Source organism: Dickeya aquatica (genome assembly GCF_900095885.1).
GTDB lineage: Bacteria > Pseudomonadota > Gammaproteobacteria > Enterobacterales > Enterobacteriaceae > Dickeya > Dickeya aquatica.
The window spans coordinates 3,975,008-4,032,678 of sequence record NZ_LT615367.1 but is presented as its reverse complement, the minus strand read 5'-3'; the positions used below and the strand labels follow the sequence as shown (position 1 = coordinate 4,032,678).

The following is a 57,671-nucleotide window of genomic DNA, read 5'->3' as shown; positions in this document are numbered from 1 at the left end:
CAAATTGCTCGACATGTTCCTGAGTCAGCAATTCCTGGTCAGATGCATCACCGTGGAAGACAATGGTATGTTGCAGCCTTTCGGCCAGTTCTGCTGCGCGTTGAGCATCCCGTTCTATCAGTTTGACGCTGTAATCTTTTTCTAATTTGCGTGCCAAACCTGCGCCAACATTACCGCCTCCGACAATCATGATACGTTTATAGGGTTTCTCCAGCCGCTGCATTTCACTCATTACCGCACGAATATGTTGCGATGCAGCAATGAAGAACACTTCATCTCCAGCTTCAATCACGGTTGAACCTTGTGGCCGGATAGGACGATCGTGGCGGAAAATAGCAGCAACCCGGGTTTCGATATGAGGCATGTGATCGCGCATTGTGGATATTGCGTTTCCCACAAGTGGCCCGCCATAGTAAGCGTTTACTGCCGCAATACTGACTTTTCCTTGTGCGAAATTAACCACCTGCAAAGCACCGGGATACTCAATCAATTTATAGATGTTGTCGATAACCAACTGTTCAGGTGAAATCAAGTGATCGATTGGGACTGCTTCGGTGTTAAAGAGCAGCCCTGACTCGCGGATATACTCTGCGGAACGAACGCGTGCGATGCGGTTAGGCGTATTAAACAGTGTGTAAGCAACCTGACAGGCAATCATGTTAGTTTCGTCGGCGTTAGTGACAGCGATAAGCATGTCTGCATCTTCAGCCCCCGCTTCGCGTAATACGCGTGGATGGGAAGCATAGCCAGTGACGACGCGCAGATCGAATTTATCCTGAAGCTGACGTAATCGGGTTGTGTTGGTATCGACAACCGTAATGTCATTATTTTCGCCGGACAGATTTTCCGCCAGCGTTCCGCCAACCTGACCTGCACCAAGAATGATTATCTTCATTGTCATCTCTGCCGTATTGTTTGCTGTCGGGGAAGACTTACTGTCATGAGGTTTTTACCAGTTTCGCATAAAAGAAACCATCACCATCCAGAGCGGCTGGCAGATTTTGAATCCCTGGTTTTGAGAGATTGCCCGTATCACTTAGTGAAGCATCGGTATGGCGTTGCAGAAATGACGCTATCTGCTGCTGATTTTCTTCCGGTAAGACGGAACAGGTTGCATAGACGAGGGTACCGCCTTTTTTTAAATGCGGCCAGATAGCCTCCAGAATTGACTGTTGCAGGGCAGATAATTCGTTGATATCGCTATCACGGCGTAACCATTTGATATCAGGGTGTCTGCGAATAACTCCTGTTGCTGAACAAGGCGCATCCAGTAGAATGCGATCAAACAATTTGTCACCACACCACAATGATGGTGTTCTGCCGTCGCCACATTTTACGTCTGCATGTTGCTTCAGGCGGTGTAGATTTTCATGAACTCGCTTTAACCGTTGCTCATCAATATCAACCGCAACAACGCGCGCGAGTGGAGCCGCTTCGAGTATGTGCGTGGTTTTTCCTCCAGGCGCGGCGCACAGATCAAGAATATCGTCACCATTTTGAGGAGCAAGCCAGTGAATACATCCCTGTGCTGACGCATCCTGTACTGTTACCCATCCTTGCTCGAACCCTGGTAATTGATTAACGGCACACGGTGTTTCAAGCCTGACTGCATCGGTATAGAAGGCGTGTGGATGAGCATTAATGCCTTGTTCTTGCAGCAACCCCAGATAAGCTTCGCGCGTATGATGTAGCCGGTTGACTCTGAGCCACATCGGGGGATGCTGATTATTCGCGGTAACGATGTGTTCCCATTGATCCGGGTAGGCCGCTTTCAAGCGGAGCAGTAGCCAGTCAGGGTGTGAGTAATGGGCTGGCGTATTTTTTACTCTTAACTGCAACTCATCTTGCTGACGCTGAAACTGACGCAAAACGCCATTAATCAGGCCTTTTAACTGAGGGCGCTTGAGTGCCACGGCACCATTGACCGTTTCTGCCAGTGCTGCATGGGCAGGAATGCGTGTATACGTGAGCTGATACAAGCCAACCATAAGCAGGTAATGAAGAATTTTTTGCTTACCAGCCAGTGGTTTTGCCATCAACTGATGCAGATACCACTCCAGCTCTGGCAGTACGCGTAATACGCCAAAGCAGATCTCCTGAAGTAGCGCCCGATCCTTTTCGCTAATATTTCGCTGAAGTGCAGGGAGGATGTGACTGAGAGATTGGCCTTGTTCAACAACCTGAATCAGGGTGTTAGCGGCGATACTGCGAAGGTTATAGGTGCTTTTCATGGAATTTGGGATGGTAGAGGAATACAGGGGTACCGACCGGACAGTATCGGTACCATGGTGTTAAGCCAGTATGCTGCCAGGTGTGAACCATTCGCGTCGAGAGTTTAATAAATCCTGTGCCGACATCGCTTTTTTGCCTGATGGCTGCAATATCTGCATATTTAATATGCCATTGGCAGTGGCAATCTGGATGCCACTTTTATCAGCACGGACAATGGTTCCCGGTTGTTGCTGTTGCGTCGTATCAAGCACTTCTGCTTTCCAGACTTTTACCGGTTGCTCTTCCACGACGAAGTAACTGACGGGCCATGGATTAAATGCACGTATACACCGCTCCAGCTGTGCTGCGGGTAATTGCCAGTTGAGTCGGGCTTCTTCTTTACTGAGTTTTTCAGCGTAGGTTGCCTGGTCGTTATCCTGCTGTTCGGCGACAGCACTGGCGGTGGATAACTGTGAAAGCGTGGCCAGCAGCCCCTGGGGCCCTAGTTTTGCCAGTGTGTCATACAGCGTGGCGCTGGTGTCATCAGGCAAAATCGGGCAGGCGATTTTATGAAGCATGGCTCCGGTATCAAGGCCTGCATCCATTTGCATAATTGTTATCCCGGTCTGGTTATCACCAGCCCAGAGTGCCCGCTGTATTGGTGCTGCGCCGCGCCAGCGAGGGAGCAGAGAGCCATGGACATTAATGCACCCGAGTCGTGGCATATCTAAAACCGCCTGAGGCAAGATCAACCCGTAAGCGACTACCACCATAACATCCGCATTAAGGTCAGAAATACTCTGCTGATTTTCTGCCACACGTAGCGATGCAGGCTGGAAAACCGGAAGCTCGTGCTGTTGCGCGAGTATTTTGACTGGGCTGGGTGTCAGCTTGTTACCGCGTCCCGCAGGGCGATCCGGTTGTGTGAATACGCCAACGACGTTATGTTCTGATGATAATAACGCTTCGAGATGCTGTGCGGCAAAATCTGGCGTTCCTGCAAAAATAATACGTAGTGACACGAGGTTTCCTACCCAGAAATAGGGTTAACGGTAATGAATTATGCCCGCTTGTTCAGTCTGGCGAGTTTTTCCAGCTTTTGCCGGATGCGCTGGCGTTTCATCGCTGATAAATAATCAACAAACAGCTTGCCGACCAGATGATCCATCTCATGCTGGATACAAATAGCCAGTAACCCCTCGGCTTGCAGCTCAAACGGCTTGCCTTCACGGTCAAGGGCTCGTACTTTGATACTTTCCGCGCGCGGAACTAACGCACGCGTTTCAGGGATGGAAAGGCAGCCTTCTTCAATCCCCGTATCACCCGATTTCTCAAGTAACTCAGGGTTAATTAACACCAGGCGCTGATCACGCTCCTCAGAGACATCAATCACGATAATTTGCTGATGAACATCGACCTGAGTGGCAGCAAGGCCAATTCCCTCTTCTGCGTACATTGTTTCGAACATATCGTCCACAATACGCTGGATCTCTGCATCAACTTTTTTTACTGGCTTTGCCTGAGTGCGAAGCCGCTCGTCTGGAAAATGTAATACTTGCAAGACTGACATAGGTATTTAGATCTGTATTCAGGTGGTTAAAAAGCTTCAGTGTTTATTGTAGACATTTCCGCAGGTGATTGACAGCATCGTGACCCAGGTCAAAGCAGCGTGCAGGGGGCAATATGATGGAAATGGAAATCTGGCTCAGACTCATGTCAGTCAGGGGAATGAATACCCGACACTGTGCGAAATTGTGTATGCAGTTGCTCTCTGCTCATGACTTCTCACCTCGCTATTTGTATGCATTAGGCGTAAAGGAAAGTCAGGTGGAGCAGTTTTTTCGTGTCAGTGGCAAGGAGATTGATGCGCTAGCATCTTGGCTGGAGCAGCCATCGCATCATTTGCTGACATACAACCATCCTGCTTATCCTCCCTTGCTCGGTCACATTACCTCGCCACCGCTGTGTTTGTTTATTGAGGGGGATAAGGATGTGCTTTCATCGCCGCAGTTTGCAGTGGTGGGAAGCCGCCATCATACCCCTTATGGTGAACAGTGGGGGTATTACTTTTGTCAGTCTGTTGCCTCGTATCCGCTGACTATTACCAGTGGCCTTGCTGTGGGAATCGACGGTATTGCACACCGTGCGGCACTGGATGCTGGCGGAAAGACAGTCGCTGTGCTCGGAAGTGGATTAAATCACCTGTATCCGTCTCGCCACCGCGATCTTGCTGCTGATATTGTGGCAGGCGGTGGGGCTCTGGTGTCTGAGTTCCCTCTGGACATGCGTCCACTGCCAGTTAACTTTCCCCGGCGTAATCGTATTATCAGCGGGCTCAGCCTTGGCGTGCTGGTTGTTGAAGCATCATTGCGCAGTGGTTCTCTGGTGACTGCACGTTATGCTCTAGAACAAAATCGGGAAGTCTTTGTCTTGCCTGGTGCGCTGGGTAATCCGATGACTGAAGGTAATCACTGGTTGATACAGCAGGGGGCCTGCCTTGTTACTCAGCCTAAAGACATTTTTACACAACTCCATAATGGCCTGCGCTGGTTTGCCGATATTCCCAATGAAGAGGTGCCTGAAATTATTTGCTCAACGCAGAGTGAACGGGAATTGCCATTTGCTGATGTGTTGGCTACCGTAGGAGATGAGGTTACACCTGTTGACGTTGTCGCTGAACGTGCCGGCCAACCTGTGCCAGAGGTAGTGAATAAGTTACTGGATCTGGAGTTAGCAGGATGGATCGCAGCTGTACCCGGCGGCTATGTCCGAATAAGGAGGGCAGGCCATGTTCGACGTACTCATGTACTTGTTTGAAACTTACATCCACAATGAAACTGAAATGCGTGTCGATCAGGATACGTTGACCGATGACCTCACCCGCGCTGGATTTGATCGTGATGATATTTATAGCGCGCTCGATTGGCTGGAGAAGTTGGCTGATTTGCAGGAAGGGCAAACGCCGCCATTGGCGCTTGCCAGCGATCCTTTAGCTTTACGTATTTATACGGCTGAAGAGGAACAACTGCTGGATGCGGATTGCCGGGGCTTTTTGTTATTCCTCGAGCAAATCAAGGTATTAAGTCTGGAAACCCGCGAGATGGTGATTGACCGGGTGATGGCACTGGAAACACAAGATTTCGATCTTGAAGATCTTAAATGGGTCATTTTGATGGTTTTGTTCAATGTGCCAGGTTGTGAAAATGCGTATCAACAAATGGAAGATTTACTCTTTGAACCCCACGAAGGGTATTTGCAGTAACCAGGTATTTGAGTAAATCATGGTTAAACCCGTACTTACTGTTGAAAAGCAGCATCAGGTTTGCCCTGAATGTGGGGCCGTGCTGGTTATCCGATCTGGGCGGCACGGCCCGTTTCTTGGCTGTTCCCATTATCCAGAATGCAATTATATCCGATCGCTTAAGCCGTATGCCGATGGGCATGTGGTAAAGGTGCTTGATGGCCAATTGTGCCCTCTTTGTGATGCAACGCTGGTACTGCGTCAGGGGCGCTATGGCATGTTTATTGGTTGCAGCGCCTATCCAGACTGTGAACATACACAGACGATAGATAGCCCTGATGAAACATCTCTCGTATGCCCCCAATGTGGTGAAGGGCGGTTACTACAACGTAAATCACGTTATGGTAAGACGTTCCATGCTTGTGAGCGTTATCCGACTTGTCAGTTCACGCTGAATAATAAGCCTGTTGCCGGTGAATGCGCCCATTGTCGCTATCCACTCTTGATTGAAAAGAAAACAGCTCAGGGAATTAGGCGCTTTTGCGCCAGTAAATTGTGTGGCAAACCTGTATCTGATGACGCTTCCCACAGCGATAAAGCTTAGTGAATAGCAAATTGTAGTGAGTAGGTAACGTGACAATTGAAGAATTAGCTCCACTTATCCAGTTATTACGCGACCAGCAAGTGATTGCATACCCGACGGAAGCGGTATTTGGCCTTGGCTGTGATCCAGATAGTGAGGTTGCCGTAGAAAAATTACTCGCATTGAAACAGCGCCCAAGAGATAAAGGGCTGATTTTGATTGCAGCGAATGTTCAGCAACTTGCGCCTTATGTGGAGATATCTGCGCTGTCAGATAGCCAGCGTCAGGCCGTTTTCGATACCTGGCCCGGCCCTTTTACCTGGGTGATCCCAGCCAAATTGACAACACCAGAATGGCTGACGGGGCGTTTTAGCTCACTGGCCGTTCGCGTTAGCGATCATCCTCTGGTGCAGCAACTCTGTCTGGCGTTTGGTAAACCTTTGGTTTCTACGAGTGCTAACTTAACAGGTCACCCCCCGTGCCGTACTTATCAGGAAGTGATGGTTCAGTTTGAACATCGCCTTCCTGTGCTCAGGGGGAAGTGGGGAAACGATTGAATCCTTCGGAAATTCGTGATGCGTTGACTGGCGAAATGCTGCGTCAAGGTTAATGGTTATTGGAGAACGAATGTGTCTGTGAGTCTGTCTTTTGCTGTTTTTGGTCACCCGATTGCACATAGCAAATCACCCCGTATTCATGCCTTGTTCGCTGCACAAACCGGCGTGGCGTTAAGCTATGAGCGTATATTGGCACCGCTGGATAATTTTGAAGAGAGCTTGCAGGCATACTTCCGACAGGGCGCTCGAGGTGCAAATATCACAGCACCGTTTAAAGAACGAGCGTGTGGTGTGATGCATCGTCTGAGTGAGCGTGCGTCGTCTGCCGGTGCTGTCAATACCGTGTTAAAAAACGAAGATGGTTCATTATATGGTGACAATACCGACGGTATCGGCCTGCTTAGTGACTTAAAACAGCACGGTTTTATTACACCGGGTTGTAAGGTTTTGCTGGCTGGCGCTGGCGGAGCCGCTCGTGGCGTGATTCAACCGCTGCTTGCGTATGGATGTTCCCTGGTGATAACGAATCGCACGTTCGAGAAAGCCGAGTCACTGGCAAGACATTTCTGTGCTGAAGGGGAAATACATGCGTTACCGATGGAAAAGTTAAGCGACCATTATTTTGATTTGATCATCAACGCGACATCATCAGGTGTTGCAGGCGACATTCCCGCGCTGCCCATATCGCTCGTTTCGCCAAATACTCACTGTTATGACATGTTCTATCAGGCTGAACCCACACCTTTTCTGAGATGGTGTATTCAACATGGTGCACAGCGTTATCTGGATGGTATGGGGATGCTGGTTTGGCAAGCAGCCCACGCATTTCAACTATGGCATGGTTTTATGCCGGATGTTGCCCCCGTTATTGAAACAATGAAACAGGAACTGGTTGGGTGAACCAGTATATCCAATATCCCGACAGGGAATCGTGGCATGAGAGTGAGCGAGCAATCGTGTTTCCGGTACTCGTTGGGGGGTTCCAGCATCAATGTGTGCTTGGTCAGAGCACACTCGTGATGCGGTATGGCGACAAAACGCCGCAGCAGTGGCTGGTGCTGTTTCGTCAGCATCGCTGGGACTGGGAAGAGGTGTTCGACAACCTAATCCGCAGTGATGAATATGACGACTCTGGGCGCTTTATACTCTCTATTGAATTTGAATAAGGGTAGGAAAGTGATGCTATACAAAGGAATATAATTAGTCACTTTGATTGGCTAATATATTCATTCTTCCAGCGTACATAATTATCCGATGAGTAAAGCAGCCCTGCTTTTTCCTCCTCACTTAACGGGCGAATCTTTCTGGCAGGGCTGCCGAGGTAAAGATGGCCTGTCTCTAAGGTTTTTCCTGACGAAACCAGGCTGCCTGCACCAATTATTACCTCGTCTTCAATAACGGCACCATCAAGGATGATTGAGCCCATCCCAACGAGCACACGGTTGCCGATATTACAGCCATGCAGCATGACTTTATGTCCAACAGTCACATCCTCTCCAATAATGAGCGGATTACCGCGAGGGTTTGTTTCAGAGCGATGTGTAACGTGAAGGACGCTACCATCTTGAATATTAGTACGCGCTCCGATTCTGATGGCGTTGACATCACCTCTGATGACGACTAACGGCCAGACACTCACATCCTCTGCAAGCGCTACGTCTCCGATGATGACACTTGATGTATCGATCATGACGTTTTTGCCGAGTATCGGCCGTGTGTTTTTGAACGTGCGTAATGGATTGGGCATATTCCGTAATCTCCAGCAGGATAAAAATGAGCCTGGATCGTGAGGCGATCTGGCTTTTTGCTCAGAAAATAACGTTGATCGTACAATAACTCAACGTAAGGGTGGAAAAATGCACGAATAGTAAAAAAGATCGAAAAAAGGGTTGTGCAACCTGTCTGGATCCCTATAATGCGACCCCACTGACACGGTAACAGCGGCAACGCAGTGCGGTGTCAGCGAAAAAGAAACGAAAAAAAGCGTTGACTCTTCATGAGGAAAGCGTAGTATACGCCACCTCGCGACAGCAGGCTCAGGCCGGTCGCACTGCTCTTTAACAATTAATCAGACAATCTGTGTGGGCACTCGCAGGACACTTCGCAAAAAACTTTTGTGAAAGTCTTGAAGAGTGACAACAGTTAATTCATTACGAAATAACAGTAAATTCTTTGAGCACGTTTTCTTCGGAAAACACAATCAAACTTAAATTGAAGAGTTTGATCATGGCTCAGATTGAACGCTGGCGGCAGGCCTAACACATGCAAGTCGAGCGGTAGCACAAGGGAGCCTGCTCCCTGGGTGACGAGCGGCGGACGGGTGAGTAATGTCTGGGAAACTGCCTGATGGAGGGGGATAACTACTGGAAACGGTAGCTAATACCGCATAACGTCTTCGGACCAAAGAGGGGGACCTTCGGGCCTCTTGCCATCGGATGTGCCCAGATGGGATTAGCTAGTAGGTGGGGTAAAGGCTCACCTAGGCGACGATCCCTAGCTGGTCTGAGAGGATGACCAGCCACACTGGAACTGAGACACGGTCCAGACTCCTACGGGAGGCAGCAGTGGGGAATATTGCACAATGGGCGCAAGCCTGATGCAGCCATGCCGCGTGTGTGAAGAAGGCCTTCGGGTTGTAAAGCACTTTCAGCGGGGAGGAAGGGGGCAGGCTTAATACGTCTGTTCATTGACGTTACCCGCAGAAGAAGCACCGGCTAACTCCGTGCCAGCAGCCGCGGTAATACGGAGGGTGCAAGCGTTAATCGGAATGACTGGGCGTAAAGCGCACGCAGGCGGTCTGTTAAGTTGGATGTGAAATCCCCGGGCTTAACCTGGGAACTGCATTCAAAACTGACAGGCTAGAGTCTCGTAGAGGGGGGTAGAATTCCAGGTGTAGCGGTGAAATGCGTAGAGATCTGGAGGAATACCGGTGGCGAAGGCGGCCCCCTGGACGAAGACTGACGCTCAGGTGCGAAAGCGTGGGGAGCAAACAGGATTAGATACCCTGGTAGTCCACGCTGTAAACGATGTCGATTTGGAGGTTGTGCCCTTGAGGCGTGGCTTCCGGAGCTAACGCGTTAAATCGACCGCCTGGGGAGTACGGCCGCAAGGTTAAAACTCAAATGAATTGACGGGGGCCCGCACAAGCGGTGGAGCATGTGGTTTAATTCGATGCAACGCGAAGAACCTTACCTACTCTTGACATCCAGCGAACCTTGTAGAGATACGAGGGTGCCTTCGGGAACGCTGAGACAGGTGCTGCATGGCTGTCGTCAGCTCGTGTTGTGAAATGTTGGGTTAAGTCCCGCAACGAGCGCAACCCTTATCCTCTGTTGCCAGCACTTCGGGTGGGAACTCAGGGGAGACTGCCGGTGATAAACCGGAGGAAGGTGGGGATGACGTCAAGTCATCATGGCCCTTACGAGTAGGGCTACACACGTGCTACAATGGCGTATACAAAGAGAAGCGACCTCGCGAGAGCAAGCGGACCTCATAAAGTACGTCGTAGTCCGGATTGGAGTCTGCAACTCGACTCCATGAAGTCGGAATCGCTAGTAATCGTAGATCAGAATGCTACGGTGAATACGTTCCCGGGCCTTGTACACACCGCCCGTCACACCATGGGAGTGGGTTGCAAAAGAAGTAGGTAGCTTAACCTTCGGGAGGGCGCTTACCACTTTGTGATTCATGACTGGGGTGAAGTCGTAACAAGGTAACCGTAGGGGAACCTGCGGTTGGATCACCTCCTTACCGAGTGAAGAGCCTGCGTGGTGTCCACACAGATTGTCTGATGAAGTAAAAGAGTCAAAAGCGTCTTGCGAAGCTGACAAGAGATGTCCCCTTCGTCTAGAGGCCCAGGACACCGCCCTTTCACGGCGGTAACAGGGGTTCGAATCCCCTAGGGGACGCCAATGACAAGACAGGTGAGTGAAAGTCACGGTCAGGGATATCCCGAAGATAACCTAAAGCTGATTAGCAATAGTCAGGTTTACGTTATCTTGCTCTTTAACAATCTGGAACAAGCTGAAAAATTGAAACGACAGCATGTGTATGAGAATGCATGTGTTGTTCGAGTCTCTCAAAAACTTGCATCCCGAAACACCTTCGGGTTGTGAGGTTAAGCGACTAAGCGTACACGGTGGATGCCTAGGCAGTCAGAGGCGATGAAGGGCGTGCTAATCTGCGATAAGCGTCGGCAAGGCGATATGAGCCGTTATACCCGACGATACCCGAATGGGGAAACCCAGTGTGTTTCGACACACTATCACACACTGAATTCATAGGTGTGTGAGGCGAACCGGGGGAACTGAAACATCTCAGTACCCCGAGGAAAAGAAATCAACCGAGATTCCCCCAGTAGCGGCGAGCGAACGGGGAGGAGCCCAGAACCATCATCGGCGTGTGTGTCAGTGGAAGCGTCTGGAAAGGCGCACGGTACAGGGTGACAGTCCCGTACACGAAGATGCACAGGCCGTGAGTTCGACGAGTAGGGCGGGACACGTGGTATCCTGTCTGAACATGGGGGGACCATCCTCCAAGGCTAAATACTCCTGACTGACCGATAGTGAACCAGTACCGTGAGGGAAAGGCGAAAAGAACCCCGGCGAGGGGAGTGAAATAGAACCTGAAACCGTGTACGTACAAGCAGTGGGAGCCTTGATTTATCAGGGTGACTGCGTACCTTTTGTATAATGGGTCAGCGACTTATATTCTGTAGCAAGGTTAACCGAATAGGGGAGCCGCAGGGAAACCGAGTCTTAACTGGGCGTTAAGTTGCAGGGTATAGACCCGAAACCCGGTGATCTAGCCATGGGCAGGTTGAAGGTTGGGTAACACTAACTGGAGGACCGAACCGACTAATGTTGAAAAATTAGCGGATGACTTGTGGCTGGGGGTGAAAGGCCAATCAAACCGGGAGATAGCTGGTTCTCCCCGAAAGCTATTTAGGTAGCGCCTCGTGAATTCATCTTCGGGGGTAGAGCACTGTTTCGGCTAGGGGGCCATCCCGGCTTACCAACCCGATGCAAACTGCGAATACCGAAGAATGTTATCACGGGAGACACACGGCGGGTGCTAACGTCCGTCGTGAAGAGGGAAACAACCCAGACCGCCAGCTAAGGTCCCAAAGTCATGGTTAAGTGGGAAACGATGTGGGAAGGCCCAGACAGCCAGGATGTTGGCTTAGAAGCAGCCATCATTTAAAGAAAGCGTAATAGCTCACTGGTCGAGTCGGCCTGCGCGGAAGATGTAACGGGGCTAAAACCATGCACCGAAGCTGCGGCAGCGACACTATGTGTTGTTGGGTAGGGGAGCGTTCTGTAAGCCTGTGAAGGTGGCCTGTGAGGGCTGCTGGAGGTATCAGAAGTGCGAATGCTGACATAAGTAACGATAATGCGGGTGAAAAACCCGCACGCCGGAAGACCAAGGGTTCCTGTCCAACGTTAATCGGGGCAGGGTGAGTCGACCCCTAAGGCGAGGCTGAAAAGCGTAGTCGATGGGAAACAGGTTAATATTCCTGTACTTGGTGTTACTGCGAAGGGGGGACGGAGAAGGCTATGTCATCCGGGCGACGGTTGTCCCGGTTTAAGCGTGAAGGTGGGTGGACCAGGCAAATCCGGTCTGCTGTCAACACTGAGGCGTGATGACGAGGCACTACGGTGCTGAAGTGACAGATGCCCTGCTTCCAGGAAAAGCCTCTAAGCATCAGGTAACATTAAATCGTACCCCAAACCGACACAGGTGGTCAGGTAGAGAATACTCAGGCGCTTGAGAGAACTCGGGTGAAGGAACTAGGCAAAATGGTGCCGTAACTTCGGGAGAAGGCACGCTCCTGTGGGTGAAGTCCCTCGCGGACGGAGCTGACGGGAGTCGCAGATACCAGCTGGCTGCAACTGTTTAATAAAAACACAGCACTGTGCAAACACGAAAGTGGACGTATACGGTGTGACGCCTGCCCGGTGCCGGAAGGTTAATTGATGGGGTCAGCCGCAAGGCGAAGCTCTTGATCGAAGCCCCGGTAAACGGCGGCCGTAACTATAACGGTCCTAAGGTAGCGAAATTCCTTGTCGGGTAAGTTCCGACCTGCACGAATGGCGTAATGATGGCCAGGCTGTCTCCACCCGAGACTCAGTGAAATTGAACTCGCTGTGAAGATGCAGTGTACCCGCGGCAAGACGGAAAGACCCCGTGAACCTTTACTATAGCTTGACACTGAACCTTGAGCCTTGATGTGTAGGATAGGTGGGAGGCTTTGAAGTGTGGACGCCAGTCTGCATGGAGCCGACCTTGAAATACCACCCTTTAATGTTTGATGTTCTAACCTGGGTCCGTAATCCGGACTGGGGACAGTGTCTGGTGGGTAGTTTGACTGGGGCGGTCTCCTCCCAAAGAGTAACGGAGGAGCACGAAGGTTAGCTAATCCTGGTCGGACATCAGGAGGTTAGTGCAAAGGCATAAGCTAGCTTGACTGCGAGAGTGACGGCTCGAGCAGGTGCGAAAGCAGGTCTTAGTGATCCGGTGGTTCTGAATGGAAGGGCCATCGCTCAACGGATAAAAGGTACTCCGGGGATAACAGGCTGATACCGCCCAAGAGTTCATATCGACGGCGGTGTTTGGCACCTCGATGTCGGCTCATCACATCCTGGGGCTGAAGTAGGTCCCAAGGGTATGGCTGTTCGCCATTTAAAGTGGTACGCGAGCTGGGTTTAGAACGTCGTGAGACAGTTCGGTCCCTATCTGCCGTGGGCGTTGGAAGATTGAGGGGGGTTGCTCCTAGTACGAGAGGACCGGAGTGAACGCACCACTGGTGTTCGGGTTGTCATGCCAATGGCACTGCCCGGTAGCTACGTGCGGAAGAGATAACCGCTGAAAGCATCTAAGCGGGAAACTTGCCCCGAGATGAGTCTTCCCTGGGAACTTGATTCCCCTGAAGGGACGTTTAAGACGAAGACGTTGATAGGCTGGGTGTGTAAGCGCAGCGATGCGTTGAGCTAACCAGTACTAATGACCCGAGAGGCTTAACCTTACAACACCGAAGGTGTTTTAGAGAGACGGAAAGAAGAGATTCAGCTTGTTCAGAGATTGGTTCGGGTGGTTGTGTGTAAGCGAAAGCGGAGCATGACGGCCGGAATGAAACGAATTTGCCTGGCGGCGACAGCGCGGTGGTCCCACCTGACCCCATGCCGAACTCAGAAGTGAAACGCCGTAGCGCCGATGGTAGTGTGGGGTCTCCCCATGCGAGAGTAGGGAACTGCCAGGCATCAAACAGAGCGAAGGGCCCGGTCGAAAGACCGGGCCTTTTGTTTTTTATGGTTTTTGTGTGGTTTTACACCCGTTGTATGCTTTTTGCGGTAACGGTTTAACTCTGCGGCGGCCACCTGGTTGTAGCTCCATCGTTTAATACCTCATCTTACATTTTTTCCTGTGTTTCATTTGTCCCGTTCCATCACTCCCTGTGATTGACTTGCCCGTCTATGCTTATCTTTTAATTGCATATGCAAAGTTGATTTTCGAATGAAAGATTTTCAACCTGGCAGGTTATGGCTCGACATTACGTCTAAAAATCGTTATCTTTGGCGGCCTAGAAGGCTAAACGTATAAACGTATAAACGTGTGTAGTGAGGTGGGGTTATGCCGATCCGGGTTCCTGATGAATTACCTGCTGTTAGTTTCTTGCGTAATGAAAATGTCTTTGTGATGGCTTCTTCACGCGCCAGAACGCAGGAAATTCGCCCGTTAAAGGTGCTGGTACTTAACCTGATGCCAAAGAAAATCGAGACGGAAAACCAGTTTCTGCGCCTGCTGTCGAATTCGCCGTTGCAGGTGGATATTCAGCTTTTGCGCATTGATAGTCGTGAGTCAAAAAATACCCCGACCGAGCATCTCAATAATTTTTACTGCGACTTTGAAGATATTGAGCATGAGAATTTTGATGGTTTGATCGTCACCGGTGCTCCATTAGGGTTGGTAGATTTCTGTGACGTAGTGTATTGGCCACAGATAGAGCGTGTCGTGAACTGGGCTAAGGATCATGTCACATCCACACTATTTGTATGCTGGGCTGTTCAGGCGGCGCTCAATGTGCTTTACGGTATTCCCAAACTGACTCGTGAAATGAAACTGTCTGGTGTGTATTCTCACCATACATTACAGCCTCATGCGCTGCTGACGCGTGGTTTTGATGAAACCTTCCTTGCTCCCCACTCTCGCTATGCAGATTTTCCTTGCGATGTGATCCGTGAACATACCGACCTGGAAATCCTGGCAGAGTCTGATGTGGCGGGGGCATACCTGTTCGCCAGCAAAGACAAGCGGCTGGCATTTGTGACCGGGCATCCTGAATATGATGCGTTGACGCTGGCCGGGGAATACTTCCGTGATTGTGATGCAGGGCTTGCTCCGGCAGTGCCAGAGAACTACTTTCCACATGACGATCCACAGAAGACACCACGCGCCAGCTGGCGTAGTCATGGGCACTTGCTGTTTGCGAATTGGCTGAACTATTACGTTTATCAGATAACTCCATTTGATTTGCGTCGCATGAACCCAACACTAGACTAACCTCTCACCTGATTTTGTCTGAAAGGCACCGGATGGTGCCTTTTCTTTTTTACGTCAATGCATTAGACGTGTCTCCTCTGCTTTTTATCGTTATTTTTCCTTTAGAAAAGTGCTTCTATCTTTGTTTTTATTTTTAATTCTTTTAAATCAATGCATTGCTTTTATTAAAAACTAAAAATGGAAATAGTTTTTGATTTTTATTTTTATTGGATTAGGCTTAGTGCTGTTGGCTGAAAAACGTTCGAGTTAAGTTCGCAGATTGAGCAGCTAATAAGGCGAAGATGGCGGAGCAAAAAGGAACGAAGACATGACACAACAGACGATAAGCAGGGAACTGGTGTTCACCATAGCGTTAGGTGACGCGGAAAGGCAGATTCTGACGACAGAGGCGGTTGATTTTCTCACTGCACTGGTAAGCCGGTTTACATCACAGCGCAATCACCTGCTGGCTGAACGTCAGGTAATACAGGCGCGGATTGATAGTGGTGAATTACCTGGATTCATTTCGGAAATGGATTCCATAAAAAAATCTGACTGGAAAATTCGTGGTATCCCGAATGACCTGTTGGATCGCCGGATAGAGATTACTGGTCCGGTGGAGCGCAAAATGGTGATTAACGCCCTGAACGCCAATGTGAAAGTCTTCATGGCAGACTTTGAAGACTCGCTGGCACCCGGTTGGTCAACGGTGATCGAGGGGCAAATCAATTTGCGCGATGCCGTGCGTGGCACTATCGCCTACACCAGCGAAGCGGGAAAGATTTATCAGCTCAGGCCTAATCCCGCAGTGTTGATTTGTCGGGTTCGTGGGTTACACCTGCCGGAAAAACACGTTTTGTGGCAGGGTGAACCTATCCCTGCCAGCCTGTTCGATTTTGCGCTCTATTTTTTCCACAACTACCGTCAATTGCTGGCGAAAGGCAGCGGCCCCTATTTCTATTTGCCCAAAACCCAATCGTGGCAAGAAGCGGCCTGGTGGAGTGAGGTGTTCGGTTATGCCGAAGACCACGTTGGTTTAGCGCGCGGCACTATCAAAGCCACGGTATTGATTGAAACCCTGCCTGCCGTGTTCCAGATGGACGAGATCTTGTATCACTTGCGTGACCATATCGTCGGGCTGAACTGCGGTCGTTGGGACTATATCTTCAGTTATATCAAAACATTGAAGAATCACCCGGATCGCGTATTACCCGATCGTCAGTCAGTCACGATGGACAAGCCGTTCCTGAGCGCCTACTCGCGTTTGCTGATCAAAACCTGTCACCGGCGCGGTGCATTTGCCATGGGCGGTATGGCGGCCTTCATCCCCAGTAAAGAGGCGGAACGCAACGCCTGGGTGCAAGAGAAGGTCAGGCAGGACAAGGAACTGGAAGCCCGCAACGGTCATGATGGCACCTGGATTGCCCACCCCGGTTTGGCCGACACCGTGATGCCGGTGTTTGACCGCCTGCTGGGCGATCGCCCCAATCAGTTAGATGTGTTGCGTGAAGATGATGCACCGGTGACCGCAGAGGAATTGCTGGCCCCTTGCCCGGGCGAGCGCACCGAAGCCGGTATGCGCGCCAATATCCGCGTGGCGGTGCAGTACATTGAAGCCTGGATTTCCGGCAACGGTTGCGTACCGATTTACGGTCTGATGGAGGACGCTGCGACGGCCGAGATCTCCCGCACCTCCATCTGGCAGTGGATTCACCATGGCAAAACCCTCAGCGATGGCCGCGTGGTGACCAACGCCTTGTTCCGCCAGATGCTGGCTGAAGAGATGCGGGTTATCCGTAGTGAGCTGGGTGACACCCGCTTTGATAGCGGCCGTTTCGAGGAAGCAGGCCAACTGATGGAGCGTATCACCACGCAAGACGCGTTAATCGATTTCCTCACCTTACCCGGTTACGACTTACTTGATTAATCCTGTTTAAAAAAAAAGGAATCGCTATGAGCACCTCTCGTACCCAACAAATCGAGCAACTGGAAAAAGAGTGGAATACCCCGCGCTGGGAAGGCATTACCCGCCCGTATCGTGCTGAGGATGTGGTGAACCTGCGCGGCTCGGTCAACCCGGTTTGCACGCTGGCGCAGCTCGGGGCAGAAAAGCTGTGGGCGCTGCTGAACGGAAAATCGCGTAAAGGTTACGTCAACTGCCTCGGCGCGCTGACCGGCGGGCAAGCGCTGCAACAGGCGAAGGCGGGGCTGGAGGCGGTGTATCTGTCCGGCTGGCAGGTGGCGGCGGATGCTAACCTGGCGGCCAGTATGTACCCGGATCAATCGCTCTACCCGTCGAACTCGGTGCCTGCGGTGGTGCAGCGCATTAACAATACCTTCCGGCGAGCGGATCAAATTCAGTGGTCGAACGGTATCGGGCCGGACGACCCGCGTTATACCGACTATTTTTTGCCGATTGTGGCCGATGCCGAAGCGGGTTTTGGCGGCGTACTCAATGCATTTGAACTGATGAAATCGATGATTGAGGCGGGGGCTGCGGCGGTGCATTTCGAAGACCAGCTCGCCTCGGTGAAAAAGTGTGGCCACATGGGCGGCAAGGTGTTGGTGCCGACGCAAGAAGCGGTGCAAAAACTGGTGGCGGCGAGGCTGGCAGCCGATGTCATGGGCGTGCCGACGCTGCTGGTGGCACGAACCGATGCCGATGCGGCGGATTTGCTGACGTCCGATTGTGATGACTATGACCGTGAGTTTGTTACCGGTGAGCGCACGGTTGAAGGCTTTTATCGAACCCGTGCCGGGGTGGATCAGGCCATCAGTCGCGCGCTGGCCTATGCGCCCTATGCCGATTTGGTATGGTGCGAAACCTCAACGCCTGACCTGGCGTTAGCCCGGCGTTTTGCCGAGGCTATTCACGCGCGTTTCCCCGGTAAGTTGCTGGCGTATAACTGCTCGCCGTCCTTTAACTGGCAGAAGAATCTGGATGACAGCACCATTGCCCGCTTTCAGGATGAGCTGTCGGCCATGGGCTATAAGTACCAGTTCATCACCCTGGCCGGTATTCACAGCATGTGGTTCAACATGTTCGACCTGGCCCATGCCTATGCGCAGGGTGAAGGTATGAAGCATTACGTTGAAAAAGTGCAGCAACCGGAGTTTGCCGCCATCAAAAACGGCTACACCTTCTCCTCGCATCAGCAGGAGGTGGGAACCGGGTATTTTGATAAGGTCACCACGCTGATCCAGGGCGGGTCATCATCGGTCACGGCATTGACCGGTTCGACGGAAGAGCAGCAGTTCTAAGATCAACACACTGCACCCTCGCGGCCAGCCTGATGCTGGCCGCGAGACGTTTAATGGGTGATGACAGAAGGAGCGGTCGATGAATCGGGGTCGAGAGCAACTGGTAGCACAGACCATTTTGCAGGGCTTTGATGCGCAATACGGGCGGTTTCTGGAAATTACCGCAGGCGCGCAGCAGCGCTTTGAGCAGGCGGACTGGCATGGCGTGCAGCAGGCGATGAAACAGCGTATTCAGCTTTATGACCACCACGTCGGGCTGGTGGTAGCGCAACTGGGCTGCATTAGCGAACAACGCTGCTATGACGCTGCATTCGTGGCGCGGGTAAAGCAGCTGTATACCGCCTTGCTGCCGGACTACCCGCGCGTTGAGATTGCCGAGAGCTTTTTCAATTCGGTGTATTGTCGCTTGTTTCACCACCGCGAGCTGACGCCGGATAAGCTGTTTATTTTCAGCTCCCAGCCCTCACTGCCCGTTGGCGCAATGGCACGCCCGCTGGCGCGTACCTATCAGCCGCATCAGGGCTGGCAGGCGATGCTGGCGGCGGTATTGACGGCATTGCCGCTGCGTCTGGGCTGGGAAAATCTGGCGCGCGATATCGGGTATATTCTGCGCTCGCTGGCCGAAACGTTTGCGGGCCCGGCGCTGGCGGTGGCTTCGCTTCAGGTGGCCAACGAGCTGTTTTACCGCAATAAGGCGGCCTGGCTGGTGGGAAAACTGGTGTTGCCGCAGGGGACTTTCCCGTTTCTGTTGCCGATCCATCGCACCGAGCAGGGCACACTGTTTATCGATACCTGCTTAACGCAGCATGCCGATGCCAGCATCGTATTTGGTTTTGCCCGCTCCTATTTTATGGTCTATGCGCCACTGCCTGGCGCGCTGGTGGCCTGGCTGCGCGATATTCTACCGGGCAAGACCACCGCCGAGCTGTATCTGGCCATCGGCTGCCAGAAGCACAGCAAAACCGAATATTACCGTGAGTACCTGAATTTTATTGCCTGCACCCGCGAGCAATTTGTCAGCGCGCCGGGTGTAAAAGGGATGGTGATGCTGGTGTTTACCCTGCCGGGTTTTGACCGGGTATTTAAAGTGATTAAGGATAACTTCGCGCCGCAAAAAGAGGTGAGCGAGGCGCGGGTGCGGGCGTGCTACCAACTGGTGAAAGAGCACGATCGCGTTGGGCGTATGGCGGATACGCAGGAGTATGAAAACTTTGTGCTGGAAAAAGCGCGCATCAGCACCGCGTTGCTGGAAGAGCTGTGGCGCGAAGTGCCCGGCAAGCTTGATGACCTGGGCGATAGGCTGGTGATTCGTCATCTGTATATGGAACGGCGGATGACGCCGCTGAACCTCTATCTTGAGCAGGTGAGCGGGCAGGCGCTGCGCGATGTGATTGAGGAATACGGCAATGCGATTCGCCAGATGGCGGCGGCCAATATTTTTCCCGGCGACATGCTGTTTAAAAACTTCGGTGTCACCCGCCATGGCCGGGTGGTGTTTTATGACTATGACGAAATCTGTTACATGACCGAGGTGAACTTCCGCGATCTGCCACCGCCGCGTGACATCGCCGATGAAATGGCCGCCGAACCCTGGTATAGCGTGGGGCCCAATGATGTGTTCCCACAGGAATTCCGCCAGTTTTTGTGCCGTGATCCTAACGTACGGGCGTTGTTTGACGCCTTGCACGGTGAGTTGTTTCAGGCCGATTACTGGCGGGGATTACAGCAGCGTATCTGCGCCGGTCATATTGAAGATGTCTATGCGTACCGGCGCAGAAAACGCTTTTGTCAGTGCTATGCCGCACCGGTGACGACGGCGACAGCCGTTGAGTCGTGGCCTCAGCGTGTGCCGCCATACTGATAGGTGATGGTTTTCGCCGCCTTGATAACCAGTGCGCCCAGCTCGGTGAGGCGGTCATTGGTCATGCGTGATACCGGGCCGGAAATGGAAATGGCGGCGAAGGCCTCGTGATGCTCATCCAGAATACAGGCGGCGACGCAGCGTAACCCCAGCGCGTGCTCCTCGTCATCCAGCGCGTAGCCCTGACGCCGAATCGCTGCCAGATTGTCTTTAAGCGTTTGCGCACCCAGCGTGTGGGCGGTGTAACTGTGCAACCCTTTGCGGTGCAGCAACTGGGTGATTTTCTCCTCCGGCAGTTGGGCGAGAAACGCTTTGCCCGCCCCGGAGGCGTGCATCGGCAATTTGCCACCGATGGGTGCGGACATACGCATTAATGCTCTGCACTGCACCTGGTCGATAATAATCGCCTGATAATCGGTGCTATCCAGCACCGCGAGGTTGACCGTTTCGCCGGAGTCTTCCATCAGTCGACGCAGCATTGGGTGCACCAGCGTGAGCAGGTTGCGGCTTTGCAAAAAACTGCTGCCGACAATGAACGCCTGCGTGCCGATAGTCCATAACCCCAAATCCCCGACCTGGCGCACAAACCCCTGTTGCTGCATGGTGGTTAACAGGCGGTGCGTGGTGGAGTTGGGCAGCCCTGCCTGTTGCGCTAAATCGGTCAAGGCAATGCTGCCGTTGGCGCGAGCGATAGACTCCAGTAATGTCAGCCCGCGGGTCAGCGATTGCACCTGCCCTGCAGGCTGAACAGGCGCGGCCGCGCTGGCCGCACGGGGTTTTTTGCCGCGTTTAGCGGGTTCGGGCGTCGTCATGCTGAGGGTTCCTTTTTCATATCATGGAATCGATTTTCGTTTTTTCAGCGCAGAATGCAACCGTCTTCTCGCTTGCGACGCCAGCGTATGGTTATCAACAACGCATGGCGCGGGTGCGGCAATCTCTTGTGCTAGGATAAAGGCTCGCACAGACGACAGGTAAATAACGAGAATAAGATAATGGTAAATCGGTTACAGGCATTACAGCAGCAACTGGCGCAGCGCATTATGATTCTGGACGGTGGCATGGGAACGATGATCCAAAGCTACCGTTTACAAGAAGAAGACTACCGGGGCGAACGCTTTGCCGACTGGCCGAGTGACCTGAAGGGTAATAATGACCTGCTGGTGCTCAGTAAGCCGGAGGTGATAACCGCCATTCATCATGATTATCTGGCCGCTGGCGCAGATATTCTGGAAACCAACACGTTTAACGCCACCCGTATTGCGATGGCGGATTATCAGATGGAGGCGCTATCGGCGGAAATTAACACCGCCGCCGCCCGGCTGGCGCGCGCCTGTGCCGATGAGTGGACGGCGCGCACGCCAGAGCGCCCGCGTTATGTGGCGGGCGTGCTGGGGCCAACCAATCGCACGGCCTCCATTTCGCCCGATGTAAATGACCCGGCGTACCGTAACGTCAGCTTTGATCAACTGGTGGATGCCTACCGCGAATCGACCCGCGCATTAATTGAAGGTGGCGTCGATATCATTTTGATTGAAACCGTCTTTGACACGCTGAACGCCAAAGCAGCCGTGTTTGCGGTAGAAACCGAATTTGAGGCATTGGGCGTCACATTACCGGTAATGATTTCCGGCACCATTACCGATGCCTCCGGCCGTACTCTGTCTGGCCAGACAACCGAAGCGTTCTATAACTCGCTGCGCCATGCCCGGCCACTGTCGTTTGGCCTGAACTGTGCGCTGGGGCCGGATGAACTGCGCCAGTACGTGGCGGAGCTGTCGCGCATTGCCGAATGTTACGTCACCGCACACCCCAACGCGGGCTTGCCAAACGCCTTTGGCGAGTACGATCTGGATGCCGGAGAGATGGCGCGCCAGATAGGGGAATGGGCGCAATCCGGTTTCCTGAACATTATCGGCGGCTGTTGCGGCACCACGCCTGAGCACATTGCGGCGATGGTAAAAGCCGTGGAGGGGGTGGCCCCGCGTGCGCTGCCTGCGCTGCCAGTGGCTTGCCGCCTCTCGGGGCTGGAACCGCTCAATATCGGCAGCGAGACACTGTTTGTAAACGTGGGCGAGCGCACCAATGTCACCGGTTCGGCCAAATTCAAGCGCCTTATCAAAGAAGAAAAATATAACGAAGCGCTGGATGTGGCGCGCCAGCAGGTGGAAAGCGGCGCGCAGATTATCGACATCAACATGGACGAAGGGATGCTTAACGCCGAAGCGGCGATGGTGCGTTTCCTGAATCTTATCGCTGGCGAGCCGGATATCGCCCGCGTGCCGATCATGATCGACTCCTCCAAGTGGGACGTGGTGGAGGCCGGGCTGAAATGTATTCAGGGCAAAGGGATTGTTAACTCGATTTCGATGAAAGAAGGCGTAGAAGCCTTTGTCCATCACGCCCGGCTGGTCAGGCGCTACGGTGCTGCCGTGGTGGTGATGGCGTTTGACGAAGTGGGTCAGGCCGATACCCGCGCGCGCAAGATTGAGATTTGCCGCCGTGCTTACCAGATCCTGACCGAAGAGGTCGGTTTCCCGCCGGAAGACATCATTTTCGACCCGAACATTTTTGCCGTTGCGACCGGTATCGAAGAGCACAATAACTATGCGGTGGACTTCATTGAAGCCTGTGCTGACATCAAAGCCCAGTTGCCGCATGCGATGATTTCCGGCGGTGTGTCCAACGTGTCGTTCTCGTTTCGCGGCAACGAACCGGTACGTGAGGCGATTCACGCCGTGTTCCTGTATTACGCCATTCGTAACGGTATGGATATGGGCATTGTCAACGCCGGTCAGTTGGCTATTTACGACGACTTGCCCGCTGAACTGCGTGATGCGGTGGAAGACGTGATTCTCAACCGGCGTGACGACGGCACCGAGCGGCTGCTGGCGATTGCCGAGAAATACCGCGGCACCAAGTCGGATGATGACAATAATAAAGCTGAGGCCGAGTGGCGCGGCTGGCCGGTGAAAAAACGGCTGGAGTATGCGCTGATTAAAGGCATTACCGAGTTTATCGAGCAGGATACCGAAGAGGCACGCGCGCAGTCTGCTCGTCCTATCGAGGTGATTGAAGGCCCGCTGATGGACGGCATGAACGTGGTCGGTGACCTGTTCGGCGCGGGGAAGATGTTCCTGCCGCAGGTGGTGAAATCCGCGCGCGTGATGAAGCAGGCGGTGGCCTATCTGGAGCCGTTTATTCAGGCCAGCAAGGAGGCAGGCAGTAGCGCCGGTAAAATCTTGCTGGCGACGGTGAAAGGCGATGTTCACGACATCGGCAAAAACATCGTCGGCGTGGTGTTGCAGTGCAACAACTACGAAATCATTGATTTAGGCGTGATGGTGCCGACCGATAAAATCCTTAAAACCGCCCGTGAAGAAAACGTGGATATTATCGGTTTATCGGGGCTGATTACCCCGTCGCTGGATGAAATGGTCAACGTTGCCAAAGAGATGGAGCGCCAGGGTTTTACACTGCCACTGCTGATTGGTGGTGCGACCACCTCCAAAGCGCACACGGCAGTGAAAATTGAGCAGAACTACAGCGGCCCGACGGTCTACGTGCAGAATGCGTCGCGCTCGGTGGGCGTGGTGTCGGCGTTGCTTTCGGATACGCAACGCGACGACTTTGTGGCGCGTACCCGCAAAGAGTATGAAACCGTGCGTATCCAGCATGGCCGTAAAAAACCGCGCACGCCGCCGGTGTCGCTGGCGGTGGCGCGCGATAACGCCATGCCGATCGATTGGCAAAGCTACACGCCGCCGGTGGCGCACCGTTTGGGTGTGCAGCCGGTTTGTGCCAGCATTGAGACGCTGCGCAACTATATCGACTGGACGCCCTTTTTCATGACCTGGTCGCTGGCGGGCAAATATCCGCAGATCCTGACCGATGAGGTGGTAGGCGAAGAGGCGCAACGCCTGTTTGCCGATGCCAATGCCATGCTCGACAATCTGGCTGCCAGTGGTGCGTTAAACCCGCGCGGGGTGGTGGGCTTGTTCCCGGCCAACCGGGTGGGGGATGACATTGAAATCTATACCGACGAGCGGCGCACCGAGGTGCTGGCCATCAGCCATCATTTGCGCCAGCAAACCGAAAAAACCGACTTCCCGAATTACTGCCTGGCGGATTTTATTGCACCGTTATCCAGCGGCAAGCCCGATTATTTTGGTGCGTTTGCCGTCACCGGCGGGCTGGAGGAAGACGCGCTGGCGGCACAGTGGGAAGCCCAACACGACGATTACAACAAAATCATGCTCAAAGCGCTGGCAGACCGGCTGGCGGAAGCCTTCGCCGAGTACCTGCACGAGCGGGTACGCAAGGTCTACTGGGGCTACGCGCCGAATGAAAATCTCGGCAATGACGAGCTGATCCGCGAAAATTATCAGGGCATTCGCCCGGCACCGGGTTACCCCGCCTGCCCGGAACACACCGAGAAGGCGACCATCTGGCAATTGCTGGATGTGGATAACACGGTTGGCATGAAACTCACCGAGTCTTATGCCATGTGGCCGGGCGCATCGGTATCGGGCTGGTACTTCAGCCACCCGGACAGCAAGTATTTCGCCGTGGCGCAAATCCAGCGCGATCAGGTGGCGGATTACGCTGCCCGTAAACAGATGCCGGTCGAGGACGTCGAGCGCTGGCTGGCCCCGAATCTGGGGTATGATGCGGATTGAGTTATTCGAGACTAAAAAAACAGGCCGAGATAAACCGGCCTGTTTCATTTAGCGTTGCGGATACTGATTCGCTTAGTACAGTCCAATCACTTTCCACCACAGCAACCCGGCAGACATAAAAATTGCCTGGTTGATGAGGCTGATAACAAACCCGGTGCGCCACCACACGGCGGTAGGCACGTAGCCTGCGCCGAACAAAATCGGGCCACGGGCGTGGGTGTATTGGGTGAGTGAGCAGTACAGGCTGCTGGTGAACGCCAGCATCAGCGCCATCGGTGCGGCGGGGATTTGCAAATGAATACCCACGCCAAGGAAGACGGCATACAGTGCGGCGATTTGGGCGTTGCCGCTGGCAAAAAAGTAGTGGGTGTAGAAGTAGGCGGCATTCAGTAACAGCAGCACCAGCACCCAACTGGTGCCTTGCATCAGGTGGCCAATATTGTTGCCGATAAGATCGCCAAACCAGGTGGTAAAGCCCAGCTTTTTCAACTGGTTTGCCATCATCAACAGCGCCGCAAACCAAATCAGCGTATCCCACGCACCTTTCTCACCTTTGATATCTTCCCAGCTTAATACGCCGCTCAGCAGCAGCAGCGAGAGGCCGACGAAGGAGGCGGTGGTCGCATCAATGCCCAGTGTGTCACCAAAAATCCACAGCACCAGTAAAATCAGCACCGTTGCGGCCATCAACCATTCACCGCGTGTCATCCGACCCATGGTCGTTAGCTCGGCAATGGCTATTTTGGGGGCATCCGGCGTGTGGCGGATTTCCGGTTTTACCAGCCAATAGACGCAAAGTGGCACCAGCAGCAGCGAGATAACGCAGGGCACGACAGCGGCGACAAACCAGCTCCCCCAGGTAATGGTCACGCCCGCGTTGGCAGCCAGCTTCACCGCCAGCAGGTTGCCGGTATAACCGGTCATAAACAGCGCCGCAGTGACATCGTTGACGTTACCGATGCATGTGACTAAAAAAGTACCGATTTTACTGCGCGATGCATCTTCCGGTCTGGAATCGAAGCTGCGGGCCAGCGAGTCGGCAATCGGGTAAATGACCCCACCACAGCGGGCGGTGTTACTGGGCATGGCCGGGGAGAGTACCAAATCGGCGAACGCCAGCCCGTAGGCCAGCCCCAGTGTGCGTTTACCCAGCAGCCTTATCATTTGCAGTGCGATACGACGGCCCAGCCCGGTTTTGATAAAACCACGGGCAATCATAAAGGCGACGACAATCAGCCAGATAAGTGAGCTGTTAAGGTCACTGAGTGCGGTCAGGATCGCGGCATTTGCGTTCGTATCACCGGCGGCGTAGGTGAGTGCAAACAGCGTGATACTGATAATCCCAATCGCTCCGATGGGCAACACGTTGACCACAATGCTGACGATAGTGGCAACGAATAATACCGCAGAGTGCCATGCAGCAGGTTTTAACCCGGCCGGGGGGGTGAGTTGCCAGAAAAAAGCGGCAATAATCACGATGATTATCAACGCCAGCCAATTCAGTCCATATGCAGTTTTGGTCTTCATCTGTATTTCCTTGCAATGCGATCAACAGGAGAGTCGTCGGAGCACATGAGGCGACTCTTGATAAGATCATAACGCCGGAAAAATTACCGATGGGAGAAATATGTTTGGTTATTGATTTAGGCCGTGATTTTAAAAAATTTCCCTTCATTTACGCCCACGAAGCCGGTCAGGAACAGGTAAAATATGCCTCTATTTTACTCATGGGGGATGGGCCGGGATGCCTGACCTGCTGTGACACACCCGGTGAAACCGGCGTACTGACGATATGATGACGCGCTTTGGCTAAGGGAGAGGATGTTGTGTTAACGCTGTTGCATTTGTTGTCTGCTATCGCGTTGCTGGTTTGGGGTACACACATTGTGCGTACCGGGATTATGCGCGTATACGGTGCCCGTTTACGCCATACCATCAGTGACAGTGTTAAGCGCAAGCCTCTGGCTTTCCTGGCGGGTATTGGCGTGACTGCGCTGGTACAAAGCAGTAATGCCACCACTCTGCTGACGACCTCCTTTGTTGCCCAAGGGCTGATTGCGCTCTCTCCGGCACTGGTGATTATTCTTGGCGCGGATGTCGGCACCGCGTTGATGGTACGGGTGTTGACCTTCGACCTTTCCTGGCTGTCGCCGTTGCTGATTTTCTTTGGCGTGGTGTTTTTTTTAACGCGTAAGCAGACCCGCGCCGGGCAACTGGGCCGGGTGAGTATCGGCCTTGGCCTGATTCTGCTGGCGCTGGAGCTGATTGTGCAAGCCGCCACGCCCATCACCCAAACCACCGGGGTGAAAGTGCTGTTCTCTTCGCTGACCGGTGACGTCATGCTGGATGCGCTGGTGGGGGCCCTATTTGCCATTGTCAGCTATTCCAGCCTGGCGGCTGTACTACTGACGGCCACGCTCACCGCCAGCCATGTTATCTCGCTGGATGTTGCCTTGTGCCTGGTGATTGGGGCCAATCTGGGCAGCGGTATTTTGGCGCTGGCCAACACCAGTGCCCAAGGTCAGGCGGCAAGACAGGTGGCGCTTGGCAGCATGTTCTTCAAATTAATCGGCTGCCTGCCTGCATTGCCCGCGATTGGCTATCTGGCGCAGGGGATGGCGGCTGTGCCGTTGCCGGATGAGGAGCGGGTTATCTATTTTCATCTGTTCTACAATCTGGTGCGCTGCGTGTTGTTGTTACCCTTTAGCGGCCGTATGGCGGAGCTTTGCAGTAATCTGGTGCGGGCCGAACCTGAGCTTGACCCGCGTTTGCGCCCGCGTCATCTCGATGTGAGTGCGCTGGATACACCGACGCTGGCGCTGGCGAATGCGGCGCGCGAGACGCTGCGAATCGGCGATGTGATAGAGCAGATGCTGAAAATGTTTCAGGACATCTTGCAAGGTAACACGTTACAGGCGCGCGAGATCCGCAAACTTGATGATGATGTGGATGTGCTCTATAACGCCATCAAACTCTATCTGGCCCAAATTGAGAAAGCCGGATTGCATGAGCGAGATTCCCAGCGCTGGGCGGAGATTATTGAAATGGCGCTGAGTCTGGAGCAGGCAGGCGACATTATCGAGCGGGTGGTCTGCGAGCTGGACGATCGGGCTCCAGATGGATTGAGTGGTTTTTCAGCGCAAGGGCTTAACGAGCTTAACCAGCTCTATGATTTATTGATGAATAACCTGCGTCTGGGAATGTCGGTATTCCTCTCATCCGATATCACCAGTGCCAGACGCCTGCGCCGTGCCAAACACCGCTTTCGTATTCTCAACCGGCGCTACTCCCACGCGCATGTTGACAGATTGCATCAACAAAATGTGCAAAGTCTGGAAACCAGCTCCCTGCATCTTGGCTTGCTGGGGGATATGAATCGCCTCAACTCTCTATTTTGCTCCGTTGCGTATAACGTACTGATGGTGGCAGAAGAAGAAGATGACGAGCGTGAAGAGTCGGTGGCTCCCATGTGACGGGCCGCGCCATCGCCGCGGTGACGATGGCGCGCACGGTTTAGGATTGACGAGCAGAGCCCTCGCGTGATTGCTCAATCACGCCGTACCAGCCCAGCCCTTGATAACTTTCATAACCTGGCGTCAGCGCAAAGGAGACGGTTTTGTCCTGCGCCTGATAGTAGCCGGAGCGTTTGCCATCGGTGTGCAGCATCAGCCGTTCTCCCAGCGCTATGCTGTTATCTGAACAGGCAATAATGCGTGAAGTGGAATCGACAATCATGCAGCGTGTGCGCTGCCATTCTTCCTCGCTAAGGCGCACACTTTTCACCACGGTGTCAGCCTGTGCTGCCCAGTCAAAGAAGATCAGCAACGCACCGATAGGCTTGCCATGCTCCTCACCGCCCTCACGAATGGCGGTGGCGTAGGTCGCAACGGCGGCATGATGCAACTGTGGCAGCGTTTGGATATCGGCGGCGACATAATCGGCCCCGCTGCGTGTGGCGATTGCCCGGCGAAAGATGTCCATATCAGCGATATTTTGCCCGGCGACAGCGTAATCTTGCCCCCGGCCATTGGCCAGAATAGTGCCGTTCAGATCCGTCACCCACAAGTCCAGATAAACGGTGTAGCTGCCCAAAATAACCGATAAACGCTGTGAAGTATGGCGGCGGGCGGCCATAGCCGGTTCGCTGGCGCACGCCACCACCGCGGCATCAGTCGCCCACCAGCGTACATCACAAGAGCGTTCATAGAGGTTACGGTCGATGATATCTATCATGTTCAGTGCCAGATCGACACAGCGGCCACTTTCATGATGGTGCAGTTGCGACATCATGTTATCGCCAAGCTCGGTCAGTTTAGAGAGCGACCCGGCCAGTTCCTGATTCAGGGAGGTGGTGATTTCGCTAATCAACGAGGCTACATGTTTGACCTGATTGGCGACGACCGCAAACCCCCTGCCAGCCTCACCCGCCCGTGCGGCTTCAATCAGTGCATTCAGCGCCAGAAACGTCGTTTCCCGGTTTATTTGATCAATATCGGCGATTTTATGATTAGCGACTTTACGAATGTGGTGACTGAGCTCGACAATTTCATGAGGATTTGCCATGCGATTTCTCCCTGTTCCCTTTCATCGCAAAATGAAATGTGTTGTACGCCTTAATAAAAAAACCGGGCGCTGAAATAAATAAATGACCTGACCCCGTATTCGGCGGGCTGACTAATACACACGATTAATGTTCAAGAAGAAAGCTAAAAAAGATTATTTAATGTTCTGAATGGCGACATTATTAAAAATAATAAGAATTTCTTTTTTTCTAAAACAGATTATTTGGCGCGTGAATTAACGACGGGTTTATTCTGCCCTTGCGCTGTTAAATGGATAATATTGCCATGTCTGTGCCAACTATACTGAATAATAGTCTGCCATAGGGTTATTGGGTGGGGGAGAGCGATGACAAAAACGGGGCCGTTGTCGAAAAGAGCCTGCTGCGATGAGGCGAGTGCAGTAAGGGCATCGCCTGGCCCGGTTTTACTGATACCTGTTCATTAACCTAACTTTCTCTATTTTATGAAAAATAAAATATTTATGGAGAATAATGGTAAGGCGATTTTTCCGGTTTGCCTGTTCTTTTTACAGGCTAAAAATAATCTGTTTTTTTACCGTGATTATGGTTGTGGTGCGAGGGCGCAGATGGCAGCAGATTGATCATGGTGGTGAGACATGACCCGATGCAGAATAAATCATGTGAAGATAAAACGAGGGGCGATAATGCGATGCACGCTGAACATGTCATTATTGATAATGGCAGCAACAGCCGAGTGCTATTGAGCCACCCGATAACATGACGCCACCACCGGGCGTCATGCTCAGGAAATAATACCTTACTCGAACAAATTACGATGCAGCGTTTGCACCACTTGCTCGGCATCATTGGCAGGAACCAGGAAACAAAGATTGTGGCTGCTGGCACCGTAACAGATAAGGCGAATATTAAACGGTTCGAGCACGCCGAACACCTCTTTACCGACGCCGCAGGCTTGCGACAGTTGGTTGCCAATTAACGCCACCAGAGACATATTCTCTTCAACTTCAACCCGGCACAGCGAAGAGAGCTCGGTCAGCAGTGCGCTTGACAGCAGGCTGTCGCCGGTTGAGGTGGAGCCAGTGGTATCCAGCGTCAATGCGACGTTGACTTCTGAGGTGGTAATCAAGTCCACCGAAATGTTGTGGCGTGCCAGAATACTGAACACTTCCGCCAGAAAACCGCGCGCGTGCAGCATATTCAGGCTATGCAGCGTTAACAGCGTTTGCTTGCGGCGCAGTGCCAGTGCCCGGAACAGCGGCGGGTTCTCCGTTTGGTTGCACACCAGCGTGCCACCGGCTGCCGGGTCTTTACTGGAGCCGACAAACACCGGAATATCGCTGCGCACGGCGGGCAACAGTGTCGCCGGGTGCAGCACTTTGGCACCGAACGTCGCCATTTCAGCGGCTTCTTCAAAGGTAATTTGGTCGATACGGTGGGCTGAGGGCACCACGCGTGGGTCAGTGGTGTAGATACCGGGGACGTCAGTCCAGATATCGATACGGCTGACATTGAGCGCTTCCCCCAGCAGGGCAGCGGTATAGTCACTGCCGCCGCGGCCGAGCGTGGTGGTGCGGCCTTTAGCCTCGCTGCCGATAAAGCCCTGGGTTATCACCAGCCCTTTTGCCAGACGTGGAGCCAACTGGCTGCGCGTCAGTTCACCCAGTGCGTCGCAATCCGGTTCGGCGCGGCCAAAACGGTCATTGGTACGCATGATTTTACGCACGTCAAACCATTCGGCGGTGACGCTGCGCTCACGCAGGATTTCGACAAACAGCAGGGTGGACATCAGTTCGCCGTGGCTGACCAGCTCATCAGTCAGCGCGTGAGAGGTCGCAAGGGCAGCGGCTTCCGACAAGCGGGTGACGTTATCGAGCATGCGGTCAATTTCCTCGCGGATGACGGCAGGCTGGTTCAGGCGAGCGATAATCGCGTATTGAATCTGGCGCAATTTATCTAACTGTACGGCGCGCTCTGGCGCGGGCAGCCCTTCAGCCAGTGCGACCAGCAAGTTGGTGACGCCCGCAGAGGCCGACAGCACGACCACTCTTACCTGTGGATCGGCCAGTACAATATCGGCGCTGCGGTTCATGGCGTCGAAGTCAGCGACGCTGGTGCCGCCGAATTTAGCGATAATCAGAGACGTACTCGTGTTAGCAGACATTCAAAAACCTCGTGTCAGGGGCGTGATTGTCGTCATCGACAACAGCATTCCATCGTTAAGCCTTGGCACAAGGGAAGAGCGGTAAGCAGGGGGCAAGCGTAGAACACAGCTACGGTACACCCAGAAGCGCTCCACCTTGCTTATCATTACGCGTTGCGCAACGATGCGGGTGACAACCCAGGGGATTCAGCCCCTGTAGTCGATAGCCGCCATACCGTCGTGGCCTGCTACCTCGGCACCGCTCCCCCTCGGGTATCGTCATCGGATACGGCTCCTCTGATACCTTGCCTGGGCGGTGCTCCTCTTCTGGCTTGCGCAACCTGTGCGCAAGTAGTCTTTTACAAATAGCGGGTAACGTGGCGGCTGTCAATCAACATTGAAACCATGCGCGGCATTTCGCAAGAAAAGGGCTTCCCCGTGTCGCGTTAAGGGATACAATCGGGACAAAACACAGGCGTGGTTTGCCTGCTAACTGAAAGATTTGTTCTCAAACCGAAGAGTAGTGTGATGAAAAATATCAACCCAACGCAGACTGCCGCCTGGCAGGCATTGCAGCAGCATTTTGCCGCGATGGAAACGGTAACAATCAGCGAACTGTTCGCGCAGGATAGCGCACGTTTTTCCCGCTTTTCCGCCACCTTTTCCGACCTGATGCTGGTGGATTACTCGAAAAACCGTATCACGACCGAAACGCTGGATAAATTACAGGCGCTGGCGCGTGAAACCGGTCTGGCCGAGGCGATTCGTGCCATGTTTAGCGGTGAGAAAATCAACCGTACCGAAGAGCGCTCGGTGCTGCATGTCGCGTTGCGCAATCGCAGCAATACCCCGATTCTGGTCGATGGCAAAGACGTGATGCCGGAAGTCAATGCGGTGTTGGCGAAGATGAAACAGTTCAGCGAGCGGGTGATAAACGGTGAGTGGAAAGGCTATACCGGCAAGGCGATTACCGATGTGGTGAATATCGGTATCGGCGGCTCTGATTTGGGGCCGTTCATGGTGACGGAAGCGCTGCGTCCGTATAAAAACCATCTGACCATGCATTTTGTCTCCAACGTCGATGGCACGCATATCGCGGAAACCCTCAAGCGCGTTAACCCGGAAACCACGCTGTTCCTGGTCGCCTCGAAAACTTTTACCACGCAGGAAACCATGACCAATGCGCACAGCGCCCGTGACTGGTTCCTGGAAACGGCGGGTGATGCAAAGCATGTCGCCAAACACTTTGCCGCGCTCTCAACCAATGCGCCAGCGGTGGCCGCGTTCGGTATTGATACTGCGAATATGTTCGAGTTTTGGGATTGGGTGGGCGGGCGCTATTCGCTGTGGTCTGCGATTGGTTTGTCGATTGCGCTGTCCGTCGGTTTCGACCACTTTGAGCAATTGCTCAGTGGCGCTCACGCGATGGATCAGCATTTTACCACCACGCCATTTGAGCAGAACCTGCCGGTGTTACTGGCGCTGATCGGTATCTGGTACAACAACTTCTTCGGTGCGGAAACCGAAGCCATTTTGCCTTATGACCAGTATCTGCACCGGTTTGCCGCTTACTTCCAGCAGGGCAATATGGAATCTAACGGTAAGTATGTCGATCGCAACGGCAACCCGGTGGATTACCAGACCGGCCCCATTATCTGGGGAGAGCCGGGCACCAACGGCCAGCATGCTTTCTACCAGTTGATCCATCAGGGCACCAAGCTGATTCCGTGTGATTTCATCGCACCTGCGGTGAGCCATAACCCGCTAAGCGATCATCACAGCAAGCTGCTGTCGAACTTTTTTGCCCAGACGGAAGCGCTGGCGTTTGGCAAGTCGCGCTCGGTGGTTGACGCGGAGTTTGCCGCGGCCGGGAAATCCGCCCAGGACGTGGAGCACATTGCACCGTTCAAAGTGTTTGAAGGCAACCGCCCGACCAACTCTATCTTGCTGCGCGAAATTACGCCGTACAGCCTAGGGGCGCTGATCGCGCTCTACGAGCACAAGATCTTCACCCAAGGGGCGATTCTGAATATCTTCACCTTCGACCAATGGGGTGTTGAGCTGGGTAAACAACTGGCTAACCGTATTTTACCGGAACTTCAGGATGACAGTGCGGTGAGCAGCCATGACAGCTCCACCAATGGGCTTATCAACCACTTTAAACAGTGGCGCGTGCAATAACGGTTATGGTGTACATGACCGCATGATGATCACAGGCCCCGTTTTCGGGGCCTGTGTGTTTAACGTGATGTGATCGTCATCATGATGATGCAACTGTGGGCGTAAATAGTGATGACTCTGCTGCGGATTGCCTGCCCGATGGTGGTAACATCAAGCGATTTTGTCATCAATTTGGTGTGCCAGACCTCAGTTTGACAGGCTCTGGTCAATGTATTGATTATCACGGAGGGGAGCATGCGAATTCGCATACTGATGGCTCTGGCTGGCATTACTCTGCTGGCGGGATGTAGCACCACTAACCCACTGACGGCCGCCGGTCAGTCGGTACGTTTCACCGACAGCAAACCGGCGGCGCAGTGCCAGTTACTGGGTAATATTACCGGTACACAGTCGAACTGGTTGTCTGGCAGTGGTAATGAAGGCAGCGCCATGCGCGGTGCGGCAAATGACCTGCGTAACCGCGCGGGCGAAATGGGTGGCAACGTGATTTATGGCGTGACCACTCCCAGCCAAACGTTCCTCTCAAGCTTTGCACCACTGGATAGCAAGATGCAGGGGCAGGTTTATAAGTGCCCTTAATGCGTTGATAAGTGAAGGCATCACGACCGCTAACGTCACCGGTGTATACCGGTGACGTCGGGTATGACATCGTTGAGTGCGTGATTAGCGCGTGATTTCCTGCTGCACCATGCCGATATCCAGCAGCGTTTTGCTGGCTTCGCCGCCAATTTCCCGTGTCAGGCCTGGCACCAGATAACCGGACACTTTCGCCATAAGCTGGCGCACCAGCGCCCGCGCTTCATCGTCAGGCACCAGAAAGTGTGCCGCGCCCTGAACTTTATCCAGCACATGCAGGTAATAGGGCAAAATCCCGGCATCAAACAGTGCGTTGCTGAGTGCGGCAAGCGTTTCGGCGTTATCATTCACACCTCGCAGTAACACACTCTGGTTAAGCAGGGTAACGTTCGCACGACGCAAACGTTGCATCGCATAACGCAGGCTTTCGTCTATCTCGTTGGCATGGTTGATATGCGTTACCAGAATGACCTGCAAGGCGCTGCTGGCTAACCGCTGGCAGAGTGCGTCGGTGATGCGCGCGGGGATAACCACCGGCAGGCGGGTATGAATGCGCAGGCGCTTAATGTGAGAAATCGGCTCCAGCTCGCTCAACAGCCAGTCCAGCTCATGGTCTTTCGCCATCAGCGGGTCGCCGCCCGAAAAGATGATTTCATCAAGCTCGGGGTGCTGGCGAATATACTCCAGCGCCTGATGCCAGTTGGCCTTATTGCCCTGATTGTCCTGATACGGGAAGTGACGGCGAAAGCAGTAACGGCAGTTAACCGCGCAGCCGCCTTTCACCAGCAGCAATGCCCGGTTATGGTACTTGTGGAGCAGACCGGGCACGACGCTGTGTTGCTCATCGAGCGGGTCATGACTGAATCCGGGCGTCGTGATGAACTCCTCTTGCGCGGTCAGCACCTGCAATAACAGCGGGTCGCGGGCATCTCTATAGCGCATGCGGGCGGCAAAGGCGCGCGGCACCCGTAACGCAAACAGCTTGCGTGCATCGCGCCCGGCACTCAGTTGTGGGTGGTTCTCCAGCCCAAGAGTGTGGAGCAGTTCATCAGGATCGGTAATAACGTCGGCCAGTTGTACTAACCAATCTTCTCTGGAAGGTATATTTAGGGTTACAATGTGTGCCATTTTTTTGGCTAAGTACCAGTGTTAACGTAGAGGGCCTTTATGGCGACTTATTCTAGCAACGATTTCCGTTCCGGTCTTAAAATCATGTTCGAAGGCGAACCGTATGCCATCGAATCCAGTGAGTTTGTGAAACCGGGTAAAGGCCAGGCTTTTGCTCGTGTCAAAATGCGCCGCCTGTTGACGGGTTCCCGCGTTGAGAAAACCTTCAAGTCTACCGACTCGGCAGAAGGTGCTGACGTAATGGATACCAACATGAACTACCTGTACAACGACGGTGAGTTCTACCATTTCATGCACCCGGAAACCTTTGAGCAGCATCAGGTTGAAGCAAAAACCGTGGGTGATTCTGCGAAATGGTTGCAGGATAATGCGGAATGTATCGTTACCCTGTGGGATGGCCGTCCGATTGCCGTTCAGCCGCCGAACTTTATCGAAGCCGAAATCACCGAGACCGATCCGGGTCTGAAAGGCGATACCGCTGGCACCGGCGGCAAACCGGCAACGCTGTCTACCGGCGCGGTAGTGAAAGTGCCGTTGTTTGTGCAGATTGGTGAAGTCATCAAAGTGGATACCCGCTCGGGCGAATACGTTTCCCGCGTGAAGTAACCCCTTATTCGTGGTACGTAACGGCCTGAAGGCGCTTTACGTACCACTCGTCTGTCCTCACTGCTCCGCGTTGCCTTTTCCTTCGGTTTGAAAAATTCGCTCACCTTTAACAGCGCTTGTCCGATGGTGTTTTATCGTCCATCACGTAAAATGCTGCCTTCTTGGTATGAAGGAGCGCGCGATGTCCCCACTGATTATTACTGTCTTGATGCTGACTCTCAGCAACGTGTTCATGACGTTTGCCTGGTACGGTCATTTACGCTATTTCAGTGGCCGCACCTGGATGATTGCCGCCCTGGTGAGCTGGGGGATTGCGTTGTTTGAATACCTGCTACAGGTGCCAGCCAACCGTATTGGCTATCAGGTGGCGTCTGCCGGGCAACTGAAAATTATGCAAGAGGTAATAAGCCTGTCGGTATTTATTCCCTTTTCAATAATCATTCTCAAAGAACCCTTCCGGACGGATTATATTTGGGCCGGGCTGTGTTTACTGGGTGCCGTATTTTTTATGTTCCGCGATAAAATTATGGGCTAACCCGTGCGATTATTTTCGCTGATGATTCACCTGTCGTGAGGGCAGAGAGAAAATAACTCAGAGAGGCAGGCAGTAAATAAAACACAGTTTTACTATTTTTATTTACTGCCTGATAGCGAAGCGATGAGTGATTATTTTCCGTTAACGGTTAGCTGATTCACCCAGATTAATTTGTCCGTATCAAAACCGTTACGCTGCGCTGCTGCTATCAGCGCCTGACGAACCAGTGGCGGTAATGTTGGTGTGCGGGAAAGTATCCAGAGATAGTCACGGTTTGGCCCGCATACCAGCGCATATTGATAGTCGTTATCCAGCGCGATGATGTTATAGCCACCATAAAACGGCCCGAAGAACGACACCTTCAGCGCACCCTGCGTGGGGGAACCGGTGAAGTCACCTTTGCCGGTACTTTCACGCCAGCGCAGGCTGGCCGGGTCAAAGCCGCGATTCACCACCGTAATACCGCCGCCTGCGCGCAGGCTGTAGGTGGCGCTGACGCGCTCCAGGCCGCGCTCAAACCGGTTGTCGAAGCGGGCAATTTCATACCAGGTGCCGAGATAACGGGGCAGCGAGAAATTCTCCACCACGCTGACGCCCGCAGGCGGCGTTGGGCTGCTGCAAGAGACGGTTAACAGCGCGGTTAGCGAGGCAATCCACAAACGCCAGCGGGCCATAGGTCATGCTCCTTGGTTAATATGGGTTAACGTTAGGAAAATTGCGCTGAAGATGCAATAAAAAACGGCCCGCAAGCGGGCCGTAGCACAAGGTATGACAGCGGTTTACAGTGTGACCACACCAATGATGGTGACGACGGACAAAATGGCTGCCAGACCGTAAAACACCCATTTGCCTGCCGGAACATGAATTTTCAGGTCATGCATGGCGTGGTGGATACGGTGCAGGCCACACCACAACGGCAGCACTATCATCAGCAGCAGAAAGGCGCGGCCAACAAAGCTGTGGCTAAATGCGGCAATGCGATCGTAGCTCAGGGCATGGGAAAACAGCCCCAGCGGCAGCAGAATACCCACCAGCAGGATGATAACCGGCCCGAAAAAGGCACTCCACATACCACCAGCACCGAACAGACCCCAGAATGGTGGTTCGTCAGAGCGTTTAGGTTGTTGATTAATCACGATATATCTCCTGTTCAGAACAGCAAGGCGATGGCCAGCACCGCCAGCGTGATGACCACAGTCGCCGCCCAAAGCCCTTTCACCACCGGCTCCGGCCCCATTTTTTCGTCATTGACGATGATAATGCTGGCTTTGGGGGCCAGATCGAACCAGGTTTTGGTGTGTAACACCGCCGCCAGTAACGCAATGATGTTAATCAGCAGCACCAGCGGGTTTTGCAAAAAGCCGACAAACTGGCTCCAGCCTTCGGGCCCGCCTTTGAGTGAGAACACGCCGTGCAGCAACACAATACTGAACCAGACTGCGGGCACTGCGGTGCCTTCACGCAGCATGTAAAAGCGATAAAAACCGAGTTTCTGCCACCAGGTGGGCGTCATACCACGGACATACGCTTTGCGTTTGGTTTTCATGAATTGACTCCCTCCCTTATTGTGGTCTCAGCATGGCAATCATGAAGTCTTTGGCACTCTCCACCTTGCTTTGCTGGATAGCTGCCGCCGGATCGACGTGCTTCGGACACACTTCGGAGCAGTAGCCCACGAAAGTACATGACCAGACACCGTTGTCGCTGTTGAGTTGCGGCATGCGCTCTTTTTTACCGTGGTCGCGGTTATCCAGATTGTAGCGGTGCGCCAGCGTGATGGCTGCCGGGCCGATAAACTCGGGGTTCAGGCCGAACTGCGGACAGGCGGCGTAGCACAGTCCACAGTTGATGCAGCCGGAGAACTGATGGTATTTCGCCATCTGTGCCGGTGTCTGCTTGTTCGGGCCCTGCTCCGGTGTCAGGTTGTTGCCGATGATGTAAGGCTTGATGGCTTCCAGGCTTTCGATGAAGTGCGTCATATCGACCACCAGATCGCGCTCGATAGGGAAGTTGCCCAGCGCTTCAATCTTCATGCCATTCGGGTAGTCGCGCAGAAAGGTCTTACAGGCCAGTTTCGGCACATTGTTGACCATCATGCCGCAGGAGCCGCAGATGGCCATACGGCATGACCAGCGATAGGAGAGATCCGGGGCCAGGTTGTCCTTGATGTAGCCCAGCGCATCCAGCAGCGAGGTTTCACGGCTATACGGCACGTCATAGCTTGCAAAGTACGGGGCGTTATCCTGCTCCGGGTTATAGCGCATGACGTCCATTTTCAGGGTTTGCAACTCAGCCATTCGCTTGCTCCTTCTTGTTTTTCTCCTGAGCTTCGGCCTCGGCACCATACACGCGTTCTGCGGGGGGCAGCTTGGTGATTTTCACGTCGCTGTATTCCAGATGTGGCGCGCCTTCCGGGTTATAAAACGCCAGCGTATGCTTCAGGAAATTGACGTCATCACGTTTGGTGCAGCCTTCATCCAGACGCTGGTGCGCACCGCGAGATTCTTTACGGTTGATAGCCGAATGCGCCATACATTCTGCCACATCCAGACTGTGCCCCAGTTCGATGGTGTAGAGCAGGTCGGTGTTAAACACGCTGGAGTGGTCGGTGATTTTCACGCGTTTGAAGCGCTCTTTCAGCTCGGCCAGTTTATCGACGGTTTTCTGCATCAGTTCGGTGGTGCGGTAAATACCGCAGCCTTCTTCCATCGACAGGCCCATTTCGTCACGGATTTTCGCCCAGCTTTCCGTGCCTTCCTGCTTCATCAGGGCGTGCAGACGCTGTTCCACGTCGCGCGCCTGAGCATCGAGGGCGCTGCTGTTAGCAGGCGGCGCTTCCCGTGAACGCTCGACGGCTTTTTCTCCGGCCATGCGACCAAATACCACCAGTTCGGCAAGCGAGTTGGAGCCGAGGCGGTTCGCGCCGTGCAGGCCGACAGAAGAACATTCACCGGCGGCAAACAGCCCTTTGATGCGGGTTTCACACTGCTGGTCAGTTTCGATACCACCCATGGTGTAGTGTGCGGTGGGGCGAATCGGAATCGGCTCTTTGACCGGGTCAACGCCGACATAGGCTTTGGCCAGCTCACAGATAAACGGCAGGCGTTCTTTGAGTTTTTTCTCGCCAAGGTGGCGCAAATCAAGGTAGACCACATCGCCGAGCGGGGTAGAAACGGTGCGGCCAGCGCGCCATTCATGCCAGAAAGCCTGTGAGACTTTATCGCGCGGGCCCAGCTCCATGTATTTGTTTTTCGGCTCGCCCAGCGGGGTTTCCGGCCCGAGGCCGTAGTCTTGCAGGTAGCGATAGCCATCTTTGTTGACCATGATGCCGCCTTCGCCACGGCAGCCTTCGGTCATCAGGATACCGGAGCCCGGCAGGCCGGTTGGGTGGTACTGAACAAATTCCATATCACGCAGTGGAACACCGTGGCGGAATGCCATGCCCATGCCGTCACCGGTGACGATACCGCCGTTGGTGTTGTAGCGGTAAACGCGGCCTGCACCGCCGGTTGCCATAATAATGGCGTTAGCACGGATCTGAACCAGTGAACCTTCCATCATGTTGATGGCAACGACCCCACGGGCATGTCCGTCATCCACCAGGATATCCAGTACAAAATGCTCGTCGAAGCGCTGAATCTGTGGATATTGCAAAGAGGTCTGGAACAGGGTGTGCAGCATATGGAAGCCGGTTTTGTCTGCGGCAAACCAGGTGCGTTCGATCTTCATCCCGCCAAAGCGGCGTACGTTGACGGAGCCATCGGGTTTACGGCTCCACGGGCAGCCCCATTGTTCGAGCTGGGTCATTTCGCGCGGGCATTGCTGCACGAAGTGATCCACCACGTCCTGTTCACACAACCAGTCACCGCCCGCGACGGTGTCGTGGAAGTGGAAGTCGAAGCTGTCGTGATCTTGTGTGACCGCCGCCGATCCCCCTTCTGCCGCCACGGTGTGGCTGCGCATCGGGTAGACTTTGGAAATCAGCGCAATCTTGAGTTGGGGATTTGCTTGTGCAGCGGCAATCGCTGCCCGTAAACCTGCTCCCCCGGCCCCGATAATGGCTAAATCGGCATTAAAGGTTTGCACTGCATGCCTCCAGTTACTTAAGTTAAATAAATTAAATTAAGAAAATAATATGAAGTCCAACTGAATCACTTATTTCCCGTTTTAATTCAAAGACAATAAATTGAGTGAAAAAATATGTGCTTAGTTAGCCTGAAAGATTAAATCACTCTTTTTTGTATGGAAATGATTATAGCGATTTGAAGGTGGCTGAAATTTGATGTGATCCAGCATTTTGCGGTTTTTTAATATCTCTTCATCGATATTTCAGAAAACGTGATGGGCCAGATGATTTATCGTGAAAATAATTTTTACCTCGCAACGCGGCACATTCTGATGATTTTTCAGCGCAGGGGGGGATGCTCCTCGCCTGCCATAGGTTAGCGAAAGTGACATTAAAAGCGGTATGCGGATGGGCAAAAGATGACGAGGGTTTTTTAATCGACAGCCAGGGGCACTGTCAGGGTAAAAACAGCGCAAAAACATCCGCCGGATAGATTTGTCTGGCTGTGATGATGCAGGTAGACTGCACGTCCGGTTAGAGAGTGGAGTGGAAATCATGAGCGAAACAGCCAACTGGCAGCCGAGTGCCCCGGTCGCCAATTTGTTGAAACGGGCGTCGATAATGAAAGAAATCCGACGATTCTTTTCGGATCGAGGGTTGCTGGAAGTCGAAACCCCGGCCATGAGCCAGGCAACGGTAACAGATATCCATCTGTTCCCTTTCCAGACGCGTTTTGTTGGCCCTGGTGCCGCGCAAGGGATAGCGCTGTATCTGATGACCAGCCCGGAATACCACATGAAGCGCTTACTGGCAGCGGGCAGCGGGCCTATCTTTCAGTTGTGCCGCAGTTTTCGCAATGAAGAATCTGGCCGTTACCATAACCCTGAATTCACCATGCTGGAGTGGTATCGCCCGCACTATGACATGTACCGGCTGATGAATGAGGTTGATGACTTGTTACAGCAGGTGCTGGAGTGCGATGGCGCAGAAATGCTCTCTTACCAGCAGGCGTTCCAGCGCCATCTGGAGGTCGATCCCCTCTCGGCGGAAAAGGCACAATTGCGCGAGGTGGCAGAGAAAATCGGCGTGGGTGATGTGGCAAGCCGCGAAGAAGATCGTGACACGCTATTGCAATTGCTGTTTGCTTTTGGCGTCGAGCCGCATATTGGCCGTGACAAGCCGACGTTTGTCTATCATTTCCCGGCAACACAGGCATCACTGGCGGAGATAAGCACCGAAGACCACCGTGTCGCCGAGCGTTTTGAGGTCTACTTCAAAGGCGTGGAGCTGGCGAACGGTTTTTGTGAACTGACGGACAGCAAAGAGCAGCGCCAGCGTTTCGAGCAGGATAACCGCAAGCGGGCCGCGCGTGGTTTGCCGGTGCAGCCGATAGATGAAAACCTGCTGGCTGCATTGACGGCGGGTATTCCACCGTGCTCAGGGGTTGCTGTAGGGGTTGACAGACTGGTGATGCTGGCGCTGAAAGCCGAGACGATCGGTGAGGTGATTGCCTTTACGGTCGAGCGCGCCTGAGTCAGCCTTTCCCCATCGGTGCACAGGCGTGGCGATAGTCTGCCCCCTGTGCCCACCGCGGAGTGCGCCCCAACCGGATTTCACCGCAAATCATCACCACGAAAATCACAGCCCGCCCGACATGCGACTGGCGGTGGCGGCGTTGCGCCCGGTTATCTGTACGGAATCCATCTGCACCTGAAACGGCGGGAATGGCATCACCAGATGATGTTGGCGGTAGCTCTCCAGAATCAATTGATGCAATTCATGGCGCAGCGGCATGCGGTGGCCCATTTCAGCGGCGAAAATACGCAGCTCGAAAATCTGAATCCCCTGACGTAAATCCACCAGATACACCTCGGGTGCCGGGTTATCCAGCACCAGCGAGCAGCGTTTCACCGCATTGAGCAACAGCGCTGTCACCTCCTGCGTACTGGCCTCGGCCGGTGCCGGGATGGTGAGCACCACGCGCGTGACCGAGTCAGACAGCGACCAGTTGATGAACTGCTCGGTGATAAAGGCCTTGTTAGGGACGATGATTTCTTTGCGATCCCAGTCGGAGATAGTGGTGGCACGGGTGTTAATACGCATCACACTGCCGGTCAAATCACGGATGGTGACGGTATCGCCGATGCGAATCGGCTTTTCAAACAGAATAATCAGCCCGGAGATAAAGTTGGCGAAAATCTCCTGCAAACCAAACCCCAGCCCGACACCGAGTGCTGCGACCAGCCATTGCAGTTTCGACCACTCAATACCGATAAGCGAAAAACCGGTCAGACTGCCGATAAGCATCATCAGGTATTTACTGACCGTCGTAATGGCGTAGCCCGTACCGGGTGACAGCTCAATATGCTGCAATATGGCCAGCTCCAGCAGGGCTGGCAGGTTACGCACCAATTGTGCGGTGATGATAAACACCAACAGGGCTATCAGCACCGCGCCGAGGGTGATTGGCTGAACGCTCTCGACACCTTTTACCGTGCTGGTGACATCCCACAGGTGGATGTTTTCCATAAACGCGAACGCGGAATGAATTTCTGACCACAGCGCAATCACGGAAACCAGCGCTATCAGCGTCAGCAAAGAGCGCACCAGTTTTAACGACCGGGCGCTGATGGCATCGAGATCCACCACCGGTTCGTCCACGGCCTCAGTGACATTTTCGTGCGGGGTGCTTACCTCGTCTTCACCTTTGGCCCGCGCGGCCAGGATTTCGGCCCGTCGCTGTCTGGCGCGGTCAAACGCAATGCGGCGGCGCTGAATCAGCATCCAGCGGCGGATGATGTGGTAAACCACCAACAGGAAAAACCAGATGGCGACCGAGGTTTCCAGCCGGGCCAGCAGCGCCTGTGACGTAGTGAGATAACCGAGGCAAGAGGCCAGCGCGGCGATGAGCGGAATACAAATCATCAGGTTCCACATCGCACGGTTTACCGGATTGTCGCCCGCGCCTTCCTTGTCGAGGTACAACGGGATACCTGCGCGTTTCAGGCTGGTTGTCACCAGGCTTAGTGCCATACACAACAAAATGAAGCATAAACGCCCCAGCGTGCCGGAAAATTCGCGTTCGTTGAGATTATCGAAGGTGATGAGCGCCATCACCAGCGGCACGATAAAACCGATGGAGAGGCGATAGTAGCGCATCGCGCGCGCCACCTGCTTTGGCGGCCAGCCAAAGTGCACGATGAACAGTCCCTGACGGTGAGAGAAGGCGGCGCAGATCATCACCACCCACATCAAGGGCACGGTGGCGGTCACGCTATCGCCAATGGCGACCGCCACCGGGTAGGGCCAGGCATTTTGCAGGCCATAACCGAGCACGGCCCACAACACCGGCAATGGTATCGCCACCATGACCGACCAGAACACGGTGCGCAGCGTCAACATGAAATAGTCGAGTGTGACTTTGCCCACCCGGCTGCTGGCCCGTTCCAGAAACGCATGATAATGACGCCGCGAGCTGATGCTAAGCCCCACCAGCAGCAGGGCAGCCAGCAGGGGGATTACCGTTGTCTGGGTGGTGCCCATCATCAGTAATGCGCCGCTCAGTTGCGTTAGCGTATCAAGCGAGAGTACGCGCGAGAGATCGCGCAGCAGGCTGAGCGGATACGCAAAAGTGATCGGGTCAACATCGGCGACCCAGAACAGATAGCGGTGGGCGGCATCGCGGATTTCGGTCAGTGCGTCTTCCAGCTGGTTACTGGCCACCTTGAGTTTGGTGAGCTCAAGGATTTGCGTGTCGCAGCCAGAAATCAGCGATCCCAGCAGATCGCGCTGAGTGCGTAGCTGATCGTTGACGATTTTCTGCTGGGCGCTGGTGAGCGCCGAGCCATCATCCTGTCGCGTGGGTTCCGCACCGGCGGTGAGTTTATTGAGCATCTCCTCATAGTTAAGCCGGTGGGCCCGCAACTGTGCCATGTCACCATCGAGCTGCTGGGGTTTTGGCATTTCCGGCAGGCGGGCTACCTGCGCACGCAGGGTTTCTCCCAGTGCCGGTGATGAGCCGAGCCATTGTGCCTGTTCACGTAAGGTGCTCAATGCCTGACGCACTTGCAACGTTTGGCTGGCCGTCTGGCGTTGACGTGCGGCAATGCTATCCATGCGTTGTGCCTGCTGGTTGAGCGCCAGGGAAAGTTCACGGTTGGTTTGCAGCAGGCTGGCGACCGCCGCGGGTAAATCCCCTTCTTGTTCCGCCAGTTGTTCCGTGCGCTCCAGCGCCTGCTCGGCTTCACGCTGGCGCAGGGTATTGAGCGTGCTGCGCAGCAGTTGCAGTTGATTATCCAGCCGGTCGCGCCGCTTTTTATCAATATCAGCTTGCAGGCGCGATAAGTCCTGGCGGTTGCTGGCGGATAATTGCGCCAGCTCCAGTTCTTCAACCCGGCTCTTGCGTAGCGCCACTTCCGCCTGCAAGGCGGCCAACTGCGCCTGACCCTGCGCCGTGGAAGGATTCCCGATGGCCTGTAAACGCCGCTCGGCATCACTCAGCGTGCGATTGGCCTCGGTTTGCTGCTGCGGCAACTGCGCCAGCGAATCGCTGATTTCGCGCAGGCGGTCTTGTTCTTGCTGGAGCTGACGACTTTGCTCGAGTAACTGGCTGCTTAACTGGACTATCTGTTGTTCCAGTTCGCCGACTGACAGCGTTTTGGCCGGTAGTGCCGGTTTGGCGTTTTCGGCATCTGACTGCTGGCGCAGTTCCCGCGTCAGCCTTGGGTAATCGTCAATGGTGCGCCGATAGGCTTCGGCGCGCTGGCGGGTTTCCCGCCGCTCATCAAGTAGCCGTAAGGCGGACTGTAACTCTTTGATAGTATCAGCCTGAGCGACGGCATTCTTGCTGCTTTCCGCTTGCTGTAGCTCCTGCCGGAGTTGATTCTCATCCGGTAACAAGGCGGCCAGCGACGTGGCTGATAACAGGCATCCCAACAGTACAATCAGGATCAGACGCACGGCTGGCCTCCTCAGGCTGAGTGGTGGGGTCAGGGGGTAGTGTTACCGTTGCGCTCGTCCGTGGGCGTGTAGGTGTTGTCATCAATAGCCTGAGCCATCGCTTCGCCCATACGGGTGACGCTCTGGCTTGCCAGCCCCGGCAGCAGTTCGATGCTGTCTTTCACAAACAGGTTAATGACGGTTGAGCCCAGCTTGAAGCGGCCCATTTCATCGCCTTTTTCCAGCATGACCGCATCTTCACCTTCCAGCGGGTAGGCCCAGCGTTTAATGATACCTTCACGCGGCGGGGTCACGACACCGGCCCACACGGTTTCAATGCTGCCCACAATGGTGGCACCGACCAGAATCTGCACCATCGGCCCGAATGGCGTATCAAACAGGCAAATCACGCGTTCGTTACGGGCAAACAGGTTGGGGATGTTGGCGGCGGTGAGCGGGTTGACGGAAAACAGCGAACCCGGTACGTAAATCATATCGCGCAGTACGCCGTCACACGGCATGTGTACCCGGTGGTAGTCACGCGGTGAGAGGTAGGTGGTGACAAACAGGCCATCACGAAACAGGTCGGCAATAATGTAATTGCCCGCCAGTAATGCTTCGAGGGAGTAGTTGTGCCCTTTGGCCTGTAAAATCAGGTCGTTGTCGATAGCGCCTGATTGGGAAATCGCGCCGTCGGCCGGGAACACCAGTCGGTTTGGCAGCGGGTCAACCGGGCGGATGCCGGGCTTGAGCGGACGCACGAAAAATTCGTTAAAACTGCGATACGAGGCAGTAGCAGGCTGCTGTGCCTCTTGCATATTGACTTTGTAGACGCGTGCAAACAGGTCAATCACCAGTTTGGTGAGCAGGCCTGCCTGACGCTCGGCCGCCCAGCCAGCCAGTTGCGTCAGCCAGACTTTGGGGAGCAGATGTTGTAGAGCAATCTTGATGCTGTCCAGCACAGTGAACCTCGTCATGTGTTAAGGCGCGCCGTTAAAAAGGGGCGCATTGTAGCGGTGGATACAATAAATGTCAGTTATCTGGAGCCGAAAAGGATTTACGCGTTTTTACCTGCGCCATACTTTCCAGAATGCGGTGATAATTATCGAAACGCTCAGGAGCAATGTCGCCGCGCTCCAGCGCCGCACGGATAGCGCAGCCAGGGTCGGTGTCATGCTTACAATCGCGGAATTTACAACTGCCCAGATAATCACGAAATTCGATAAAGCCCTGTGTGACCTGCTCGGGCTCCAGATGCCACAGGCCAAACTCGCGCACCCCCGGTGAGTCGATAACATCCCCCCCGTGTGGGAAGTGGTACAGCCGCGCGGCGGTGGTGGTGTGCTGGCCAAGCCCGGAGTTATCAGACACGTCGTTGACCAGAATCTGTGCGCCCTGAGGGTAGAGCAGGGCATTGAGCAGGCTGGATTTTCCCACGCCTGATTGCCCGGCAAAAATACTGATACGCCCGGTGAGTGCGGTTTCCAGCCCGGCGAGCCCTTGTTGGGTATGGCTTGAAACCATCAGTACCCGATAGCCAAGATGGCGGTAGATGTCCATGACCTCTTCGACGAAGGCCCGGCCTTCGTCATCAAGCAGGTCGGTTTTGTTCAGCACGATCAACGGTTCGACATCCAGCGTTTCGCACGCCACCAGATAGCGGTCAATAATATTGAGCGACAATTCCGGCAAAATGGCTGAGACGATGACAATTTGGTCAATATTCGCCGCGATGGGTTTCAGGCCGTCATAGTAGTCGGGCCGGGTTAACACCGACTGGCGTGGGTGTACCGCTTCGACAATCCCACTAACACCAGACTGTGCTTCACTGCCTGCGCGCCAGACCACTTTGTCACCGGTCACCAGTGAGGTCAGGGTGCGGCGAATATTGCAGCGGTGCAGCGTACCATCCGGGGCTTCCACATCGGCATGCATACCAAAACGGCTGATGATAATGCCGTCTTGCGGCTCGCCTAGCTGGTTGTCATCCCACTCGACTTTGCTGTCGGCATGCTTCAGGCGGCGCTGGTGATTCGCGCTGACCCGCCGTTGCTGACCTTTTGACAGTTTCTTTTTACTCACGCAGTCTCTCTTGGTTCGGCACTTATCGCCGGTGGCGATGGAAGCGACTATAATACACGCTATTTTATTTTAATTAACCGCCGGTGGCGCTGTTAGCCTGCTGGTGAAACACCCACGGGAATGGCAACAATGGTAAACGAACACAACCTTATCTGGATTGATTTAGAAATGACGGGGCTAGACCCCGAGCGCGATCGCATTATCGAAATCGCCACGCTGGTAACGGATGCCAACCTGAACATTCTGGCCGAAGGCCCGACGCTGGCGGTACATCAGTCAGATAGCCAACTGGCGCTGATGGACGACTGGAACGTGCGTACCCACACCGCCAGCGGGCTGGTAGAGCGGGTGAAAGCGAGCGCTTATGATGATCGCGCCGCCGAGCTGGAAACCTTACGTTTTTTGCAACAATGGGTGCCGGCGGGAAAATCGCCGATTTGTGGCAACAGCATCGGGCAGGATCGCCGTTTCCTGTTCCGCTACATGCCGGAGCTGGAAGCCTATTTCCACTACCGTTATCTGGATGTCAGCACGCTTAAAGAACTGGCGCGCCGCTGGAAACCTGACATGTTAGCGGGTTTTAAAAAGCGTAATACCCATCAGGCGCTGGATGATATTCGGGAGTCTGTTGCGGAACTGGCCTACTACCGCGAGCATTTTATCCAGCTGTAAATGGAGCTCGCTTTAATCAAAAATACCGTGCTGAGACGCTGCCATATCGCAGTTTTTTTCTTCACATTGCCGCTTTTGCAAGCGAACGCACGGTGTTTTGTGTTTCAGGGGTTGCACGGCAAGCCGTTTTTCGTATAATGCGCCCCACATAACGACGACGCAGTGCGCCGCGTAATGTCCACCCAAGCGGGAATAGCTCAGTTGGTAGAGCACGACCTTGCCAAGGTCGGGGTCGCGAGTTCGAGTCTCGTTTCCCGCTCCAAATTCCGTTATAAAGACAACTGTCTGTATAACGACAAGAAACCACCGAAAGGTGGTTTTTTTGTGCCTGAGATTTACCGCATTCCCCTGTGACGGGTACGCGATAGCAAATTCATCAATCGTTTTTTAGCTTTTGTCACCTTTCTGCCAGGGCTGGTCTACTATAATTCCATGCATAAATTATGGCTAATCAGTGAATATTCAGCCTGTTGTTTCTGATTATGCAGGCTGATTTACACACACCGTTGTAAGCATTAAGGCAGGCTAATGTGAAGCGTGTTAATCATTGTGCGTTGCATCGGTTTTTCGCGTTGTTCGCGCTGTGCCTCAGTGGCTATCAGGCGCAGGCATGGGCCGATGACCCATTATTAAGCACGACCTCTCACCCCGCTTTGGTCAACGCATCAGCCGATAATCAGGTGCGCGGTATGTTGGTGGCGGTCGAGCAAGCGACCTTATCCAGCGATTTGGCCGGACGAATAGTGGACATGCCGCTCAGGGAAGGGGAGTCATTCAAAAAAGGGGATTTGCTGGCGCGTTTTGACTGTGCCATTTATCAGGCCCAGTTGGCCGCCTCACAGGCAGCGGCACGGGCGGCCGAGGCGGAATTAAGCCAGAATCAGCAACTATCGCAGTTAAAATCGGTCGGTAAACATGCGGTGGCGCTTTCTGCCGCTCGCCTTGCGCAGGCTCAGGCCGAAAGCCAGGTCTATCAGATTCAAACCAGCCGTTGTCGCGTATCTGCGCCGTTTGACGGGCAAGTGGTCAGGCGGCGGGCGCAGGCTTATGAGAGCGTGCCTGCGGGCGCACCGGTGCTGGATGTGGTGAATAATCACAATCTGGAAATTAATCTGCTGGTGCCTTCGCGCTGGCTGGCGAGGCTCAAGCCGGGGCTGATTTTTACCTTCACACCGGATGAAACCGGCAAGCCGCTTCAGGCTCGCATCGTCAGGCTGGGGGCGCGCATTGATGAAAGCAGCCAGACTTTAAGCCTGACCGGGGTTATCGACACCAAAGATAACGCCTTGATGGCTGGTATGAGTGGCTCGGCGCATTTTCCGGAGCAACCGTGACCTCCTCTTCCCCCTGTTCTTCTGCCACACCCGCACAGGCTTCCAGCGAGCGGGTGTTTGCCCGCTTTCTGGATATTGAGCATCAGGCGCGCGCAGCCAGTAACGCAGAGGCGTTAGGCTACTGCATCGTTAACGACACTCAGGCATTGTTTGGTTTTCGCCATGCTGCACTGGTGATTAACGGCCGGGTGCGGGCGGTAACGGGGGTGACTCAGCCCGCCCCTCATGCGCCGTTTGTGGCGTTTATCGAACGCGCCTGTGCACAGCGCAACGAGGCACAATTACCAACCTGCGGCATCGTTGATGCCATGACGCTTGATGAACACAGCCGTGCTGACTGGCAGGCGTTATCGGCCCCGGAGGTGTTGTGGTCGCCGTTAAAAGACCGGCAGGGCAGAGTGTTTGGCGGCATCTGGTATGCCAAAGAACAGCCGTGGCAGCCTGCCGAGCAAATATTGGCGGAGCGACTGGCTCAGGCGTTTAGCCATGCCTGGCTGGCGCTGGAGCCGCAGCGGGTGTGGCAGCGCACTCGCTGGCGCTGGAAAGGCGCGCTGGCTTGTCTGGTGCTGACGGGCGTTTTGTGTATTCCGGTGCGTCAGTCGGTGCTGGCACCATCGGAGGTCATTCCGTTTAACGGCCAGGTGATTGCCGCGCCTCTGGATGGCGTCATTCAGTCGTTTGCGGTGCGGCCAAACCAGACGGTGCATAAAGGTGAATTGCTGGTGCGTTTTGACGACACGACGCTAAAAGCACAGGCCGATGTGGCCGAGCGTGCGCTCAATGTGGCTGAGGCAGAATACCGGGCCAGCGCACAGCGAGCCTTTCAGGACTCGGACTCCAAAGCGCGGCTGGATTTTCTGGCTGCACAGGTGGCGCAAAAGCGGGCCGAGCGGGATTATGCCACGGCCTTGCTGGGGCGTGCCGAGGTGCGCGCCGCTCGTGATGGCATTGCGGTATTTGCTGATGACGAACGCTGGATAGGCAAACCGGTGCGCACCGGTGAGCGCCTGATGGAACTGGCTGACCCGGCGTCGGTGTCGCTGCGTATTGAGCTGGATGTTGGCGATGCTATCCATCTGCCGCCGCAGGCGAGCGTGACGTTATTTCTTGATAGCGACCCGGTGATCCCGCACCGTGCGACCCTGGTGCGATCGGCGTATGAGTCGGAACTGACGCCAGCCGGGAATCTGGCATATCGGCTCGATGCCCGTTTTGATGATGTGGCTCCGCGTATCGGGTTGCGCGGTACGGCCAAACTGTCTGGTGATGATGTGCCGCTGGCGGTGTACCTGTTCCGGCGGCCACTGGCGGTGTTGCGTCAATCGGTGGGGATATGAGTGAACTGCTGCCGGTATTGCGGGGCGACTTGCAGGTGGTGACGTCTGCCACCAGTCTTGATGGTGCGCCACAATGGGTGCTCTCTGATCCGGTGACAGGCCAGTATTTCAAATTAACCCCCGCGGCGATGCGGCTGCTGCGTCACTGGTCTTTACGCCACCCTCAGGCGGTGCTGGCGGCGGCGAACCTTGAGCCCGGCTTACCTGTGCAGGAAAACGAGCTGGCGCAGTTACTGCGCTTTCTACGCACTCATGACCTGATCGCCGCCAGCGACCCACAGCAACGGCTGGGGTATGTGTTTAAGGCCGCGCATTTTCGCGTGAGCCTGTGGAAAACGCTGCTGCATCAATATCTGTTTTTTCGCATTCCGCTATGGCGGCCAGACCCGTTACTTAACCGTTGCTGGCCGTGGTTACAGCGTATCGGCGGGCCGTGTTTGCGCCTGTTATTGCCGTTGATTCTGCTATGTGGCGTATTCCTGGTGAGCCGCGACTGGGTGCGTTATACCCACGGTTTCCCGCATTTATTCAGTTTGCCGGGCATGATGACGTTTGGCTGTGCGCTGGTTTTCGCCAAATTTGTGCATGAACTCGGCCATGCCTTTATGGCAAAACGTGCTGGCTGCCGGGTGCAAACCATGGGTGTGGCGTTCATCGTGTTATTCCCGCTGTTTTATACCGATGTGTCGGATGCCTGGCGTGTGCGCGATAACCGCGCCCGTCTGTTGATTAGCGCCGGTGGTATTTTGGCTGAGCTGATGCTGGCGGCGGTGGCGTTGCTGGTGTGGTCACTGCTGGATGACGGCCCGCTGCGTACCGCGGCATTTATGTTGTCGGGGGTGACATGGATAACCACGCTGATGATTAACCTGAATCCGCTGATGCGCTTCGACGGTTATTTTCTGTTGAGTGATGCCTGGCGGGTGGAGAATTTACAGTCGCGGGCTTATGCATTGTGCCGCTGGCGGTTGCGTGAACTGCTGTTTGGTTATGGTCAGGCGGCACCGGAAACCTGGTCGCCTGCCATGCAGCGTAAATTGCTGTTGTGGGGGTATGCCTCATGGGTGTGGCGTTTCTTCCTGTTTTTCGGCATTGCGCTGGTGGTGTATCACTTTTTTATCAAGGTGGTTGGCATTGGCCTGATGCTGGTGGAAATCGGCTGGTTTATCGCGCTTCCGATACTCAAGGAAGCCTCTGTGTGGTGGTCTATGCGACGTCTTTCGCACCCGGTAGCCCGGATTCGAACTCTGCTGATGGTGGGTCTGTGTGGCCTGCTGTTGTTCTACCCGTGGCGCGGCAGTGTGCGTATTCCTGCGGTGCTTGGCGCTGAAAATGTCAGCGTGTTGTATGCCCCGGTGAGCGCGCAAGTGCAGGCTGTGCCGGTGGCTGAAGGCCAGAGCGTGCAGGCCGGAGAGGTGCTGCTGACGCTTTATTCGTCGGATCTGGAATACCGCTTGTCCATCGAACGTCAGCAGGTCGCGGTGTTGCAGCAGAAATTACTGCGCGCCGCGGTGCGCCAGGAAACGGCCAGCGAAACCGAGGTGGTAAGCCGTCAGTTGGCCGAGTCGCTGGCGCGTTATCGCGGGCTGGCGGCGCAGCGCCAGCGCCTGACGATCGTCGCGCCACAGGCAGGCCAGGTCAGAGATATCGCCTGGGCGTTGTCGCGCGATCGCTGGCTGACGACAGACCTGCCCCTGTTGCGCGTGGTTGAACCCGGTAGAGGCAAGCTTCAGGGCTATGTGCCTGAACAGTCACTCAGCCGGGTGCATACAGGCCAGCAAGGCACCTTTATTGCCGATGACCCGATGTTCCCGGCGCTAACCGTGAGGCTTGAGGAAATCGCCCCGACCGGCAGTGCTTACCTTCAGCAAGAGCTGCTGGCGTCCGATCATGGCGGGCCTGTTGCGGTACGACGTAACAGTGAGCGCCTCCCTCAGCCCGCGCAGGCTCAGTACGGTGTGCGCTTTAGCGTGATTGGCGAGCGGCAACTGCCGAGGCAACCACTGCGCGGCAGCGTGATGCTGGAAGGGGAAAAAGAGTCGATTCTCGGCGCGGTGTGGCGTCGGCTGATGGCGCTGGGAATTCGGGAGAGCGGGTTTTGATTAAGGACGGTGACTGTAACGGTGCTCACTGTAATAATTATCCAAAATTTCTTACGTTTTTTAGGGGTAATACAAGGAAATGTTATCTGTCGGCAAGTAAGATTTATCTGATTGAACTATATTAACACTGTTATTTGACGCGTCATTGTTCCGCTGTTTTACATCTTTTTTGCATTTTTCGTGTGCCGGTTTTCATTATGAAAATCAATAGCATGCTTTAAGTAATTAGATGTTTTTCACTATTCGATGAAGTTATTATCTCTCAAGGAGTGGTGTGTATGAAGCGAGTACAGCGTTTGTTTGTCAAATCAGTTCTTGCCGGCGCATTAGGTTTTGCCATGCTCCCGACATCAGTAATGGCTTGTGCTGCCGAGCCTTATGTAGGGTCTGTTTGCTATATGGTGACGAGCTATTGTCCTGATGGCTACCTTCGCGCAAATGGCCAATTAGTCCCTATCAACCAATATCAGGCGCTTTATGCTCTGGTGGGGTATACCTGGGGGGGATCGCAGGCGCAAGGCACCTTTGGGCTGCCTGATTTACGTAGTCGCGTAGTGGCGGGCACAGGGCAAGGGCCGGGCCTGTCAAACGTTGCGCTAGGGCAGACGTATGGTGCAGAGAATGTGGCATTAACGGCCAATAATGTCGCGCCGCATATACACCCGGCGACCCTTTCCCCCAATTCCTCTCTGACGGGTACGGCATCTGTCGCCATTCCAGTTGTTACCGGTGCGGCCACCACCAACGTACCCGGTAACACCGTATCATTGGCGGGTACATCGCCATCGTTTGATTTAAGCCCTATTGGTGGCACTGATTCGCCTGCGAAAATTTACAGTAATGCTGCCACCAACGCGACGTTAAAGCCTTTTGGCGTACCATTTAGCCTCGGAACCCTGAGTGGTGTAACCATTAACGCCAATACGGGCGGGACGCCATTTAGCGTGCGCAATCCCAGTGTCGGCTTAACGGCCTGTATTGCGGTGCAGGGGATTTTCCCTATGAATCCAAATTAAATAAATAATCAATGCGCTTTCCTGAATTATCAGGGAAGCGCTATATCAATCAGATTGAAAATGAAGGATTGATCTTCAATTTAGTTATTATCAAATAAAAGATGTTTGGCCTGGTTTTATTACAGCTATAGGGATATGCGCGATTTATTCATGATGACTTCTGAGTATTGATGTTCAGGCATTCGTACCCTATCACTCTGGAGTAATATTTATGTTGTTGCGTCAATTATTCAGTAAAAAGCTGTCTCGCCCGAAGAACGTAATTGACCCGGCACCCGCTCCTTTAGGGTATATGCTGGAAGCGCGGGTCTTGTTTGACGGTGCGATAGCCACGACCATGAACCAGGCTGATACCAGTCATCCGATTGACGCGCAAACACCGTCTTCGGCGGCACACGCTGGCGAAGCAGTTACTGAGAGCACTTCAGCTCACTCTGGCTCATCCCACCAAAGTGATAGCGCCAGCCATGACAGCAAGACCGCGACGGATGCGGCAGTCGCGTCGGTGGCAGAGGCGAGCCCGCGTAAAGAACTGGTGGTGATTGATACATCGGTTATTAATTACCAAACGCTGGTCAATAACGTGCCCGCAGGGACGGATGTCTTGCTATTGGATAGCAGTAAAGATGGTTTGAGCCAACTGGCTGTATGGGCTGAGACGCACACCGGATATGACGCTATCCATATATTAAGCCATGGGAATGAGGGGCAGGTTCGCCTGGGCTCACTGACGTTAGACAGTACCACGGCACAGGCGCGATCCGCCGATCTGGCGAAACTCGGTGCGGCGCTCACCGCCGATGGCGATGTCCTACTCTATGGTTGTGATGTCGCCAAAGGCAGTGGCACTAATTTTGTCTCATTACTCTCACAGCTCACGCAGGCGGATGTTGCCGCCTCGACTGACTTGACCGGTGCCGCATCCAAAGGGGGAAACTGGCAACTGGAGACAACGGTTGGCAGTATTGAGACAAATGATGCGGTATTGGGCGGTATCGAGCGGGAATATACGAATTTATTGGTATCACCGACGTTAGGGACGAACAGTTTTTCGCAATTTTCTGGCACCAATACCTTCATTAACACTCAGCCGGGTATCCAGTCTTACGATGACTCGACCAACGGTTTTACCTATTTTGCGTACAGTACGTCGAACGTAACAATTCAGTCGGTTTCCCTGAGTGGCAATCAGGTGCTCAATACCACAGTTACCTCGGGTGGGAATTTGAATTATGTTGGGATGAAATCGACCGATGGCAGTGAATTCAAATTGTCGAACCTTGACCTTAAAGTCACCGGCGTCTATTTCCCCAATAACGCCTTTACGCTTACTGGTTATAAAGACGGCGTTGCGGTTGCTGGCGCAACCTATTCTGTGACGCTGACAACCACGTTTAATACCCTCACGCTCTCTCCCGACTTTCAGAATATTGATGAGGTTCGCGTAACGAACTCGATTACCGGGAACGGTCTGGTGGTGTGGGACAATATTATTACCGCACCTGCTGTGACGGCCTCTGATAACGCACCGAGTATGACCGGGAGCGCAACCAACCCCACCTATACCGAGAATGGCGCTGGCGTGAGCCTGTTTTCAGGCGTCACTGCTGCCACGAATGACAGCGGGCAGACGTTTAGCGGAGCGGTGTTTACTATCAGCAATGTCGCCGACAGCACGGAATACCTGACCATTCACGGCGTGGATGTAGCGCTCACCAATGGTAATAACCTTTCTCTGGGCGGTGGTTACGGTACGGCCAGCGTCAGCAAGAGTGGCAGCACGGCAACGGTGACACTGGCCGGCGCATCCCTCTCGGATGCCAATATGAGCACGTTATTGTCGGGGATGACCTACCGCAACAGCAGTGAAAATCCGTCTGTTACCGCACGCACGGTGACGTTAAGCCAGCTCACCGATAACGGTAGCACCAATAATACGGTTTCCCCCAGCCTCAGTAGTCAGGTGACGGTGCATGCCGTCAATGATGCGCCGACGGATATCTCGCTCACCTCAGGCAGCATTGGCCAGTCGCTGGGCAGTAATGGCACGGTGGGCACGCTCAGTGCGACGGACGTTGACTCCGGCTCCTTCACGTATACGTTGGTGTCAGGCACCGGCAGCACAGACAACAGCCTGTTTACTATCACCGGCAACACGCTGAAGGTGAATAATGCCGCGACCATGACGCCCGGTGCCTACTCGGTGCGGGTACAGGTGAGCGATGGTACTGACACCTATCAAAAAGTCTTTTCAGTGACGGTCAGTGATGATGTCAGGCCGACATTTGACGTTGCGCCTGCGGCCAGCAATATCAGTGGGAGCGGTTTTGACCTTTCTGCCAGTCTGGATGAGGCGGGAACGATTTATTATGTGATTGTCGCTGACGGTGCCTCAGCACCCAGCGTGAGCCAGATTATCGCCGGGCAGAACGCCTCAGGGGCGACGGCAATCGGTTCTGGCAGCCAGGTCGTCAGCGGTGCACCCTATACCACGACCCTCAGTGTCACGGGATTGAATGGCGCAAGTAGCTACGATGTGTACATGGTGGCAAAAGACAGCGCCAACAACCAGATACTCAGCGCCACCAAGGTCGATGTCACCACATCGTCCAATTCGGCCCCTGTCTTTAGTAACCTCAACGGTGGCGCAACCTATACCGAAAACGGCAGCGCGGTGGTGATAGATAACAACGTCACCGTCGCTGATACCGAGCTCGACGCGCTTAACAGCGGACAGGGCAACTATAACGGCGCATCGCTCACTCTGGCGCGTAATGGCGGGGCGAACAGCCAGGATAGCTTCGGCAATAGCGGGCTGTTGGGGGCGCTGACTGCGGGGCAAAGCTTTACCTACAACGGAACGGCGGTCGGTAACGTCACCACCAACTCCAGCGGTACACTGGTGCTGACCTTCAATGGTAACGCCACCTCGGCGATAGTGAATGCGGTACTGCAATCACTGAGCTATGCCAACAGTTCTGACAATCCGCCAGCCAGCGTGACACTTAACTGGGTGTTCAATGATGGCGCACTCAACAGCAGTGGCTCCAGTCAGGCGGTAGTGAGTATTACGCCGGTTAACGACACACCGACCATCAGCAATATGTCGGTCAGCAAAACCTTCAATGAGGACAGTGCCCAGACCTTTAGCGCCCCGGATTTCGGTTTCAGCGATGTGGATAGCGGCGACACGCTGCAATCCGTGACCATCGTCACCGCGCCGACCGCCGGTGAGCTGTTTATTGATAACGACAGTAATGGCGTGCGCGGCGTGGGCGATACCCTTATCAGCAATGGCTCGGTCGTCAGCGCCGCCGATATCGGTAAATTAACCTTCCTCCCGGCGGCCAATGCCAATGGCACAAGCTATGCAAGCTTTAGCTGGAAAGTCAGCGATGGCACGGTGTTATCCACTGACACCGGCACCATGACGCTCAACGTCAATGCCGTTAACAATATACCGACTATCAGCAATACCACCGTGAGT

At 54.1% G+C, this 57,671-nt stretch carries 41 protein-coding genes, 2 tRNA genes, 3 rRNA genes, 1 pseudogene and 1 riboswitch (2 of these 48 running past the window's edge); of the genes and pseudogenes, 29 read left to right on the top strand and 18 right to left on the bottom strand.

The window, feature by feature from the left end; translation table 11 throughout:
* The 4 genes in view from trkA to def are tightly spaced (at most 60 nt apart) and all read right to left on the bottom strand, a layout consistent with a single transcriptional unit that may run on beyond the window.
* A protein-coding gene (trkA, locus tag DAQ1742_RS18215; protein WP_035344502.1) for a Trk system potassium transporter TrkA crosses the window boundary here: on the bottom strand, nt 1-895 show its 5' portion. 482 nt of this gene lie to the left of the window's left edge; the window shows 895 of its 1,377 coding nt (coding positions 1-895); it begins with the start codon at nt 893-895; its stop codon lies off the left edge, out of view.
* Nucleotides 896-938: 43 nt separating this feature from the next.
* Entirely contained in the window at nt 939-2,231 is a 1,293-nt protein-coding gene (gene rsmB / locus DAQ1742_RS18210) for a 16S rRNA (cytosine(967)-C(5))-methyltransferase RsmB (protein WP_035344499.1), read from the bottom strand.
* A 60-nt stretch (nt 2,232-2,291) separates the two neighbouring features.
* Nucleotides 2,292-3,233: a methionyl-tRNA formyltransferase gene (gene fmt / locus DAQ1742_RS18205; RefSeq protein WP_035344498.1), complete on the bottom strand. Its 942-nt coding sequence runs from the start codon at nt 3,231-3,233 to the stop codon at nt 2,292-2,294.
* A 38-nt stretch (nt 3,234-3,271) separates the two neighbouring features.
* On the bottom strand, nt 3,272-3,781 hold the full coding sequence (gene def / locus DAQ1742_RS18200) for a peptide deformylase (RefSeq protein ID WP_035344495.1): 510 nt from the start codon (nt 3,779-3,781) through the stop codon (nt 3,272-3,274).
* 113 nt (nt 3,782-3,894) lie between these two features.
* Here def and dprA point away from each other — a divergent pair, with 113 nt between their 5' ends.
* The 6 genes and pseudogenes from dprA to DAQ1742_RS18170 all read left to right on the top strand — a co-directional run bounded on the left by dprA (nt 3,895) and on the right by DAQ1742_RS18170 (nt 7,758).
* Entirely contained in the window at nt 3,895-5,028 is a 1,134-nt protein-coding gene (dprA, locus tag DAQ1742_RS18195; protein ID WP_035344493.1) for a DNA-protecting protein DprA, read from the top strand.
* Entirely contained in the window at nt 5,000-5,473 is a 474-nt protein-coding gene (locus DAQ1742_RS18190; RefSeq protein ID WP_035344491.1) for a DUF494 family protein, read from the top strand. The genes dprA and DAQ1742_RS18190 overlap by 29 nt, the downstream gene beginning before the upstream one ends.
* A gap of 19 nt (nt 5,474-5,492) precedes the next feature.
* A complete protein-coding gene (locus DAQ1742_RS18185) occupies nt 5,493-6,056 on the top strand; it encodes a DNA topoisomerase family protein (protein WP_071604111.1) in 564 nt (187 codons plus the stop codon).
* Between the two features lie 29 nt (nt 6,057-6,085).
* Nucleotides 6,086-6,645 (top strand): annotated as a pseudogene (tsaC, locus tag DAQ1742_RS18180) (L-threonylcarbamoyladenylate synthase type 1 TsaC).
* Between the two features lie 19 nt (nt 6,646-6,664).
* The gene (aroE, locus tag DAQ1742_RS18175) at nt 6,665-7,492 is read left to right on the top strand and encodes a shikimate dehydrogenase (RefSeq protein ID WP_035344487.1); all 828 of its coding nucleotides are present in this window, start codon (nt 6,665-6,667) and stop codon (nt 7,490-7,492) included.
* The gene (locus tag DAQ1742_RS18170; protein WP_035344485.1) at nt 7,489-7,758 is read left to right on the top strand and encodes a DUF1488 family protein; all 270 of its coding nucleotides are present in this window, start codon (nt 7,489-7,491) and stop codon (nt 7,756-7,758) included. Before aroE ends, DAQ1742_RS18170 begins: the two co-directional genes overlap by 4 nt.
* Before the next feature lie 38 nt (nt 7,759-7,796).
* On the opposite strand, the gene DAQ1742_RS18165 is transcribed toward DAQ1742_RS18170, so the two are convergent.
* The gene (locus DAQ1742_RS18165) at nt 7,797-8,339 is read right to left on the bottom strand and encodes a gamma carbonic anhydrase family protein (RefSeq protein ID WP_035344483.1); all 543 of its coding nucleotides are present in this window, start codon (nt 8,337-8,339) and stop codon (nt 7,797-7,799) included.
* A gap of 461 nt (nt 8,340-8,800) precedes the next feature.
* Between DAQ1742_RS18165 and DAQ1742_RS18160 the strand changes: the two genes are divergently transcribed.
* From DAQ1742_RS18160 to aceK, 8 genes are all read left to right on the top strand, one after another.
* A 16S ribosomal RNA gene (locus DAQ1742_RS18160) occupies nt 8,801-10,342 on the top strand.
* A gap of 85 nt (nt 10,343-10,427) precedes the next feature.
* A tRNA-Glu gene (locus DAQ1742_RS18155) sits at nt 10,428-10,503 on the top strand.
* 204 nt (nt 10,504-10,707) lie between these two features.
* Nucleotides 10,708-13,616, top strand: a 23S ribosomal RNA gene (locus DAQ1742_RS18150).
* Nucleotides 13,617-13,734: 118 nt separating this feature from the next.
* Nucleotides 13,735-13,850: ribosomal RNA gene (gene rrf, locus DAQ1742_RS18145) — 5S ribosomal RNA — on the top strand.
* Together the 16S, 23S and 5S rRNA genes with 1 tRNA gene alongside form the textbook arrangement of a ribosomal RNA operon.
* Before the next feature lie 371 nt (nt 13,851-14,221).
* Nucleotides 14,222-15,151 carry a homoserine O-acetyltransferase MetA gene (gene metA / locus DAQ1742_RS18140; RefSeq protein ID WP_035344480.1) on the top strand — a complete coding sequence of 310 codons (930 nt, stop codon included), beginning with the start codon at nt 14,222-14,224 and terminating at the stop codon, nt 15,149-15,151.
* 307 nt (nt 15,152-15,458) lie between these two features.
* Nucleotides 15,459-17,057, top strand: a complete 1,599-nt coding sequence (gene aceB, locus DAQ1742_RS18135) for a malate synthase A (RefSeq protein WP_035344478.1) — start codon at nt 15,459-15,461, stop codon at nt 17,055-17,057.
* A gap of 26 nt (nt 17,058-17,083) precedes the next feature.
* On the top strand, nt 17,084-18,391 hold the full coding sequence (gene aceA, locus DAQ1742_RS18130; RefSeq protein WP_035344476.1) for an isocitrate lyase: 1,308 nt from the start codon (nt 17,084-17,086) through the stop codon (nt 18,389-18,391).
* Between the two features lie 79 nt (nt 18,392-18,470).
* Nucleotides 18,471-20,252, top strand: coding sequence for a bifunctional isocitrate dehydrogenase kinase/phosphatase (aceK, locus tag DAQ1742_RS18125; RefSeq protein ID WP_035344474.1), 1,782 nt, complete (start codon nt 18,471-18,473; stop codon nt 20,250-20,252).
* On the opposite strand, the gene iclR is transcribed toward aceK, so the two are convergent.
* Nucleotides 20,231-21,064 (bottom strand): glyoxylate bypass operon transcriptional repressor IclR, encoded by an 834-nt coding sequence (gene iclR / locus DAQ1742_RS18120; protein ID WP_035344471.1) that lies wholly within the window; start codon nt 21,062-21,064, stop codon nt 20,231-20,233. The genes aceK and iclR overlap by 22 nt on opposite strands.
* A gap of 180 nt (nt 21,065-21,244) precedes the next feature.
* Between iclR and metH the strand changes: the two genes are divergently transcribed.
* Nucleotides 21,245-24,928 (top strand): methionine synthase, encoded by a 3,684-nt coding sequence (gene metH / locus DAQ1742_RS18115; protein ID WP_035344469.1) that lies wholly within the window; start codon nt 21,245-21,247, stop codon nt 24,926-24,928.
* Between the two features lie 72 nt (nt 24,929-25,000).
* On the opposite strand, the gene DAQ1742_RS18110 is transcribed toward metH, so the two are convergent.
* On the bottom strand, nt 25,001-26,455 hold the full coding sequence (locus tag DAQ1742_RS18110) for a DASS family sodium-coupled anion symporter (protein WP_035344467.1): 1,455 nt from the start codon (nt 26,453-26,455) through the stop codon (nt 25,001-25,003).
* 89 nt (nt 26,456-26,544) lie between these two features.
* Here DAQ1742_RS18110 and DAQ1742_RS18105 point away from each other — a divergent pair, with 89 nt between their 5' ends.
* Nucleotides 26,545-26,724, top strand: a complete 180-nt coding sequence (locus DAQ1742_RS18105; RefSeq protein WP_035344465.1) for a hypothetical protein — start codon at nt 26,545-26,547, stop codon at nt 26,722-26,724.
* 30 nt (nt 26,725-26,754) lie between these two features.
* Complete coding sequence (locus tag DAQ1742_RS18100) at nt 26,755-28,401, top strand: Na/Pi cotransporter family protein (protein WP_035344462.1); 1,647 nt, start codon at nt 26,755-26,757, stop codon at nt 28,399-28,401.
* 40 nt (nt 28,402-28,441) lie between these two features.
* On the opposite strand, the gene DAQ1742_RS20755 is transcribed toward DAQ1742_RS18100, so the two are convergent.
* On the bottom strand, nt 28,442-29,491 hold the full coding sequence (locus DAQ1742_RS20755; RefSeq protein ID WP_035344460.1) for a methyl-accepting chemotaxis protein: 1,050 nt from the start codon (nt 29,489-29,491) through the stop codon (nt 28,442-28,444).
* Nucleotides 29,492-30,267: 776 nt separating this feature from the next.
* Nucleotides 30,268-31,632, bottom strand: coding sequence for a lysine-sensitive aspartokinase 3 (lysC, locus tag DAQ1742_RS18090; protein WP_035344458.1), 1,365 nt, complete (start codon nt 31,630-31,632; stop codon nt 30,268-30,270).
* A gap of 116 nt (nt 31,633-31,748) precedes the next feature.
* Nucleotides 31,749-31,946, bottom strand: a riboswitch (Lysine riboswitch).
* A gap of 193 nt (nt 31,947-32,139) precedes the next feature.
* On the opposite strand from lysC, the gene pgi reads away from it, so the two are divergent.
* Together pgi and DAQ1742_RS18080 are read left to right on the top strand one after the other, a co-directional pair.
* Entirely contained in the window at nt 32,140-33,792 is a 1,653-nt protein-coding gene (gene pgi / locus DAQ1742_RS18085; RefSeq protein ID WP_035344456.1) for a glucose-6-phosphate isomerase, read from the top strand.
* A gap of 234 nt (nt 33,793-34,026) precedes the next feature.
* Nucleotides 34,027-34,371: a DUF4156 domain-containing protein gene (locus DAQ1742_RS18080; RefSeq protein ID WP_035344454.1), complete on the top strand. Its 345-nt coding sequence runs from the start codon at nt 34,027-34,029 to the stop codon at nt 34,369-34,371.
* Nucleotides 34,372-34,455: 84 nt separating this feature from the next.
* Here the strand turns inward: DAQ1742_RS18080 and epmB are convergent, their stop codons facing one another.
* Complete coding sequence (gene epmB / locus DAQ1742_RS18075; RefSeq protein WP_035344452.1) at nt 34,456-35,496, bottom strand: EF-P beta-lysylation protein EpmB; 1,041 nt, start codon at nt 35,494-35,496, stop codon at nt 34,456-34,458.
* Nucleotides 35,497-35,535: 39 nt separating this feature from the next.
* Between epmB and efp the strand changes: the two genes are divergently transcribed.
* Together efp and DAQ1742_RS18065 are read left to right on the top strand one after the other, a co-directional pair.
* On the top strand, nt 35,536-36,102 hold the full coding sequence (efp, locus tag DAQ1742_RS18070; protein ID WP_035344450.1) for an elongation factor P: 567 nt from the start codon (nt 35,536-35,538) through the stop codon (nt 36,100-36,102).
* 181 nt (nt 36,103-36,283) lie between these two features.
* Nucleotides 36,284-36,637, top strand: a complete 354-nt coding sequence (locus DAQ1742_RS18065) for a DMT family protein (RefSeq protein ID WP_035344448.1) — start codon at nt 36,284-36,286, stop codon at nt 36,635-36,637.
* 131 nt (nt 36,638-36,768) lie between these two features.
* On the opposite strand, the gene blc is transcribed toward DAQ1742_RS18065, so the two are convergent.
* The 5 genes from blc to frdA form a co-directional block, all read right to left on the bottom strand.
* Nucleotides 36,769-37,311: an outer membrane lipoprotein Blc gene (gene blc, locus DAQ1742_RS18060; RefSeq protein ID WP_035344446.1), complete on the bottom strand. Its 543-nt coding sequence runs from the start codon at nt 37,309-37,311 to the stop codon at nt 36,769-36,771.
* A 105-nt stretch (nt 37,312-37,416) separates the two neighbouring features.
* The gene (gene frdD / locus DAQ1742_RS18055; RefSeq protein WP_035344445.1) at nt 37,417-37,773 is read right to left on the bottom strand and encodes a fumarate reductase subunit FrdD; all 357 of its coding nucleotides are present in this window, start codon (nt 37,771-37,773) and stop codon (nt 37,417-37,419) included.
* 14 nt (nt 37,774-37,787) lie between these two features.
* The gene (gene frdC, locus DAQ1742_RS18050) at nt 37,788-38,183 is read right to left on the bottom strand and encodes a fumarate reductase subunit FrdC (protein WP_035344444.1); all 396 of its coding nucleotides are present in this window, start codon (nt 38,181-38,183) and stop codon (nt 37,788-37,790) included.
* A 16-nt stretch (nt 38,184-38,199) separates the two neighbouring features.
* Entirely contained in the window at nt 38,200-38,934 is a 735-nt protein-coding gene (locus DAQ1742_RS18045) for a succinate dehydrogenase/fumarate reductase iron-sulfur subunit (protein WP_035344443.1), read from the bottom strand.
* A complete protein-coding gene (gene frdA, locus DAQ1742_RS18040; RefSeq protein WP_035344442.1) occupies nt 38,927-40,723 on the bottom strand; it encodes a fumarate reductase (quinol) flavoprotein subunit in 1,797 nt (598 codons plus the stop codon). Before frdA ends, DAQ1742_RS18045 begins: the two co-directional genes overlap by 8 nt.
* A gap of 535 nt (nt 40,724-41,258) precedes the next feature.
* On the opposite strand from frdA, the gene epmA reads away from it, so the two are divergent.
* On the top strand, nt 41,259-42,236 hold the full coding sequence (gene epmA, locus DAQ1742_RS18035) for an elongation factor P--(R)-beta-lysine ligase (protein WP_035344440.1): 978 nt from the start codon (nt 41,259-41,261) through the stop codon (nt 42,234-42,236).
* Nucleotides 42,237-42,341: 105 nt separating this feature from the next.
* Here epmA and mscM read toward each other — a convergent pair whose 3' ends face one another.
* From mscM to rsgA, 3 genes are all read right to left on the bottom strand, one after another.
* Entirely contained in the window at nt 42,342-45,662 is a 3,321-nt protein-coding gene (gene mscM / locus DAQ1742_RS18030; RefSeq protein WP_035344438.1) for a miniconductance mechanosensitive channel MscM, read from the bottom strand.
* A gap of 29 nt (nt 45,663-45,691) precedes the next feature.
* Nucleotides 45,692-46,603, bottom strand: a complete 912-nt coding sequence (gene asd / locus DAQ1742_RS18025; protein WP_051124126.1) for an archaetidylserine decarboxylase — start codon at nt 46,601-46,603, stop codon at nt 45,692-45,694.
* A gap of 70 nt (nt 46,604-46,673) precedes the next feature.
* Nucleotides 46,674-47,723 (bottom strand): small ribosomal subunit biogenesis GTPase RsgA, encoded by a 1,050-nt coding sequence (gene rsgA, locus DAQ1742_RS18020; RefSeq protein WP_035344436.1) that lies wholly within the window; start codon nt 47,721-47,723, stop codon nt 46,674-46,676.
* A gap of 129 nt (nt 47,724-47,852) precedes the next feature.
* Here rsgA and orn point away from each other — a divergent pair, with 129 nt between their 5' ends.
* The 7 genes from orn to DAQ1742_RS17985 all read left to right on the top strand — a co-directional run.
* Nucleotides 47,853-48,395 carry an oligoribonuclease gene (orn, locus tag DAQ1742_RS18015; RefSeq protein WP_035344434.1) on the top strand — a complete coding sequence of 181 codons (543 nt, stop codon included), beginning with the start codon at nt 47,853-47,855 and terminating at the stop codon, nt 48,393-48,395.
* 186 nt (nt 48,396-48,581) lie between these two features.
* Nucleotides 48,582-48,657, top strand: a tRNA-Gly gene (locus DAQ1742_RS18010).
* 292 nt (nt 48,658-48,949) lie between these two features.
* A complete protein-coding gene (locus DAQ1742_RS18005) occupies nt 48,950-49,729 on the top strand; it encodes an efflux RND transporter periplasmic adaptor subunit (protein WP_035346355.1) in 780 nt (259 codons plus the stop codon).
* A complete protein-coding gene (locus DAQ1742_RS18000; protein WP_051124124.1) occupies nt 49,726-51,066 on the top strand; it encodes an efflux RND transporter periplasmic adaptor subunit in 1,341 nt (446 codons plus the stop codon). Before DAQ1742_RS18005 ends, DAQ1742_RS18000 begins: the two co-directional genes overlap by 4 nt.
* Entirely contained in the window at nt 51,063-53,168 is a 2,106-nt protein-coding gene (locus DAQ1742_RS17995; RefSeq protein ID WP_083961099.1) for an HlyD family efflux transporter periplasmic adaptor subunit, read from the top strand. Before DAQ1742_RS18000 ends, DAQ1742_RS17995 begins: the two co-directional genes overlap by 4 nt.
* 278 nt (nt 53,169-53,446) lie before the next feature.
* On the top strand, nt 53,447-54,184 hold the full coding sequence (locus DAQ1742_RS17990; RefSeq protein ID WP_035344432.1) for a phage tail protein: 738 nt from the start codon (nt 53,447-53,449) through the stop codon (nt 54,182-54,184).
* A 211-nt stretch (nt 54,185-54,395) separates the two neighbouring features.
* Nucleotides 54,396-57,671: the 5' portion of a putative Ig domain-containing protein gene (locus DAQ1742_RS17985; RefSeq protein WP_180706187.1), read on the top strand. Its footprint extends 2,778 nt past the window's final position; only the first 3,276 of its 6,054 coding nucleotides appear in the window; it begins with the start codon at nt 54,396-54,398; its stop codon lies off the right edge, out of view.

Excerpts from the sequence above, each read along its gene's own strand:
- aceK (WP_035344474.1), top strand. The coding sequence starts at position 18,471 with ATGAATCGGGGTCGAGAGCAACTGGTAGCACAGACCATTTTGCAGGGC.
- DAQ1742_RS18065 (WP_035344448.1), top strand. The coding sequence starts at position 36,284 with ATGTCCCCACTGATTATTACTGTCTTGATGCTGACTCTCAGCAACGTG.
- aceB (WP_035344478.1), top strand. The coding sequence starts at position 15,459 with ATGACACAACAGACGATAAGCAGGGAACTGGTGTTCACCATAGCGTTA.
- DAQ1742_RS17995 (WP_083961099.1), top strand. The coding sequence starts at position 51,063 with ATGAGTGAACTGCTGCCGGTATTGCGGGGCGACTTGCAGGTGGTGACG.
- def (WP_035344495.1), bottom strand. The coding sequence starts at position 3,781 with ATGTCAGTCTTGCAAGTATTACATTTTCCAGACGAGCGGCTTCGCACT.
- DAQ1742_RS18185 (WP_071604111.1), top strand. The coding sequence starts at position 5,493 with ATGGTTAAACCCGTACTTACTGTTGAAAAGCAGCATCAGGTTTGCCCT.
- lysC (WP_035344458.1), bottom strand. The coding sequence starts at position 31,632 with ATGTCTGCTAACACGAGTACGTCTCTGATTATCGCTAAATTCGGCGGC.
- DAQ1742_RS18190 (WP_035344491.1), top strand. The coding sequence starts at position 5,000 with ATGTTCGACGTACTCATGTACTTGTTTGAAACTTACATCCACAATGAA.
- orn (WP_035344434.1), top strand. The coding sequence starts at position 47,853 with ATGGTAAACGAACACAACCTTATCTGGATTGATTTAGAAATGACGGGG.
- DAQ1742_RS18105 (WP_035344465.1), top strand. The coding sequence starts at position 26,545 with ATGGGAGAAATATGTTTGGTTATTGATTTAGGCCGTGATTTTAAAAAA.
- DAQ1742_RS18080 (WP_035344454.1), top strand. The coding sequence starts at position 34,027 with ATGCGAATTCGCATACTGATGGCTCTGGCTGGCATTACTCTGCTGGCG.
- blc (WP_035344446.1), bottom strand. The coding sequence starts at position 37,311 with ATGGCCCGCTGGCGTTTGTGGATTGCCTCGCTAACCGCGCTGTTAACC.
- epmA (WP_035344440.1), top strand. The coding sequence starts at position 41,259 with ATGAGCGAAACAGCCAACTGGCAGCCGAGTGCCCCGGTCGCCAATTTG.
- DAQ1742_RS20755 (WP_035344460.1), bottom strand. The coding sequence starts at position 29,491 with ATGGCAAATCCTCATGAAATTGTCGAGCTCAGTCACCACATTCGTAAA.
- DAQ1742_RS18110 (WP_035344467.1), bottom strand. The coding sequence starts at position 26,455 with ATGAAGACCAAAACTGCATATGGACTGAATTGGCTGGCGTTGATAATC.
- rsmB (WP_035344499.1), bottom strand. The coding sequence starts at position 2,231 with ATGAAAAGCACCTATAACCTTCGCAGTATCGCCGCTAACACCCTGATT.
- DAQ1742_RS18045 (WP_035344443.1), bottom strand. The coding sequence starts at position 38,934 with ATGGCTGAGTTGCAAACCCTGAAAATGGACGTCATGCGCTATAACCCG.
- efp (WP_035344450.1), top strand. The coding sequence starts at position 35,536 with ATGGCGACTTATTCTAGCAACGATTTCCGTTCCGGTCTTAAAATCATG.
- DAQ1742_RS18165 (WP_035344483.1), bottom strand. The coding sequence starts at position 8,339 with ATGCCCAATCCATTACGCACGTTCAAAAACACACGGCCGATACTCGGC.
- metA (WP_035344480.1), top strand. The coding sequence starts at position 14,222 with ATGCCGATCCGGGTTCCTGATGAATTACCTGCTGTTAGTTTCTTGCGT.
- pgi (WP_035344456.1), top strand. The coding sequence starts at position 32,140 with ATGAAAAATATCAACCCAACGCAGACTGCCGCCTGGCAGGCATTGCAG.
- aceA (WP_035344476.1), top strand. The coding sequence starts at position 17,084 with ATGAGCACCTCTCGTACCCAACAAATCGAGCAACTGGAAAAAGAGTGG.
- iclR (WP_035344471.1), bottom strand. The coding sequence starts at position 21,064 with ATGACGACGCCCGAACCCGCTAAACGCGGCAAAAAACCCCGTGCGGCC.
- frdC (WP_035344444.1), bottom strand. The coding sequence starts at position 38,183 with ATGAAAACCAAACGCAAAGCGTATGTCCGTGGTATGACGCCCACCTGG.
- dprA (WP_035344493.1), top strand. The coding sequence starts at position 3,895 with ATGATGGAAATGGAAATCTGGCTCAGACTCATGTCAGTCAGGGGAATG.
- metH (WP_035344469.1), top strand. The coding sequence starts at position 21,245 with ATGGTAAATCGGTTACAGGCATTACAGCAGCAACTGGCGCAGCGCATT.
- DAQ1742_RS17990 (WP_035344432.1), top strand. The coding sequence starts at position 53,447 with ATGAAGCGAGTACAGCGTTTGTTTGTCAAATCAGTTCTTGCCGGCGCA.
- epmB (WP_035344452.1), bottom strand. The coding sequence starts at position 35,496 with ATGGCACACATTGTAACCCTAAATATACCTTCCAGAGAAGATTGGTTA.